Annotated in this window: 53 protein-coding genes and 2 riboswitches (1 of these 55 cut by a window edge); of the genes, 24 read left to right on the top strand and 29 right to left on the bottom strand. The window is 75.5% G+C overall.

Features of this window, described 5'->3' with window-relative positions; genetic code table 11:
• Positions 1-64 precede the first annotated feature (64 nt).
• Entirely contained in the window at positions 65-760 is a 696-nt protein-coding gene (locus ACI78V_RS14120) for a nitroreductase family protein (RefSeq protein WP_456851740.1), read from the top strand.
• Positions 761-854: 94 nt separating this feature from the next.
• Here ACI78V_RS14120 and amrB read toward each other — a convergent pair whose 3' ends face one another.
• The 5 genes from amrB to ACI78V_RS14145 all read right to left on the bottom strand — a co-directional run bounded on the left by amrB (position 855) and on the right by ACI78V_RS14145 (position 5,414).
• The gene (gene amrB, locus ACI78V_RS14125; RefSeq protein WP_456851742.1) at positions 855-1,661 is read right to left on the bottom strand and encodes an AmmeMemoRadiSam system protein B; all 807 of its coding nucleotides are present in this window, start codon (positions 1,659-1,661) and stop codon (positions 855-857) included.
• 3 nt (positions 1,662-1,664) lie between these two features.
• Positions 1,665-2,765: an AmmeMemoRadiSam system radical SAM enzyme gene (amrS, locus tag ACI78V_RS14130; RefSeq protein WP_456851743.1), complete on the bottom strand. Its 1,101-nt coding sequence runs from the start codon at positions 2,763-2,765 to the stop codon at positions 1,665-1,667.
• Between the two features lie 107 nt (positions 2,766-2,872).
• On the bottom strand, positions 2,873-3,094 hold the full coding sequence (locus ACI78V_RS14135) for a hypothetical protein (RefSeq protein WP_456851745.1): 222 nt from the start codon (positions 3,092-3,094) through the stop codon (positions 2,873-2,875).
• 166 nt (positions 3,095-3,260) lie between these two features.
• The gene (locus ACI78V_RS14140; RefSeq protein ID WP_456851747.1) at positions 3,261-4,679 is read right to left on the bottom strand and encodes an FAD-binding oxidoreductase; all 1,419 of its coding nucleotides are present in this window, start codon (positions 4,677-4,679) and stop codon (positions 3,261-3,263) included.
• 15 nt (positions 4,680-4,694) lie between these two features.
• Positions 4,695-5,414: a Crp/Fnr family transcriptional regulator gene (locus tag ACI78V_RS14145; protein WP_456851749.1), complete on the bottom strand. Its 720-nt coding sequence runs from the start codon at positions 5,412-5,414 to the stop codon at positions 4,695-4,697.
• A gap of 215 nt (positions 5,415-5,629) precedes the next feature.
• Between ACI78V_RS14145 and ACI78V_RS14150 the strand changes: the two genes are divergently transcribed.
• The 3 genes from ACI78V_RS14150 (at position 5,630) to ACI78V_RS14160 (ending at position 10,321) form a co-directional block, all read left to right on the top strand.
• Positions 5,630-7,126: an amino acid permease gene (locus ACI78V_RS14150; RefSeq protein WP_456851750.1), complete on the top strand. Its 1,497-nt coding sequence runs from the start codon at positions 5,630-5,632 to the stop codon at positions 7,124-7,126.
• A 77-nt stretch (positions 7,127-7,203) separates the two neighbouring features.
• The gene (zwf, locus tag ACI78V_RS14155) at positions 7,204-8,694 is read left to right on the top strand and encodes a glucose-6-phosphate dehydrogenase (protein ID WP_456851752.1); all 1,491 of its coding nucleotides are present in this window, start codon (positions 7,204-7,206) and stop codon (positions 8,692-8,694) included.
• A 211-nt stretch (positions 8,695-8,905) separates the two neighbouring features.
• Positions 8,906-10,321 (top strand): ATP-binding protein, encoded by a 1,416-nt coding sequence (locus tag ACI78V_RS14160; RefSeq protein WP_456851754.1) that lies wholly within the window; start codon positions 8,906-8,908, stop codon positions 10,319-10,321.
• Between the two features lie 21 nt (positions 10,322-10,342).
• Here ACI78V_RS14160 and ACI78V_RS14165 read toward each other — a convergent pair whose 3' ends face one another.
• The 9 genes from ACI78V_RS14165 to ACI78V_RS14205 form a co-directional block, all read right to left on the bottom strand.
• The gene (locus ACI78V_RS14165; RefSeq protein ID WP_456851756.1) at positions 10,343-11,083 is read right to left on the bottom strand and encodes an HpcH/HpaI aldolase family protein; all 741 of its coding nucleotides are present in this window, start codon (positions 11,081-11,083) and stop codon (positions 10,343-10,345) included.
• A gap of 153 nt (positions 11,084-11,236) precedes the next feature.
• The gene (locus tag ACI78V_RS14170; RefSeq protein WP_456851758.1) at positions 11,237-12,058 is read right to left on the bottom strand and encodes a MetQ/NlpA family ABC transporter substrate-binding protein; all 822 of its coding nucleotides are present in this window, start codon (positions 12,056-12,058) and stop codon (positions 11,237-11,239) included.
• Positions 12,059-12,123: 65 nt separating this feature from the next.
• Complete coding sequence (locus ACI78V_RS14175) at positions 12,124-12,783, bottom strand: methionine ABC transporter permease (RefSeq protein ID WP_456851760.1); 660 nt, start codon at positions 12,781-12,783, stop codon at positions 12,124-12,126.
• Positions 12,780-13,814: a methionine ABC transporter ATP-binding protein gene (locus tag ACI78V_RS14180; protein WP_456851762.1), complete on the bottom strand. Its 1,035-nt coding sequence runs from the start codon at positions 13,812-13,814 to the stop codon at positions 12,780-12,782. Before ACI78V_RS14180 ends, ACI78V_RS14175 begins: the two co-directional genes overlap by 4 nt.
• Before the next feature lie 216 nt (positions 13,815-14,030).
• Positions 14,031-14,144, bottom strand: coding sequence for a putative leader peptide (locus ACI78V_RS14185; RefSeq protein ID WP_456851764.1), 114 nt, complete (start codon positions 14,142-14,144; stop codon positions 14,031-14,033).
• Positions 14,138-14,232: riboswitch (SAM riboswitch) on the bottom strand. (Overlaps the previous gene by 7 nt.)
• Positions 14,233-14,316: 84 nt before the next feature.
• Positions 14,317-15,438, bottom strand: a complete 1,122-nt coding sequence (locus tag ACI78V_RS14190; RefSeq protein WP_456851766.1) for an NAD(P)/FAD-dependent oxidoreductase — start codon at positions 15,436-15,438, stop codon at positions 14,317-14,319.
• A 228-nt stretch (positions 15,439-15,666) separates the two neighbouring features.
• Positions 15,667-16,914 carry a vanadium-dependent haloperoxidase gene (locus ACI78V_RS14195; RefSeq protein WP_456851768.1) on the bottom strand — a complete coding sequence of 416 codons (1,248 nt, stop codon included), beginning with the start codon at positions 16,912-16,914 and terminating at the stop codon, positions 15,667-15,669.
• Between the two features lie 142 nt (positions 16,915-17,056).
• Positions 17,057-17,779 carry an SGNH/GDSL hydrolase family protein gene (locus tag ACI78V_RS14200; RefSeq protein WP_456851770.1) on the bottom strand — a complete coding sequence of 241 codons (723 nt, stop codon included), beginning with the start codon at positions 17,777-17,779 and terminating at the stop codon, positions 17,057-17,059.
• Positions 17,780-17,840: 61 nt separating this feature from the next.
• Entirely contained in the window at positions 17,841-18,476 is a 636-nt protein-coding gene (locus ACI78V_RS14205) for a superoxide dismutase family protein (protein ID WP_456851772.1), read from the bottom strand.
• Between the two features lie 296 nt (positions 18,477-18,772).
• On the opposite strand from ACI78V_RS14205, the gene ACI78V_RS14210 reads away from it, so the two are divergent.
• The 4 genes from ACI78V_RS14210 (at position 18,773) to ACI78V_RS14225 (ending at position 22,462) form a co-directional block, all read left to right on the top strand.
• Positions 18,773-19,024, top strand: coding sequence for a hypothetical protein (locus ACI78V_RS14210; RefSeq protein WP_456851774.1), 252 nt, complete (start codon positions 18,773-18,775; stop codon positions 19,022-19,024).
• Positions 19,021-19,851 (top strand): hypothetical protein, encoded by an 831-nt coding sequence (locus ACI78V_RS14215; RefSeq protein WP_456851776.1) that lies wholly within the window; start codon positions 19,021-19,023, stop codon positions 19,849-19,851. The genes ACI78V_RS14210 and ACI78V_RS14215 overlap by 4 nt, the downstream gene beginning before the upstream one ends.
• Complete coding sequence (locus ACI78V_RS14220; RefSeq protein WP_456851778.1) at positions 19,851-21,641, top strand: fumarate reductase/succinate dehydrogenase flavoprotein subunit; 1,791 nt, start codon at positions 19,851-19,853, stop codon at positions 21,639-21,641. Before ACI78V_RS14215 ends, ACI78V_RS14220 begins: the two co-directional genes overlap by 1 nt.
• Before the next feature lie 65 nt (positions 21,642-21,706).
• Entirely contained in the window at positions 21,707-22,462 is a 756-nt protein-coding gene (locus tag ACI78V_RS14225) for a succinate dehydrogenase/fumarate reductase iron-sulfur subunit (RefSeq protein ID WP_456851780.1), read from the top strand.
• Between the two features lie 48 nt (positions 22,463-22,510).
• Here ACI78V_RS14225 and ACI78V_RS14230 read toward each other — a convergent pair whose 3' ends face one another.
• Entirely contained in the window at positions 22,511-22,696 is a 186-nt protein-coding gene (locus ACI78V_RS14230) for a hypothetical protein (protein WP_456851781.1), read from the bottom strand.
• Between the two features lie 167 nt (positions 22,697-22,863).
• Here ACI78V_RS14230 and ACI78V_RS14235 point away from each other — a divergent pair, with 167 nt between their 5' ends.
• Positions 22,864-23,373 (top strand): phosphohydrolase, encoded by a 510-nt coding sequence (locus ACI78V_RS14235; protein WP_456851783.1) that lies wholly within the window; start codon positions 22,864-22,866, stop codon positions 23,371-23,373.
• Positions 23,374-23,400: 27 nt separating this feature from the next.
• Here ACI78V_RS14235 and ACI78V_RS14240 read toward each other — a convergent pair whose 3' ends face one another.
• On the bottom strand, positions 23,401-26,151 hold the full coding sequence (locus tag ACI78V_RS14240; protein WP_456851784.1) for a PEP/pyruvate-binding domain-containing protein: 2,751 nt from the start codon (positions 26,149-26,151) through the stop codon (positions 23,401-23,403).
• A gap of 199 nt (positions 26,152-26,350) precedes the next feature.
• On the opposite strand from ACI78V_RS14240, the gene ACI78V_RS14245 reads away from it, so the two are divergent.
• From ACI78V_RS14245 to ACI78V_RS14265, 5 genes are all read left to right on the top strand, one after another.
• On the top strand, positions 26,351-26,950 hold the full coding sequence (locus ACI78V_RS14245) for a TetR/AcrR family transcriptional regulator (RefSeq protein WP_456851786.1): 600 nt from the start codon (positions 26,351-26,353) through the stop codon (positions 26,948-26,950).
• Positions 26,951-26,956: 6 nt separating this feature from the next.
• A complete protein-coding gene (locus tag ACI78V_RS14250; protein WP_456851788.1) occupies positions 26,957-29,134 on the top strand; it encodes an MMPL family transporter in 2,178 nt (725 codons plus the stop codon).
• Between the two features lie 235 nt (positions 29,135-29,369).
• Positions 29,370-30,455, top strand: coding sequence for a multicopper oxidase domain-containing protein (locus tag ACI78V_RS14255; protein ID WP_456851789.1), 1,086 nt, complete (start codon positions 29,370-29,372; stop codon positions 30,453-30,455).
• Between the two features lie 15 nt (positions 30,456-30,470).
• Positions 30,471-31,466 carry a multicopper oxidase domain-containing protein gene (locus ACI78V_RS14260; RefSeq protein ID WP_456851791.1) on the top strand — a complete coding sequence of 332 codons (996 nt, stop codon included), beginning with the start codon at positions 30,471-30,473 and terminating at the stop codon, positions 31,464-31,466.
• A 22-nt stretch (positions 31,467-31,488) separates the two neighbouring features.
• Entirely contained in the window at positions 31,489-31,941 is a 453-nt protein-coding gene (locus tag ACI78V_RS14265; protein ID WP_456851793.1) for a hypothetical protein, read from the top strand.
• A 118-nt stretch (positions 31,942-32,059) separates the two neighbouring features.
• On the opposite strand, the gene ACI78V_RS14270 is transcribed toward ACI78V_RS14265, so the two are convergent.
• Positions 32,060-33,442, bottom strand: a complete 1,383-nt coding sequence (locus tag ACI78V_RS14270) for a carotenoid oxygenase family protein (protein ID WP_456851794.1) — start codon at positions 33,440-33,442, stop codon at positions 32,060-32,062.
• Positions 33,443-33,654: 212 nt separating this feature from the next.
• On the opposite strand from ACI78V_RS14270, the gene ACI78V_RS14275 reads away from it, so the two are divergent.
• From ACI78V_RS14275 to ACI78V_RS14290, 4 genes are all read left to right on the top strand, one after another.
• Positions 33,655-34,620 carry an asparaginase gene (locus ACI78V_RS14275; protein ID WP_456851796.1) on the top strand — a complete coding sequence of 322 codons (966 nt, stop codon included), beginning with the start codon at positions 33,655-33,657 and terminating at the stop codon, positions 34,618-34,620.
• A gap of 50 nt (positions 34,621-34,670) precedes the next feature.
• Entirely contained in the window at positions 34,671-35,561 is an 891-nt protein-coding gene (locus ACI78V_RS14280) for a polysaccharide deacetylase family protein (protein WP_456851798.1), read from the top strand.
• 94 nt (positions 35,562-35,655) lie between these two features.
• A complete protein-coding gene (locus ACI78V_RS14285) occupies positions 35,656-36,420 on the top strand; it encodes an esterase/lipase family protein (protein WP_456851800.1) in 765 nt (254 codons plus the stop codon).
• A 100-nt stretch (positions 36,421-36,520) separates the two neighbouring features.
• Positions 36,521-37,699 (top strand): MFS transporter, encoded by a 1,179-nt coding sequence (locus tag ACI78V_RS14290; protein ID WP_456851802.1) that lies wholly within the window; start codon positions 36,521-36,523, stop codon positions 37,697-37,699.
• A 34-nt stretch (positions 37,700-37,733) separates the two neighbouring features.
• Here ACI78V_RS14290 and lhgO read toward each other — a convergent pair whose 3' ends face one another.
• Both lhgO and ACI78V_RS14300 read right to left on the bottom strand, forming a co-directional pair.
• Positions 37,734-38,948, bottom strand: a complete 1,215-nt coding sequence (gene lhgO, locus ACI78V_RS14295) for an L-2-hydroxyglutarate oxidase (RefSeq protein WP_456851804.1) — start codon at positions 38,946-38,948, stop codon at positions 37,734-37,736.
• A 40-nt stretch (positions 38,949-38,988) separates the two neighbouring features.
• Positions 38,989-39,894 carry a phosphotransferase family protein gene (locus ACI78V_RS14300; RefSeq protein WP_456851806.1) on the bottom strand — a complete coding sequence of 302 codons (906 nt, stop codon included), beginning with the start codon at positions 39,892-39,894 and terminating at the stop codon, positions 38,989-38,991.
• A 294-nt stretch (positions 39,895-40,188) separates the two neighbouring features.
• Between ACI78V_RS14300 and ACI78V_RS14305 the strand changes: the two genes are divergently transcribed.
• Both ACI78V_RS14305 and ACI78V_RS14310 read left to right on the top strand, forming a co-directional pair.
• Complete coding sequence (locus tag ACI78V_RS14305) at positions 40,189-40,716, top strand: DUF1772 domain-containing protein (protein WP_456851807.1); 528 nt, start codon at positions 40,189-40,191, stop codon at positions 40,714-40,716.
• Positions 40,713-41,231, top strand: coding sequence for a hypothetical protein (locus tag ACI78V_RS14310; RefSeq protein WP_456851809.1), 519 nt, complete (start codon positions 40,713-40,715; stop codon positions 41,229-41,231). Before ACI78V_RS14305 ends, ACI78V_RS14310 begins: the two co-directional genes overlap by 4 nt.
• On the opposite strand, the gene ACI78V_RS14315 is transcribed toward ACI78V_RS14310, so the two are convergent.
• Complete coding sequence (locus ACI78V_RS14315) at positions 41,198-41,857, bottom strand: response regulator (protein WP_456851811.1); 660 nt, start codon at positions 41,855-41,857, stop codon at positions 41,198-41,200. The two genes, ACI78V_RS14310 and ACI78V_RS14315, sit on opposite strands and share 34 nt — an antisense overlap.
• Positions 41,854-43,038, bottom strand: a complete 1,185-nt coding sequence (locus ACI78V_RS14320; RefSeq protein WP_456851813.1) for a sensor histidine kinase — start codon at positions 43,036-43,038, stop codon at positions 41,854-41,856. The genes ACI78V_RS14315 and ACI78V_RS14320 overlap by 4 nt, the downstream gene beginning before the upstream one ends.
• A 383-nt stretch (positions 43,039-43,421) precedes the next feature.
• Here ACI78V_RS14320 and ACI78V_RS14325 point away from each other — a divergent pair, with 383 nt between their 5' ends.
• Both ACI78V_RS14325 and ACI78V_RS14330 read left to right on the top strand, forming a co-directional pair.
• Positions 43,422-43,757 carry a WhiB family transcriptional regulator gene (locus tag ACI78V_RS14325; RefSeq protein WP_456851815.1) on the top strand — a complete coding sequence of 112 codons (336 nt, stop codon included), beginning with the start codon at positions 43,422-43,424 and terminating at the stop codon, positions 43,755-43,757.
• Positions 43,758-43,972: 215 nt separating this feature from the next.
• Positions 43,973-44,758 carry an alpha/beta fold hydrolase gene (locus ACI78V_RS14330; RefSeq protein ID WP_456851817.1) on the top strand — a complete coding sequence of 262 codons (786 nt, stop codon included), beginning with the start codon at positions 43,973-43,975 and terminating at the stop codon, positions 44,756-44,758.
• A 17-nt stretch (positions 44,759-44,775) separates the two neighbouring features.
• Here ACI78V_RS14330 and ACI78V_RS14335 read toward each other — a convergent pair whose 3' ends face one another.
• Positions 44,776-45,792: an SDR family oxidoreductase gene (locus tag ACI78V_RS14335; protein ID WP_456851819.1), complete on the bottom strand. Its 1,017-nt coding sequence runs from the start codon at positions 45,790-45,792 to the stop codon at positions 44,776-44,778.
• A gap of 393 nt (positions 45,793-46,185) precedes the next feature.
• On the opposite strand from ACI78V_RS14335, the gene ACI78V_RS14340 reads away from it, so the two are divergent.
• Positions 46,186-46,560 (top strand): ArsC/Spx/MgsR family protein, encoded by a 375-nt coding sequence (locus ACI78V_RS14340; protein WP_456851821.1) that lies wholly within the window; start codon positions 46,186-46,188, stop codon positions 46,558-46,560.
• Between the two features lie 16 nt (positions 46,561-46,576).
• Here the strand turns inward: ACI78V_RS14340 and ACI78V_RS14345 are convergent, their stop codons facing one another.
• The 6 genes from ACI78V_RS14345 to ACI78V_RS14370 form a co-directional block, all read right to left on the bottom strand.
• The gene (locus ACI78V_RS14345) at positions 46,577-47,497 is read right to left on the bottom strand and encodes a hypothetical protein (RefSeq protein WP_456851822.1); all 921 of its coding nucleotides are present in this window, start codon (positions 47,495-47,497) and stop codon (positions 46,577-46,579) included.
• A gap of 286 nt (positions 47,498-47,783) precedes the next feature.
• Positions 47,784-47,933, bottom strand: a riboswitch (cyclic di-AMP (ydaO/yuaA leader).
• Positions 47,934-48,083: 150 nt separating this feature from the next.
• Positions 48,084-49,037, bottom strand: coding sequence for a C-terminal binding protein (locus ACI78V_RS14350; RefSeq protein WP_456851824.1), 954 nt, complete (start codon positions 49,035-49,037; stop codon positions 48,084-48,086).
• Between the two features lie 14 nt (positions 49,038-49,051).
• Positions 49,052-49,936, bottom strand: a complete 885-nt coding sequence (locus ACI78V_RS14355) for a dihydrodipicolinate synthase family protein (RefSeq protein WP_456851826.1) — start codon at positions 49,934-49,936, stop codon at positions 49,052-49,054.
• 2 nt (positions 49,937-49,938) lie between these two features.
• The gene (locus tag ACI78V_RS14360; RefSeq protein ID WP_456851828.1) at positions 49,939-50,922 is read right to left on the bottom strand and encodes a sugar kinase; all 984 of its coding nucleotides are present in this window, start codon (positions 50,920-50,922) and stop codon (positions 49,939-49,941) included.
• A complete protein-coding gene (locus ACI78V_RS14365) occupies positions 50,915-52,357 on the bottom strand; it encodes an Nramp family divalent metal transporter (protein WP_456851830.1) in 1,443 nt (480 codons plus the stop codon). Before ACI78V_RS14365 ends, ACI78V_RS14360 begins: the two co-directional genes overlap by 8 nt.
• A gap of 92 nt (positions 52,358-52,449) precedes the next feature.
• Positions 52,450-53,733 carry an alpha-hydroxy acid oxidase gene (locus ACI78V_RS14370; protein ID WP_456851832.1) on the bottom strand — a complete coding sequence of 428 codons (1,284 nt, stop codon included), beginning with the start codon at positions 53,731-53,733 and terminating at the stop codon, positions 52,450-52,452.
• Between the two features lie 187 nt (positions 53,734-53,920).
• On the opposite strand from ACI78V_RS14370, the gene ACI78V_RS14375 reads away from it, so the two are divergent.
• Complete coding sequence (locus ACI78V_RS14375) at positions 53,921-55,720, top strand: IlvD/Edd family dehydratase (protein ID WP_456851834.1); 1,800 nt, start codon at positions 53,921-53,923, stop codon at positions 55,718-55,720.
• A gap of 31 nt (positions 55,721-55,751) precedes the next feature.
• On the opposite strand, the gene eda is transcribed toward ACI78V_RS14375, so the two are convergent.
• Positions 55,752-56,131: the 3' portion of a bifunctional 4-hydroxy-2-oxoglutarate aldolase/2-dehydro-3-deoxy-phosphogluconate aldolase gene (eda, locus tag ACI78V_RS14380; protein WP_456851836.1), read on the bottom strand. Its footprint extends 271 nt past the window's final position; 380 of the gene's 651 nt are visible here — the last part of the coding sequence; the start codon falls outside the window, past its right edge; it ends in the stop codon at positions 55,752-55,754.

Here is a 56,131-nt window from a genome sequence, read left to right on the forward strand (position 1 = left end):
GTGCCGGCCGGTCCCTGACCGGCCGGCACGACCCGTCTGCACCCGGCTGCCGAACGGAGATCTCATGACGTCGACCACGGAGACCGCGGAGGACCACGTGCACCGGAGTGCGCCGCCCTTCGACACCGCGGAGATCGACCGCCTGCTCACCACGACCCGGTCGGTGCGCCGGCGGCTGGACCTCTCCCGGCCGGTCGGCCTGGACGTGGTGATGGAGTGCCTCCAGGCCGCCGTCCACGCCCCGTCGGCAGCCAACACCCAGCTGTGGCGCTGGCTCGTCGTCACCGACGACGGGCTGAAGAGCGAGCTCGCGCGCCTGTTCCGCGCCGGCGGTCGGGACTACCTGCGGGCCAACGCGGAGCAGCCCGGCGACGAGGCGTCCCAGCGGGTGTACCGCTCGGCGCAGCACCTGGTCGACGTGCTCGACCGGGTGCCGGTCCTGCTCGTGCCGTGCATCGCCGCGGAGGTGGACCAGACCAACGCCCCCGCTCTCTACGGCTCGGTCTTCCCGGCGCTGTGGAGCTTCATGCTGGCGCTGCGCGCCCGCGGCCTGGGCTCGACCTACACCACCTTCCACCTCGCGTACGCCGCCGAGGCGGCGGCCCTGCTGGGGATCCCCCCGGGCGTCACCCAGGTCGGGCTCGTGCCGGTGGCCTACACGGTGGGCACGGACTTCCGCCCGGCGCGCCGGCGCCCCGCGGCCGAGGTCACGTACCTGGACCGGTGGGGCGCTCCGGTCCCGGCCACCGCCGCCCGGTGAGCCGCGCGGCCCCGCCCCGCTCCTGAGCGGACCGCCCCGGCCACCCGCCCGGGGGTCGGGCCCGGCCCCCGGCGGGCACACCGGTCGTGCGTCGTCAGGAGCCCCGTCCGCCTCCCGCCTCGTGCAGGAGGAAGGCCCCGTACCCGACGACGCGGGCGCGTCCCGCTCCGCTGTCCGCCGACGTGGCCAGGCGGAGCAGCTCCACCGCCCAGCGGCGCTGCGCGGCGTGGTGCAGCAGGCCGCGCAGGGCGTGGGAGCCACAGGCGTCCTGCGGCCGCAGCGCGCCGGCGTCGCGGGCCAGGACGGCGTCGGCGGTGCGCCGGTCCCGCTCCCGGGCCGAGCGCTCGTCGAGGTGGTGGCTGAGGTCGGTGGAGACGACGGCGAGGGCGCCGTCGTCCTCCGGCAGCGCGGACAGCACGGCGGCCACGGACCCCGGCTGCGTGCGGCCGACCAGCACCGGCAGGACGACCACCTCGGGGCCCAGGACGCGCTGGAGGAACGGCAGCTGCGTCTCCAGGGAGTGCTCGCCCTCGTGCGGACGGTCGTCCACCACCACGCCGGGCAGCGCCGCGACCGCCGTCCGGGCCGCGTCGTCGACCGCCACCGTGCCCAGCGGGGTGGCGAGGGCGTCGACGGCCGGTACCGCCATCCCGTCGAGCGGCCAGAGGTGCGCCGGCCCCAGCAGGACGACGCGGGCAACGGTCCGCGGTAGCTGCGCGTACGCCGTCGCGGCCACCGCACCCGAGTACCGGTACCCGGCGTGCGGCGCCACCACGGCGGCGGGCGGCACGGGCCGGGGCCGGCCACGGACCTCGCCGAGCAGTCGGTCCACCAGGTCACGCAGCTCCACCGGCCCAGCGGGGTAGAACCGGCCGGCGACCGCGGGCGGGCGCACGCGCACGGGTCAGCTCCGGGCCAGGGACACCGGCAGCCGCCGCGCTCCCCACCGGCCGACCGGCCCGTCGTAGCGGCCCGGGACGGCGGCGCCGCAGGAGCCGCAGCGCCCGTCGTCGGTGAGCCGGTAGTGCCCGATGACGTACCAGTCCCGCTCCACGACGGTCTCACCGCACGCCGGGCAGGTCGTGCGGCCCCCGTCGGCGTCGTGCACGTTGCCCGTGTAGACGAAGCGCAGCCCGTGGTCCTGCGCGATCCGCCGCGCGCGGGTCAGCGTCGCCGGCGGCGTGGGCGGGACGTCGCGCATCTTGAAGTCGGGGTGGAAGGCGGTGAAGTGCAGGGGGACGTCGGGGCCCAGGTGCTCGGCGATCCACGCGCACTCGGCGTGGATCTCCCCGTCGGAGTCGTTGTGGCCCGGGATGAGCAGCGTGGTGATCTCCAACCACACGTCGGTCTCGTGCCGCAGGTACACGAGGGTGTCGAGCACCGGCTGCAGGCGCGCGGCCGACACCCGCCGGTAGAACTCGTCGGTGAACGCCTTGAGGTCGACGTTGGCCGCGTCGACGTGCGCGTACAGCTCCCGCCGCGCCTCGTCGCCCACGTAGCCGGCGGTGACCAGGACGGCCCTGATCCCCCGCGCCCGGCAGGCGTCGGCGACGTCCACCGCGTACTCGAGGAAGATCGTCGGGTCGTTGTACGTCATCGCGACGCTGCGGCAGCCCAGCCGCTCGGCGGCCACGGCGATGTCGTCGGGGCCGGCGGCGTCGGAGAGCCGGTCGATCTCCCGCGACTTGGAGATGTCCCAGTTCTGGCAGAACCGGCAGGACAGGTTGCACCCGGCGGTCCCGAACGACAGCACCGCGCTGCCCGGCAGGAAGTGGTTGAGCGGCTTCTTCTCGACGGGGTCCACGCAGAAGCCGCTGGACCTCCCGTAGGAGGTCAGCACGACCTGGTCGTCGACGCGGCCGCGCACGAAGCACAGGCCCCGCTGGCCCTCGTGCAGCCGGCACTCCCGCGGGCAGACGTCGCACTGCACGCGACCGTCGTCGAGCCGGTGCCAGTACCGGCCCGGCACCGTGTGCCGGTCGGAGAGACTGATGTCGGCGGTCATGGCGCCTCCGGCACCCACGATAGGCCCCCGGAACGGGTCGACGGGGTGCGCCGGGGGCGCGTCCTCCCGGGGCCGCCCGGCCGCCGGCGGGCCGGCGCGCGGGTCCGTCAGTCCCCCTCCTGCGCGGCCGCCCGTCGCTCCGCGCCGGTCTCCTCCGCGTAGCCGGCGTCCTGGCCGGCCACGCGCCCGACGAAGGTCTCCGACTCCCCCGTGCCGGTCGTGCCCGCCGAGTCCGGCTCCTCGCCGGCGCCGCCACCGGTGGCGCGCGACAGCGCCTGCGCGTCGTCGCGCTCGACGTCGTCCTCTCCCGGTCGTGGGTCAGGCTGCATGGCTGGTCCTCCCCGGTGCTGCCGGTGCGCCGCGATCGGCAGGCGCCCCATGCCCGGCCCGGACCGCGCCGACACCTCCCCGGGCGGACCGGTCGGGGAGGTGTCGGCGGTCCCGGCCGGCGCGCCCGGTGGGGACGGACGACCGCACCCCGGGCCCCGTGCCGGTTCAGCTCGGGACGATGTTCTGGTTCAGCCGGAAGAAGTTCGTCGGGTCGTACTCGCGCTTGAGCGCGCCGAGGCGCCGGTACTTCGCGTCGCCGTACGCCTGCCGCACGCGGGTGCCGCCCTCCTCCATGAGGAAGTTGACGTACACCCCGGTGTGGAAGGGGGCCAGCGCCGTCCAGTAGTCCCGCGCCCACTGCCGCTGCTCCTCGAAGCCCTCGGCGGTCGGCGCGTTGCCGTTGATGTTGAAGGTGAACCCGGCGGAGCGGCCGCTGAACGCGGTCGCGTCGTCCGCCACCCGGGACACCGCCCCGCCCATCTGCCACAGCGCGATGCTGCTCAGCGGTGAGGTGATGCGCCGGCCGTACTCGGCCACGACCCCGATCACCTCGTCGGTCAGCGCGGCGACGTCGCAGGAGCGGACGTAGTACCAGCACCCGCGCCGGAACGACGGGTCGAACATCTGCTGGTGGGCCACGAATGGCTTGGGCGCGAACAGGTCCAGGACCGGCGCCCCGAACCGGCGCATCGGCCGCAGCACCTCCTCCCCCTCCTCGACGTCGCCGGCGTAGCAGGCCGCGACCGCCACGACCGGCCGGCCGACCAGCTCCGCCGGGACGACGGGCAACGCGGGCGCGAGCCGCTGCACGACGATGGTCATCAGCTCGTCCGGGCACTCGGCGACCCAGTCCCGGTAGGCGCGCAGCACGGCCTCGGCCGCGTCCATCGGCCAGAAGGTGGCGCCGGCCATGACCAGCGGCCCCAGGGGGTGCAGCCGGAACCGGAAGTCGGTCACCACCCCGAAGTTCCCGCCTCCGCCGCGGAGCCCCCAGAAGAGCTCGGCGTTCTCGTCCTCGGCGGCACGGACGAACTCGCCGTCCGCGGTCACCAGGTCCGCCGACTGCAGCGAGTCGACCGTCAGGCCGTACCTGCGCATGATCCAGCCGATCCCGCCGCCCAGGGTCAGCCCGGCCAGCCCGGTGTGCGACACGATCCCGGCCGGCACGGCCAGGCCGTGGGCCTGGGTCCGCTCGTCGACCTCGCCGAGCAGCACCCCGGCCTGGGCGCCGACGGTCCGGGCGTCGGGGTCCACGCGCACCCCGTTCATCGGCCGCAGGTCGATCAGCAGGCCCCCGTCGCACGTCGACAGCCCCGGGAAGCTGTGCCCACCGCCGCGGACGGCGACGGTCAGCCGGTGCTCCCGTCCGAAGCGGACGGCGGTGCGGACGTCGTCCACGCCGGCGCAGCGGGCGATGAGGGCGGGACGCCGGTCGATCGACCCGTTCCACACGCGCCGGTGCTCCTCGTACCCGTCGTCGGCGGGGGCGATGACCTGTCCCTCGAAGGAGGCGCGCAGCGCCGCGACCGCCGGGTCGCCGACCGGCGGGGTCCGGACGTCGCCGGCATCCGTCGTGCTGGTCATCCCGGCAGTGTCGGGTCAGTGGCGCCGTCGGTCAGCGACCTGGGTTCCACCCTGCTCGCGGCTGAGCCGGACCGGGTCGAGGATCTCGATGTGGTCCCGGTGCGTGCTGATGGCGCCCGACTCGCGGAGGTCACGCAGCACCCGCACGACCACCTCCCGCACGCTGCCCACGGCGTCGGCGAGCTCTCCCTGGCTGACCGGCACCGTGACCGGTGGGCGCGCTCCCCCACCGGCCCGCGACTCGTGGGACGCGAGGTCCAGCAGGTGGCGGACCACCCGGTGCCGCACGGTCGTGAACGCGCTGTCGGCGATCTCGTGGACGAAGCCGAGCACCCGATCGGCCAGCTCGTGCAGCAACGCGTCGGCCACCTGGGCGTCCTCGGCCGCGGCGTGCCGGACCACGTCCGGGGCGAGGCGCAGCACCGTCGCGTCGACCACGGCCTGCGTGCCCGCCGGCATCCGGAAGCCGTCGGCGTACATCGACACGACGCCGATGAGCGCGCCGCGCCGGGCGTAGCGCACGGTCAGACCGCGGCCGTCCGGCGCGGTGACGAAGACCCGGAAGAGGCCGTCGACGACCAGCTCCAGGTGCGCCACCGTCTCGCCCTGCCGGTGGGTCACCGCACCGGCCGGCACCCGCACGAGGGCGGCCCCGGCCAGCAGCCGCCGGAGGGCGGGCCGGCCCAGCCGGGAGAGGTTCGAGGCGGCGAGGGCGGCCGGGACGCCGTCGTCCACGCCGAAACGGTAGGCCCGTGGACGGGACACCTGAAGGCCCACCGCGCCCCGGCCGTCGGGGCGGACGACGGAGCGGCCGGCGGACGGGTGGGCGGTCCCCGACCGCACCTGCTCCAATGAGGACCCCAGCAGCCCGGCGAGCACCGGCTCCGGCCCCGACCAGACACCTGTCGAGGTGCCGAGCGCGCTGGGCCCGACCACCCGAGGTGGATCTCATGAGCACTCGGACAGGGCAGTCCGTCTGGCGGCGGATGCCGGTCGACCGGATGGAGGAGATCGAGGAGGAGAGCGGGGCCGGGGCCCTCGTCAAGACCCTCGGGCTCTGGCAGCTGACCGCGATCGGTGTGGGCGGCATCATCGGGGTCGGGATCTTCTCCCTCGCGGGGCTGGTGGCCCACGGCGACGCGGACAACCCCGGCGTCGGGCCGGCCGTGCTGATCGCCTTCCTCATCGCCGGGTTGGCCTCGGCGGCCGCCGCCGTGTCCTACGCCGAGTTCGCCGGCATGATCCCGCGGGCGGGCTCGGCCTACACCTACGGGTACGTGGCCCTCGGCGAGCTCATCGGGTGGTTCATCGGCTGGGACCTGTTGCTGGAGTACATCGCCATCGTGGCCGTGGTGGCGATCGGCATCTCCGGCTACCTGGAGGCCTTCCTCGAGGGCTTCGGGATCACCCTGCCGGTGTCGGTCACCGCCTCCGCCGAGGAAGGGGGTGTCGTCAACGTCCCGGCCGTGCTGATCTGCCTGCTCGTCACGTTCATCCTCAGCCGCGGCACGCGGGCCTTCGGACGGTTCGAGCTCGTCGCCGTGGCGGTCAAGATCCTGCTGATCCTGTTCATCATCGGGCTCGGCGTCTTCTACATCGACACCGGGAACTACGACCCGTTCATGCCCGCCGGGTTCGGCCCGGTCCTCACCGGCGCGGCCACCGTCTTCTTCGCGGTCTTCGGCTACGACGCCATGAGCACCGCCGCCGAGGAGGCCGAGGACGGCAGGAAGCACATGCCCAAGGCGATCGTCCTGTCCCTCGTCATCGCGATGACGCTCTACGTGGCCGCCACCCTGGTGCTCACCGGGATGCAGAGCTACCAGGACATCGACCCGACCGCCGGTTTCGCCTCGGCCTTCACCAGCGTCGGCCTGCCGGTCATCGCCGGGATCATCTCGGTCTTCGCCGTCCTGTCCATCCTGACCGTGATGCTGACCTTCCTGCTCGGTGTCACCCGGGTGTGGTTCTCCATGAGCCGCGACGGGCTGCTGCCCCCCTGGTTCGCGAAGGTGGACCGCCGCGGCACCCCGCAGCGCGTCACCTGGATCGCCGGCGTGGGCGCCGCGGTGCTCGCCGGCGTCTTCCCGATCCGTGCCGTCGCGGACCTGACGAACATCGGCATCCTGTCCGCGTTCGTCGTCGTGTGCGTCGCCGTCATCCTGTTCCGCTACACCCGGCCCGACACGCCCCGTTCCTTCCGCCTGCCCCTCATGCCGGTCGTGCCCGCGTTCGGCGTCCTGGCGTCGCTGTTCCTGATCCTGCAGTTGCACTGGGAGACCTGGCTGCGCTTCGGCGTCTGGCTGCTCATCGGGCTGGTCCTCTACTTCGGCTACGGCCGCAAGCACTCCCTGCTCGACCCGGACAGCCCGCTCCACCGGCAGCGGCCGACCCGGTCCGCTGACGGGGGCGCCGCTCCTCCGGACCCCGGTGCGGGCCGGAGCTGACCAGCCGCCGCCCTCGCGGCACCACCCCCGCGCCCGGGGCTGTCCGCGGCCCGCCGACGGGAGCATGCTCCCGGCACATGGACGTCGATGCCGATCGTCGCTCTCCGCCGTGTGTCCTGGTGATCTTCGGGGCATCGGGCGACCTCACCGCCCGCAAGCTGCTGCCGGCGCTCGCCCGGCTGGCCGGCTACGGAGCCCTCCCTCCGGAGGTGGCGCTGGTCGGCGTCGCCCGCACGCCCATGACCGACGACGAGTTCGCGCAGCGCTGCCGGCGGAGCGTGTCCGGTGAGGGACATCCGCGGTGGCAGGACCTCACGGCGGCCGCCCGCTACGTCAGCGGCGGCTACGACGACCCGGCCACCTACCAGCGGCTGGCCGAGGTCCTGACCGACTGCGACCGGCGGCACGGGACGGCGGGCAACCGGGTCTACTACTTCGCCACGCCACCCCGCCTGTTCGGGCCGATCGCGGTGAGCCTGGGCAAGGCGGGCTTGTCGGTGCCGACCGGCGACAGCTCCATCCGCGCGGTCATCGAGAAGCCGTTCGGGTGGGACGAGGAGAGCGCCCGCGAGCTCTACGGGGAGCTGTCGTCGGCCTTCGTCGAGGAGCAGGTCTTCCGCATCGACCACTACCTGGCCAAGGAGACCGTGCAGAACCTGCTCGCGCTGCGGTTCGCCAACTCCATCTTCGAGCCGATCTGGAACCGGACCTGGGTCGACAACGTGCAGATCACCGTCGCGGAGACCCTGGGCGTCGGCGAGCGGGGCGGCTTCTACGAGACCACCGGGGCGATGCGGGACATCGTCCAGAACCACGTGCTGCAGGTGCTCTCGCTGTTCCTCATGGAACCGCCCACGTCCTTCCACGCGGAGGCGATCCGCGACGAGAAGGTCAAGCTGCTGCGCGCCATCCAGCCGCTGGACGCGGAGGCGCAGATCGCCGCGAACGCGGTGCGCGGGCAGTACACCCGCGGCGGCACCCGCGAGGACCTGATGCCCGGGTACCGCGACGAGCCCGGTGTGGACCCGCTGAGCTCGACCGAGACCTTCGTGGCGATGCGCCTGGAGGTCCAGAACTGGCGCTGGACCGGCGTCCCGGTCTACGTGCGCACCGGCAAGCGGCTGCCCACGCGCATCACCGAGGTGGCCATGGAGTTCCGCCGCCCCCCACAGCTGCCGCTGTTCCCCGGCACGGCCGAGGGGCTGGAGCCCGACGCCCTGGTCGTGCGCGTGCAGCCCGACGAGGGACTGAGCCTGCGCTTCGGCGCCAAGGTGCCGGGGCACGCCTTCCGGGTCCAGAAGGCGTCGATGGACTTCTCCTACGAGAGCTTCGAGGAGCAGTCCCCCGACGCCTACGAGCGGGTGATCCTGGACGCGCTGATCGGCGATCCCACGCTGTTCATCCGCGCCGACGAGGTCGCGCGGTCGTGGCGCATCGTCGACCCCGTGATGCGGTACTGGGCCGCCGACGCCCGTCCCGTCCCGCTCTACCAGGCCGCCACGTGGGGGCCTCCGGAGGCGGGCGCGCTGATCGCCCGGGACGGCCGGCGCTGGCGTCACTCGACCTGACCGGGGCCGGGGCCGGCGCCCGGGATCGGGACGCACGGGACCGCCGTCCCCCCGCGCCGGTCGTGCTTGTATGGCGCCCACCACCCCGGAGACCGGCGTGGACGGCGTCCGCGGAGCCGGCGGCGGCAGTCGAGGGAGCGGTGGCCCCGGTCGTCGGAGGAGGAGCCATGTCCGTCCACCTCGTCCACCGGTACGCGGCGGCGGGAACGTGATGGAACTCGACGGCCTGCGGCGGATCGAGCTCTTCTCCGGGACCGACGACGAGCAGCTGCGCGTGCTGCTCGCAGCGGGCACCGAGGTGTCCTTCGCGTGCGGTGACGTGCTCTTCCGGGAGAACCACCCCGCGGAGCACTGGTGGGTGCTCCTGGACGGTGCCGTCGAGCTGGTGCGGCACGTCGGGCGGGACGAGACCCGGCTCGGGGCCATGGACGTGCCCGGCCGATGGGCCGGTGGCTTCCGTGCCTGGGACGAGCACGGCGCCTATCTGGCCACCGGCCGGGCGACCACCGCCGGACGCGTCCTACGGGTGCCCGCCGAGGCGCTGCGCTCGCTGTGGACCCTCCGCTTCCCGCTCGGCCTGTACCTCATCGAGGGGGTGTCCCGGTCCGCCCGGAACTACGAGACGATGGCCCGGCAGCGGGAGGCCCTCGCGGCGCTCGGCACCCTGGCCGCCGGGCTCGCCCACGAGCTCAACAACCCGGCGGCCGCGGCCACGCGCGCCGTCGACGCCCTCGGCGAGGCCTGTGACGAGATGGCCGCCTCCTTCCGGCTGCTGGCCGCGGCTCCCGTCACCGCCGAGCAGTTCGCCCGCCTCGAGACGCTCCGTGCGGAGCTCGGCCCCCGGCCGGCCGAGGACGCGCTGGACCTCGCCGACCGGGAGGACGCGGTGGCGGACTGGCTGTCCCGCCGGGGGGTGCCGCGGGACTGGGTCCTGGCCCCTGCCCTCTCCTCCGTCGGCGCCGACGTCGACTGGTGCGAGCGGGTGGCCGAGGCGCTCGGCGCCGCCCGGCTGGGACCCGGACTGGGGTGGGTGGCGAGCACCGTGTCCGCGACCGGTCTGCTGGCCGAGGTGAAGGAGTCCACCCGCCGCATCTCCGAACTCATCACGGCGATGAGGTCCTACTCCCAGCTGGATCGGGCCCCGATGCAGCAGACCGACCTGGCGGAGGGGCTGGACAGCACGCTGGCGATGCTCGCGCCCCGCATCCCGGCGGGCGTGACCGTCGTGCGCGACTACAGCCGGGACGTGCCGCGCATCGCGGCTCTCGCGGCCGAGCTGAACCAGGTGTGGACCAACCTGATCGCCAACGCCCTGGACGCGATGGACGGTCGCGGGACGCTGCGCGTCTCGACCCGGCTCGAGCGGGACGCGGTGGTCGTGGAGGTCGGCGACACCGGCGCCGGGATGACGCCCGAGGTCCAGCAGCACGCCTTCGACCCCTTCTTCACGACCAAGGGCGTGGGCGAGGGCACGGGTCTCGGGCTGGACATCTCCCGGCGCGTCGTGGACCGGCACCACGGCGACATCAGCATCCAGACGCGTCCCGGCGAGACGGTGCTGCGGGTGCGGCTGCCGGCCACGGACGCCGACGGCGCCGCCAGGCGTGCGCCCGGCACGGCCGGCTGAGCCGGGCGCGCCGCGTCCGGGTCAGGGCCCGTTCCGCGCCGACGAGCCGCGGGCGAGGCCGAGGTGGTGCGCCATGACCTCGCCCAGGGCGGCGGCGTCGACGGCGACCGTGACGATCGTGGCGCCCTCGGCGGCGTACCCGGCGGCGTCCTCGCCGTTGAAGGCGTGCACGCCCACGGGCAGGCCGGCGTCGCGGGCCCGGGCGATGACCGAGGACAGGACGCCGCGCAGCTGCGCCCGGTGCTCCGCGCCGGTCAGCTCCAGGGACAACGAGAGGTCCCCCGGACCGACGTAGATGCCGTCCAGCCCCTCGACGGCGAGGAGGGCGTCGAGGTCGTCGAGCGCGGACGCGGCCTCCACCATGACGACCACCAGCGGCTGGTCGGCCCCGCCGGAGAGCCGCCCGATCGACCGTCCACCGGCCGGGGCGTACCGGCCGGCGGCGACCACCTCCCGCGCGTGGGCGGCGTCGCGCACGTTGGGCACGATCACGCCCCGGGCCCCGAGGTCCAGGGGGCGGCCGACGTCGGCGAACGCCGGGCTGCGGGTCCGCACGAGCGGCACCGAGCCCGCTGCGGTGATCGCCGCGGCGACCCCGGGGAGCTCGGCCTCGGCCAGGGCGCCGTGCTGCAGGTCGACGACGACGAAGTCCGCGCCGGTCCGCGCCAGGACCTCACCGGTCACCGCACCGGGCAGCATGCTCCACAGTCCGTGGCACGCCCGCCCGGCCGACCACCGGCGCCGCAGGTCGACCTCGCTCATCGCCATCCCGGGCCCCGTCCTCTCTCTCCCCGCCGCGTCGGCGGCGGTGCCGTCGGACACCGCCCGGCGGGACCTCACCCGGGCGCCGATCCTGCCCCAGCGCCCGGCACGGGGCGCGGCGGGCCGGTGCACCGGCTCGCCGCCGGCCGTCGGTCAGAAGGCGGGGATGACGGCGCCCTCGTAGGTGGACTCGATGAACTGGCGGACCTCGTCGGAGTGCAGCAGCTCCTCCAGCTGCTGGATCCGCTCGTCGTCCTCGTCACCGGTGCGCACGACCACCAGGTTGGCGTTGGGGTTGCCCTCGGCCTCCTCCAGCGCCAGCGCGTCCTCGGCCGGCACCAGGTCGGCCTCGATGGCGTAGTTGCCGTTGATCACGGCGATGTCCACGTCGGCCAGGGACCGGGGCACCTGGGCCGCCTCGACCTCGGAGATCTCCAGGCCCTTGGGGTTGTCCTGGACGTCCAGGGACGTCGGCGCGGCGTCGCCGGTGTCGGCCAGGGTGATCAGGTCGTTGGCCTCCAGCAGCCGCAGGGCACGCGCGGCGTTGGTCGGGTCGTTGGGGATCGCCACGGTCGCCCCGTCGGGGAGCGCGGCGAGGTCGGTCAGCGAGCTGGAGTAGATCCCCAGCGGCTCGATGTGCACCGGCTCCAGCGCGGCGAAGTCGTAGCCCGCGCTGGCCTCCTGTTCCTCCAGGTACGGCACGGTCTGGAAGTAGTTGGCGTCCAGCGAGCCGTCGTCCAGGGCGACGTTGGGCTGCACGTAGTCGGTGAACTCGACGATCTCGAGGTCGAGCCCGGCGTCGGCGGCGAGCTCGTCGTCGATGTAGCGCAGGATCTCGGCGTGCGGGACCGGGGAGGCGCCGACCCGCAGCGGCTCGTCGGCCGCGGACAGCTGGGGGTCGCCGCCGCCGCCGCACGCGGCGAGGGCGACCGCCGCCGAGGAGGCGGCGAGCAGGACGGCGAGGCGGGAGCGCATGGGAGGGGTTCTCCTTCGGGGTGGTGCGGGGCGAACGGTGGCCGGACGGCCACCAGCGGGATGAGTCAGACGTGGGCCAGGCGGCGCGCCCAGCGGTCCCCGGCCCACTGCAGGGCCTGCACGAGGACGAGCAGCAGGACGACGGTGAGCAGGGTGATGTCGGTGCGGAACTGCTGGTAGCCGAAGCGGATCGCGAAGTCCCCGAGCCCGCCGCCGCCGACGGCCCCGGCCATCGCCGAGTAGCTGACCAGGGCCACCACGGTCACGGTGGTCCCGGCGATCAGCGAGGGTCGCGCCTCGGGCAGCAGCACGGTCGAGACGACGTCCCGGCGGCGGGCGCCCATGGCCATCGCGGCCTCGACCTTCCCGGGGGCGACCTCCCGGAGGCTGGTCTCCACCAGGCGGGCGAGGAAGGGGACGGCGCCGATGGTCAGCGGCACGATGGCCGCGGTCGAGCCGATGGTCGTCCCGACGATGCCGCGGGTCACCGGGGCGACCAGCACCAGCAGGATGATGAACGGCAGCGCGCGCCCCAGGTTGACCACCAGTCCGAGGGCACGGTTGAGCAGCGGCCGCGGGGCGAGCCCGCCGGGTGCGGTGACCGTGAGCAGCACCCCCAGCGGAACGCCGAGCAGCACGGTGACCACCGCCGCGACGCCCACCATGTAGAGGGTCTCCCAGGTGGCCTCGACCAGCTGCGGGTAGACGCGGCTCCAGTCGCTCATCGGGCTCCCTCCGCGGCCGGAGCCGGCTCGGTTCCCGCCGGCACACGCTCGACGAGGACGCCGTCGTCGCGCAGCCCGCGGACCGCGCCCTCCAGCCGGTCCAGGTCCCCGGTGACGCGCAGCAGCAGCCGGCCGTAGCGCCCGCCGGCGACCGTCTCCACCGAGCCGCCGGCGATCTCCACGGCCAGCCCCAGGGCGCCGACCAGCGTCTGCAGGACGACGGTCTCGGGGGTGCGGTCGGTGACCGTCACCCGGAGCAGCGCTCCGCCGTGGCCGGCGCCGGCGTCGGCGACCGGGGCCGGCAGCAGGGCGTCGGCCAGCGGCGAGTGCTCCCGGGTCAGGACCTCCGACAGCCGGCCGCCGTCGACGACGCGGCCGCGGTCGAGCAGCACCGCGCTGTCGCACACCGCCTTGACCACCGACATCTCGTGCGTGATGAGCAGGACGGTGAGACCCAGCTCCGCCCGCACCCGGCGCAGGAGCTCGAGCACGCTGGTCGTGCTGGCCTGGTCCAGGGCGGAGGTGGCCTCGTCGCAGAGCAGCACCGTGGGGCGGGCGGCCAGCGCGCGGGCGATGGCCACCCGCTGCTTCTGCCCGCCGGACAGCTGCCCGGGGTGGGCCCCGGCGCGCTCCCCCAGCCCGACGAGGTCGAGCAGCTCGAGGGCCCGGCGGCGGCGCTCGGCCCGGCCGACCCCGGCGAGCTCGAGCGGGTGCTCGACGTTGCCCGCGGCCGTCCGCGAGTCCAGCAGCTCGAAGTGCTGGAACACCATCCCGATGGACCGGCGGGCCGCGCGGACCTGGTCGTCGGGCAGCTCGGTGAGCACCCGCCCGTCCACGGTCACCGACCCCGACGTCGGCCGCTCCAGCAGGTTGACCAGACGTACCAGCGTGCTCTTGCCCGACCCGCTGGGACCTACCACCCCGGCGAACTCCCCGGCCGCCACCCGCAGGGTGACCCCGTCGACGGCGACCACCTCCCCGGCGCGTCTCCGGGCAGGGAAGACCTTGCGGACGTCGTGCAGTTCGATCACGGAGTGCTGTCCTCGTGTGAGCAGGCGGGGGCGGGTCCGGGCGGTGGGGCGGTGGGGCGGCGCAGGAGCGCGACGCGGCCACGGGCGCGGCGCAGCGCGGTCGGTGAGCCGACCCCGGCAGGTGTGTGCCCACGATCGGGCGTCACCAGACGGCACCGGCGACGCGGATCGCGGCCACGGGCCCCGGCGGCCGCTCCTGTCCGGGGTGGAGGGGAGCTACCCGGACGCGCCGGGCGAGTGCAGCGACGGACACAGGGCCGTGGCCGTCCGGCACAGGTCGACGTGCCGGCGAGCCCACGTGCGGCCTGCGTCAGTCATCGCGTCCTCCATCGGTCCTGGCAGTAGCACCCTCGTCCGCCGAGGCGGGGGGTTGCTGCGACGTCACCGAGCCAGGTCTCTCAGCCGCTCCGGATGGTGTTGCCGGCCGAGTCTACGCAGCGGGCAGGGCGGGTGACCGCGCGAAGCCTGCGGCCCCCGGCGCGGGCTCCGCCGGCCGTTCCGGTCAGGTGGAGGGGAAGGACCGGTCGCCGAAGAGGACCCGGCGGGCCGCGGCCCGCCCGAGGGGCGTGCGCAGCAGCGGGAACAGCGCCGTCGCGACGGCGGGCGTGCGCACCTGGGCCAGCCCCCGGCGCAGCAGCAGCCTCCCCCGGAAGGCGGCCCGGAGGGCGGCACCGTCGTAGGTGGCCAGCGGGTCCGGCCGCCCGGCGCGCAGGGCGTCGTCGAGGACCTCGGCGGCACGCTCCGACAGGCGCAGGCAGGGGTCGAGGCCACCGGCGGTGAGCGGGGAGACCGCCCCGGCCGCGTCACCCACGAGCAACCCGTCCGCGCAGCCGATCCGCCGCAGCAGGCCACCGACGGGGATCGGGCCACCGCGCCGCTCGACCACGTCGGGCCGGAGGACGCCGGACAGCCCGGGCGCCGAGGCGCCGAACCGCTCCAGGGCCCGGCGCATGCCGTCCGGGAAACGGTCGGCGTAGCCGGCCACGCCGACGTGGGCGTGCCGTCCGTCGTTGACCACCCACGCCAGGTAGCCGGGCGCGAGCGAGGGGTCGAGGACGCAGTGGAACGCCGGCGGCTGCCCGTCCCGGGGCACCGCGAACACCTCCTCGGCTCCGACCAGCAGGTGGCGGTTGCGGTCCAGGCCGAGGTCTCGGGCCACCCGGGAGCGGGCCCCGTCGGCGCCGACGACGAGCCGCGCCCGCACCCGCGCCGGTCCGTTGCGCCCGACCAGCAGGTACCGGCCGGCCCGCCCCCCGGCGTAGCGGGTCCCCAGCGCGATCCGCACGCCGGCGTCGGCCGCGGCCCTGGCGGTCGCCGCGTACAGCGGCGCCATGTCCCCCACCCGGTACTCGTCGCGCGCACTGACCAGGGTCACCGGACGACGCAGCCCCGGGGGGTAGAGCACCACCCGCCGGATCGGGGGTCCCAGGTGCTCCGGGGGCAGCGGGAAGTCGTCGAGCGTCTTCCGGACGAAGATCCCCGTGGTGCGGATGGCGCCGGTGAGCGTGGGCCGCCGCTCGGCCAGCAGCACGTCGTGGCCGCGCTGCGCGAGGAGGGTGGCGGTGTGCAGCCCCGCCAGCCCGGCGCCCACGACCAGGACGTCGACCGTCCCCGTGCCGGTCACGTCGCGACCCCCGCGAGCACATCGTCCAGTCGGCAGCCGGCTCGCCCGCGGGAACTCGTCACATATCGAGTCTCGCGGGCTATCTATCGAGGATCAATAGAGCAGAGGTGTCGAACCACTGCTCACCGCGTCGTCAGGTCCTGCCGTGCCCGGGCCGGGCGCCCCGCACGCGCAGGCCGCGGGGCGGGCGGCAGGCGTGCGGGGTGACCTCCGGGGCGGTTCTCCGGCTCACCGGCCGGTCGGCCCGGACCCGCGGTCGACGACCTCGTCGGCGACCGCGCGGCCGATCTGCCGGGCGTCGTCCATCGCGTCGCGGAAGTGGATGCCGAGCCAGATCCGTGCCTGGGTGACCTCGTCCAGCCAGGCCTCCTCGTCGTCGTAGGTCCGGGTGGTGTTCGTGACGTTGCTGCGGATCACCATGTCCACCCGGCCGCGGCCGAACAGCTCCTCGAGGCTCTCCGCGACGGCGGAGCTGACGCAGCCGTGGCCGCTGGGGCTCTCCGGGTACGGCGGCGCCGCCCGCAGCGAGGTCCACCCCGGGTCCGGTGTGGTGGCGGGGTTGCCGTCCCGGTCGGCCTGTGCGATCGCGGTGACCGGGCGCCAGAAGGGGATCTCGTACTTGACCCGCCAGCAGGTGATCAGCGCGTCGGCCCCGGCGCTGTTGGCGACGGCGAACATGCGCACCGTGTCCACGATGTCCATCCGCTGGCGGACCGCCCGCTCCCGCATGGCGTCCTGGTACTGCCGCACCGGGTTGTCGCTCCAGAACAGGGCGAGGTCGGTCTGCTCGGCGGAGCGGCTCGTGCTGGTCGCGGAGCCCATCGCGGCCACCTCGGCGAGGTCGGCGGCGTACTCCTCGCTCTCCAGCGGGTCGGGCCCGTCCGAGGCGAACTGCTGCGGCGAGTCGATGACGAGCGGCTCGGTGAAACCCAGCCACGGAGCCGTCATCTCCCCGTTGCCGGTGGGCACCCACATCCCGGGCGGGGGCTCCTCGGGTCTGGGGAGGGTGATCGGGGCGTCCCGCCCGTCGTCGGCGCGGGCCGCGACGAGGGCGGCCGCGGCGGCCGCCCCCACCTGCTGGCCGGTCCGCCGCGCCTCGCCGTCCGGGACGCCGGCCAGCCAGGCGTCGTAGTCCGCGTCCAGGGCGGCCCGCGACGCCGGGAACCAGTGGACGAGCACGTCGTGGGCCGCGGTCGCCGCGGCCACGTCCGACGCGCCCCCGTCGTCCTCGGCGGTGACGACGGCGTCGTACACGGCCGTCGACACCATGCCGAGGTAGAGCTGGGCCACCGGTGGTGGCTTCTCGCCCTCGACGCCGATGGTGCGCCAGGCGATGGCGTTCCAGTTCAGCACGACCGCCGGGTCACCGGGTGGCTGGGCCGCAGCGTGCGCGGCCGCCGCGGTCGGTGTCGCCGCGAGCACCAGCAGCGCGGCGACCGCGACACCCTGACGTCGTGCGGTGCCGGTCCTGGTCATGGACTGCCTCCGCGGTCCCGCTGCCCGCCACCCGTCGGCCCCCGCTTCTCGGGACCGGTGGCGGCGCCGGGAGCAGTGGCAGAACGCTAGTCCCGGGAGCGGGCCGCGGACAGGGCCGGGCGCGCGCCGCCGGCGGGCGGGCTCACGTGGTCCCGGACGCCCCGGGCTGGATCGCCGCCCAGAACGCCTCCCGCACCCCTCCGGCCCCCCACGCGTTGGGCTCGATCAGGTTGCAGAACCACAGGCTCCGCTCGGCCGGTCGGGGCTCGCGCCGCGCCGGGTTCCCGGCGAGCAGCCCGTGACCGTGGAAGGAACCGGCGATGTCGGCCACCGCGGCGCCGTGCCGGGCCGCGACCCCGCGCAGGGTGTCGTTGAGCTCGTGGACCAGCTCGACGGCGTCCGGCCAGGGCGGCAGCCCCAGCCGGACGGCGTCGCCCGTGCCGTCGCTGGGGTCGTAGACGGTGCCGACGACGACCCGGCCGGCCGGGTCCAGGGCGCCGGTGATCGTGGTCAACGCCCGGGACACCGCGGCCTGCACCCGGGCGACCACGCCGCGCGCCGCGCGCGTGTCCCCGTACGCCCCCAGCAGGTCGTTGCCCCCGATGGTCACGGTGACCAGGGTGGGGCGGACCCGGAGACCGGCCAGCCGGGGCAGCTGGACGTCCAGGAGCGTCCGCGTGGTGGCGCCGTCCGTGGCCAGCAGGTGGAAGGTCGCGTCACCGTCGGCGGACACGAGGTCGCGGCCCCGCCACTCCGGGAAGTCGTCGTCCCGGTTGGCGAAGAGCAGGCTCGCCCCGCCGGTGCCCGGACCGCCGGAGTAGTCGTCGATCGAGATCGAGTCGCCCAGCGCGACGTAGTGGCCCACCCGACGATCCTCCGCCGCCGCGCCGCGGGCCCGCGACCGCGGCGCCGGGCCGCACCGGCGGTCAGCCCTCCACCGGTCCGCAGGCGATGCGGCCGCCGGCGTCCCCGGTGGCGCGCGTCATCTCGTCGGGGCCGCCGGGGGCGTACCGCTCGGGGACGTTGGCGTAGTTGTCCCGCCCAGCGTGGACCATGACCGCGCTGCCGTCGTCGTCGGTGAGGTCGTCGCCGGTCAGCGTGTCGGTGACGGTCGTGAGGGAACCCGCGCCCGACCGGTCGACGTACAGCACCGGGAGGTCGCCGGCGTGCTCACCGTGGTCGGCCGTCCCGGCGCCGAGATGGCCTCCGGCCGAGAGGAAGTCCCCTCTCGTGGTGGGGTCGGTGGGGCTGGGGCTGTCCGGCTCGCACCGGCCGATCGCGTGGACGTGGAACCCGTGGAAGCCCGGCGGGAGTCCCTCGACCTGGACCGACACCCTGAGGCCGCCGTCGGCGTCGGTGAAGGTCGCCGTCCCGACCTCCGTGCCCTCGGGGTCGACCAGGCGGGCGGTGAGCTCGTCGCCGCCCCCGCCGGACGCCTCGGCCCCGCTCGCCGCCCCACCACCGGCCGGGACGGCCGCCGCCCGGTCCGCGGCGGCGCACCCCCCGAGCAGCACCGGGAGCACGCACGGGACGACGAACGAGGTGGCGACGGTACGGCGCATGGGGTCCTCCTGGCGGTCGGCCGGCGGCTCCGGCGAGCCCCGACCGGGACGAGTCCGGGATCCCGGCGCCGCCACCCGTCGGCCGGCGCCCCGTACCGGGACGGGGCCCAGCGTCCTCCGGCCGGCGCCGGCGAGGAACCCGGTGCGCCCCCGTGCCGGCGACGGGCCGGGCGCCGTGCCGGCGACCCGCCGGAGTCGGAGAAGCGGGGACCGAGCCCCTTTCCTCGGCCCCGGGTCCGTGGTGCACTGCGTCCCTCCGTCGGCCCGGCGGCGTCAGCAGGGATCTGGGGGCAGGGATGTCTTTGGAGCAGGACGTGGCGGCGGCTCGCAGGGCGGTCGACGCCCTGGAGCAGGCGTGCGCACCGTTGACCCGGCACTTCGGGGACACCGTGGACTCCCGGCGGCTGCGGGTCGACGTCGGCCGGCTCCGCGACGACCTCACCCTGCTGTGCGGTGCACGGTCCCGCGCGGTGTACGACCCCTTCGCGACGGTCTACGGCGACGGGGACGACGACGGCAGGGGCGGGTCCGGCCGCACGGCGTCGTGACGACCACCGCACCCCGCGGCACCGGGGCGGTCAGCCCCGGCCACGGCAACGGCGCGCCCGCGCCCCGCCGCGCGACCATCCCGGCGCGGACGCTGCGCACCGACCGCTGGTGGCTCCAGCCGCTGCTGACGGTCGTGGCGCTGGTGGCGTTCATCGTCTACTCGACGTTCCGCGCCTTCCAGAACGCGTACTACTTCTCCGAGCCCTACATCTCGCCGTTCTACTCGCCGTGCATCACGACGGCGTGCGAGGGCGACACGTTCCCCGAGTGGTTCACCGGGCCGGCCTGGATCTCCCCGGCGATCTACATCCTCGTGGTGCCGCTCGGCTTCCGCCTGACCTGCTACTACTACCGGAAGGCGTACTACCGGTCGTTCTGGCTGTCGCCACCGGCGTGCGCGGTCGCCGAGCCGCACAAGCGCTACACCGGTGAGGCCCGGCTGCCCCTGCTCGGCCAGAACCTCCACCGGTACTTCTTCTACCTCGGGCTTGTCTTCAACGTCGTCCTCACCTACGACGCCGTCCTGGCCTTCCGCGACGAGACCGGCGCCTGGGGCCACATGGGCCTGGGCACGCTGGTGCTGCTGGCCAACGCCGCCCTGCTGTGGCTGTACTCGCTGTCGTGCCACTCCTGCCGGCACATCGTGGGCGGCCGGCTCAACTCCTTCTCCCGGCACCCGCTGCGCTACCGGTTCTGGACCGTGGTGTCGCGGCTGAACGCCAACCACATGAGGTACGCGTGGGTCTCGCTGTTCGGCGTCGCCCTCGCCGACTTCTACGTCTTCCTGCTCGCCACCGGCACGCTGACCGACCCGAGGTTCTTCTGATGGATCTGGAGCGACACGAGTACGACGTCGTCGTCGTCGGGGCGGGGGGTGCGGGCCTGCGGGCCGCGATCGCGGCCCACGAGGCGGGCGCGCGCACCGCCGTGGTCTGCAAGTCCCTCCTCGGCAAGGCGCACACGGTGATGGCCGAGGGCGGCATCGCCGCGGCGATGGCCAACCTCTACCCCGAGGACAACTGGCGGGTGCACTTCCGCGACACGATGCGCGGCGGGAAGATGCTCAACCACTGGCGGATGGCCCAGCTGCACGCCCAGGAGGCGCCCGACCGCGTCCGCGAGCTGGAGGACTGGGGCGCGCTGTTCGACCGCACCCCCGACGGCCTGATCAGCCAGCGCGACTTCGGCGGTCACCGCTTCGCCCGGCTGGCCCACGTCGGCGACCGCACCGGGCTGGAGCTGATCCGCACGCTGCAGCAGCGCACCGTGGCCCTCGGCATCGACGTCTACATGGAGTGCACGGTCACCCGGCTGCTGACCGGGGCCGACGGCGTCACCGGCGCCTTCGGGTACTGGCGGGAGTCCGGGCGCTTCGTCGCCTGGCAGGCGCCGTCGGTGGTGCTCGCCACCGGCGGCATCGGCAAGTCCTACAAGGTCACCTCGAACTCCTGGGAGTACACCGGGGACGGCCACTCCCTCGCGCTGCAGGCCGGCGCCACGCTCGTGAACATGGAGTTCGTCCAGTTCCACCCGACCGGGATGGTGTGGCCGCCGTCGGTGCGCGGGATCCTGGTGACCGAGAGCGTGCGCGGCGACGGCGGCGTCCTGAAGAACTCGGCGGGCAACCGCTTCATGTTCGACTACATCCCCGACTTCTTCCGCAAGGAGACGGCGGAGACCGAGGACGAGGCCGACCGCTGGTACGAGGACAAGAAGAACAACCGGCGCCCGCCCGAGCTGCTGCCCCGCGACGAGGTCGCCCGCGCCATCAACAGCGAGGTGAAGGCGGGCCGCGGCACCCCGCACGGCGGGGTCTACCTCGACATCGCCTCACGCCGGTCGGCGGAGTACATCCGCAAGCGGCTGCCCTCGATGTACCACCAGTTCAAGGAGCTCGCCGAGGTCGACATCACCGCCGAGCCCATGGAGGTCGGGCCGACCTGCCACTACGTGATGGGCGGCGTGGAGGTCGACCCCGACACCGAGGCGGCCCGGGTCCCGGGCCTGTACGCGGCGGGTGAGGTCGCCGGCGGCATGCACGGGTCCAACCGGCTCGGGGGCAACTCGCTGTCGGACCTGCTGGTGTTCGGACGGCGGGCCGGCCTGGCCGCCGCGGAGCACGCGCGGGCACGGACGGACCGGGCGCCGCTCGCCGACGAGGCGCTGGCCGACGCCGCGCGCGCGGCGCTGGCGCCGTTCGAGCGGGAGGGCGGCGAGAACCCCTACACCGTGCAGCACGACCTGCAGCAGACGATGCACGACCTGGTCGGCATCATCCGCACCGCGCCGGAGATGGAGCAGGCCCTGGACCGGATCGCCGCGCTCAAGGAGCGGGTGGCGAACCTGTCGGTCGAGGGGCACCGGCAGTACAACCCGGGCTGGCACCTGGCCCTGGACCTGCCGCACATGCTGGTCGTCAGCGAGTGCATCGCCCGGGCCGCCCTCGAGCGGCAGGAGAGCCGGGGCGGGCACACCCGCGACGACTACCCGGCCACCGACGCGGAGTGGGCCCGGACCAACCTCGTCTGCTGGCGCGCCGCCGACGGTTCCGTGGCGCTGACCCGGCAACCGCTGCCCCGGATGCCGCAGGAGCTCGCCGAGATCTTCGAGTCGTGAACGAGCTCGCGAGTTCCTGACGGGCAGAGCGGCAGCGCGACGACGAGCGCCAGCGAGGAGGAAGCATGAGCTACGACGCCACGTTCCGGGTCTGGCGCGGGGACGCCGACGGCGGGGACCTGCAGACCTTCACCGTCGCGGTCAACGAGGGCGAGGTGGTGCTCGACGTCGTCCACCGGCTGCAGTCCACCCAGGCCGGGGACCTCGCCGTCCGGTGGAACTGCAAGGCGGGCAAGTGCGGGTCCTGCAGCGCCGAGATCAACGGGCGGCCGCGGCTGATGTGCATGACGCGGATGAGCACCTTCGGCGAGGACGAGACGGTGACGATCACCCCGCTGCGGACCTTCCCCGTGATCCGCGACCTGGTCACCGACGTCTCCTACAACTACGAGAAGGCCGCGCAGATCCCGGCGTTCACCCCCCGCGCCCGGGACGAGGACGGCAACCACCGGATGCAGCAGGTCGACGTCGAGCGGCCCCAGGAGTTCCGCAAGTGCATCGAGTGCTGGCTCTGCCAGGACACCTGCCACGTCATCCGCGACCACGAGGAGAACAAGCGGGTCTTCGCCGGGCCACGGTTCCTCATCCGCCTGGCCGAGCTGGACATGCACCCGCTGGACGAGCAGGACCGCCGGGACGCCGCCCAGCAGGAGTTCGGCCTCGGCTACTGCAACATCACCAAGTGCTGCACCGAGGTGTGCCCGGAGGGCATCCACCTCACCGACAACGGCATCATCCCGCTCAAGGAACGGGTGGTCGACCGCCGGTACGACCCGCTGACGTGGCTCGGGTCGAGGATCGGGCGGCGCCCCCGGCGGTGACCTCCCCGCGGCGTCCGTGCCACCGGGGGTCGGCCCCGCGTCCTCCGGTCAGCCGGGTCGCGACGGGCGCGGGGCGCGCCCCGGCGGCGTGCGGGTGAACCGCCACCCTGCCCGCTCCAGCAGGGCGATGCACTGGTCGACCACGGCGTCGAGGTCGTACTCCTGCGGCACCTCCGGTGGCATGGCCAGGTCCAGTGCGTTCGCCAGTGCGACGTGGAAGTCGCTGCGCGCCATCGCCGGGCCTCCTTCGCCGGTCCCGCACCACGACGGTGCCGGGACGCGCCGGCGGTGCCCGCCGGCGACATGTCGATGATGTCCTCGCGCGGTCGTCCGCACACCCACGCGCGACCCGGCCCTCCGGTGCCCGTCACCGGCCCGGGACGTCGTCTAGCCTCGGCTCCGTGGGGTTCACCGCGCCCGACGCCCATCTGCTCGCGCTCTCCGCGCACGAGGGCCAGGTGGACGAGCGGGGCCGCGACCACTACCTCGCCCACCTGCTGCCGATCGCCGAGGCGCTGCGTCCGTACGGCATGCACGCGGAGATGGCCGGCGCCCTCCGCGACATCGTCGCGGACACCCGCGACCACCCGGACCCGGCCCGCCGCTACGACCTCGACCGGCTGCGCGGCCTGGGCGTGCCCGAGGTCGTCGTCGAGGCGATCGACGCGGTCACCCGGCGTCCCGGCGAGCCCTACATCTCCGGCCTGATCCGCCGGGCCGCGGCCCACCCGCTGGGCCGGCTGGTCGAGCTGGCCGACAACAAGCACAACCTCGCCGCCACCGCCGAGCTGGCGCGGACCGACCCGGACAAGGCCCGCACCCTCCGCGAGGGCCGCTACCGCCCGGCCCGCCGGATCCTGCTGGCCGCCGAGGCCGCCGACCCCGTGCACGGCCGCCGCGTCCTCGTCTGACCCGTGCCCCGGAGGGGGCCGGGTCGCTCAGGCGGGTGCCTGCCCCTCGGCCGCCGTCACCAGACCCCGGGTCCCGTCGACGGTGAGCTGCTGGCCGGTCGTGAACCGGCTCGTCGCGTCCGGCAGGCCGACGACGGCGGGGATGCCGTACTCGCGGGCGACCACCGCCCCGTGGGAGTTCGCCCCGCCCATCTCCATGACCAGCGCGCCGGCGGTGAGGAACAGCGGGGTCCAGCCGGGGTCGGTGGACGGCGCGACGAGGACCTCGCCCGGCGCCAGGTGCGCGCCCACGGGGTCGAGCACGACGCGGGCGGGCCCGGTGACGGTGCCGGCGGAGGCCGGCGTGCCCTCGACGGCGCCGTCCGCCGCGGGCGGGACACCGGCCACCGCCTCCGGCTCCGTGCCGTCGCTGAGCAGCACGCGGGGCACGTGCCGACGGAGCACCTCCCGGTCGTGGTCGGCGCGCCGGGCGGCGACGACGTCGCGCAGGTCCCGGCCGTCGAGGGCCGCACCGACCTCGCCCAGGTCCAGGAACGCCACGTCCGCGGCGTCCGCGAGCCGGCCCGCCGCGGCCAGGTGCGCGCCGATCCCCAGCAGCTCGTGCCGGGCGCGGGCGAGGGTCAGCACGATGAGGGACTTGGGCAGCTCCCGGAGCCCGGCGAGCTGGCGGGTCCGGTCCAGGGCCAGGCCCACGGCCCACCCCCGCAGCCGGCCACGCCGCCGGGCCCGCTCGGTGAGCGCCGACACCATGGCCTCGGCCTCGGCGGCGCCGCGCTCGAACACCACGTCGGGAGCCCGCTCGGGGTCGTCGAGCCGCAGGTAGTTGCCCAGCACGCCGAGCACGTGGGCCGGGTCCTCCGCCCAGCGGGGCACCCCGAGGTCGATCTCGGCGACGGCGCGGTGGCCGTAGCGGTCGAGGAAGGCCCGCAGCCCGTCCTGCAGCACCGGGGGCAGCGTCCCGGCCCGGTGGCGGCCGGCCAGCTCCGCCGGTGACCTGCCGCGCACCGCCGCGGCGGCGTCGGCGTCGGCGCGCACCCTGGTCGCCAGGCGCCACAGCTGGAGGTCCATCTCCGTCGTCACGTTGTGCGGGAGGCCGCGCAGGACCGTCGCGAGGTCGCCGGGGCGGGCGTCGGCGCCGAGCAGCCGACCGGCCAGCCACAGCGTCGCGAACCCGACGGCGGCCGGGGGCATCACCCGCGGCACGACCCCGACGACGCCCTCGCCGAGCAGCCCGACGACCGACGCCAGCCGTTGCGCCGGCGCAGCCGACGCCGGCGGCACCGGACGCTGCCGCAACCGCCCGCCGAGGCGGTCCAGACGCCGCCGTGCCGCCGCCGGCCGGACCACCGCCTGCACCACCTGCAGCGGCATCCCGTACCGCGCCGCCACCACGGCGATCCGCCGCACGACCGGGAGCCAGGACGGGTGCACCACGGACAGCCGTGGATCGTCGAACAGCGTCCGCAGCACGGCGGCCGACCGCGCCTCCATCACGTCGAGGACCCGCGGGAAGACCACGCGCCCGGCCGTGCTGCGCACGATCGGCGTGATGTCGAGGAACATCCGCCCCGCCGCGTCCCGGATCCCGGACGGCCCGGCCACCGGATCGGACGCCGGGAGGCCGTAGAGGCGGGCGGCGGAGGCCCCGACCACCCGGATCGCCGAGCGCCCCAGCGGCGTCAGCGGCCGGGTCAGCCCCTGCGCCAGGCTGAAGCAGAAGTAGACGCGCAGCCCGTCGTCGGCCGGGCGGCGGTCCGGCAGCGGGAAGAGCGTGGTGACCGGCCGCGCCTGCGTGAGCCACAGCGTGCCGTCCCCGTCGACGGCCCACTCGGTGTCCTGCGGTGCGCCGTAGTGCTCCTGGACGCGGTTCCCGAGCTCGACCAGCGCCCGCAGCTGGTCGTCGGACAGGCAGGCGGCGTCGGACGGCGGCCGGGGGACCACCTCCGTCCCGCCGCCCGCGCGGGCCCGGACGACGACGCGCTTGTCCCCCGACCGCCGCTCCAGCACCGCGCCGGTCCGGCTGTCGAGCACGAAGTGGTCGGGGTTCACCGCCCCGCTGACCACGGCCTCGCCCAGACCCGGGGCGGCGTCGACGACGGTCTCCGTGCGCCGTCCGGTCACCGGGTCGACGGTGAACATGACGCCGGCGACCGCGGCGTCCACCATCCGCTGCACGACGACGGCGAGCCGGGTCCGGGCGGGGTCGATCCGCTGGCGGACCCGGTAGACGACCGCCCGGTCGGTCCACAGCGACGCCCAGCACCGGTGGACGGCGTCCAGGACGGCGTCGGCCCCGACGACGCCCAGGAAGGTGTCCTGCTGACCCGCGAAGCTGGCGAAGGGCAGGTCCTCGGCGGTGGCCGAGGAGCGGACCGCCACCGCCGCCCCCTCCCCCAGGGCCCGGTAGGCGGCGGTCACCGCGTCGGCCACGTGCGCGGGCACGGGGGTGGCGAGGATCCGCTCCCGCGCCCGCCGGGCGAGGTCGGCGGACCTGGCCTGGTCGTCGGCCGCGGTGGCGGCCAGCTCGCCGAGGATGCCGGTGAGGTCCGCCGCGGCGGCCACGTCGCGGTAGGCCTCGGTGGTCACGCAGAAGCCGTCCGGCACCGGCAGGCCCGCGCCGAGCAGCTCGCCCAGGTTCGCGGCCTTGCCGCCCGCGAGGTCCACGTCGCCCGCGCGCAGGTCCCGCAGGCCGACGACGACCGGGGCGCGCTCCGCCCACCGGCCGCTCCCCCGCGGTCCGGTCTCCCGCGACGCCATTCCCTGCGACGTTCCGTCCACGGCCGTCTCCCGCCGTCGTCCCGGCAGAGCAGGCCGGAGGCTACTCCGGGAACGTCGCTCGACGACCGCTTCCGCGGCCGGGACGTCCGGCCGGCCGGTGGGCCGGCGCCGGGACGGTCGTTCCGGTGTGGGCGAGGACACCGACCGATCCGGTCGGACCACCGACCGGATCGGTCGGTGCGGGCCTACCGTGTCCACCATGGCCCGACCGTTCAGGCAGCAGGTCGACGAGGGCATCCTCGACCGGGCCGCCACCCTGTTCGCCCGCCGCGGCTTCGCCAAGACCTCGGTGCAGGACGTCGCCGACGCCGTCGGCCTGTCCAAGGCCGGGCTGCTGCACCACTTCCCCAGCAAGGACGCGCTGCACGAGGCGGTGCTCGCCCAGGCCGCCGCCCAGGGGCAGCGCGTGCTCGACCAGGTGCGGGACCTGGCCGTGGGGGTCGAGCGCGACCGACGCGCGGTGGAGGTCCTGGTCGACGTCGCCCTGGACCACCCGGGGCTGGTCGCCCTGCTGCTCGCCCCCGTCCTGCAGGGCCCGCCCGACGCCGGCCCGGCCGAGGTGGACGCCGCGGGCGCCGCGGCGCTGCAGGCCTTCGGCGTCGACCCGGGCGCGCCCGCGACGGAGCGGACGGTCCGCGTGGTCGGCGCGCTGGCCGCCCTGGCCGTCCTCACGCTGGCGGCCCACCACGAGAACCAGACCACCGCGTGGCGGCAGCACATCGTCGCCACCTGCTTCGACGCGCTCGGCCACCGCCGACCCGGCGCCGCTCTTCCCGATCCCGACCAGGTGGAGGCCTGATCACCCATGGCTCTTCTGTTGTCCAGGCTCGGTGCGTTCTCGCACCGGCACCGCGTGGCCGTCGTCCTCGTCTGGCTCGTGCTGCTCGTCGGCGGCGGCGCCGGGGCGGTGACCCTGGCCGGGGAGACGTCGGACAGCTTCTCCATCCCCGGCCAGGAGTCGACCACCGCGCTGGAGCGGATCAGCGCCGAGTTCGGCGCCGCGGGCGGGGCCACCGCCCAGGTCGTGGTGTCCGCACCGGACGGTTCGACGCTGACCGCACCGGAGAACGCCGCGGCCCTCGGCACGCTGGTCGCCGAGCTCGGCGAGCTGCCGGGCGTCGCGTCGGCCACCGACCCGCTGGACCCGGCCGCCCCGTCGGTCGACCCCGGGCTCACCACCGGGTACAGCACCGTCACCTACGAGGCACCGGTGGGTGAGGTCACCCCCGAGCAGCAGGACGCGCTGACCGCCGCGGTGGAGGACGCCGGGTCCGGCGCGCTCACCGTCGAGGTCACCGGGCAGGCCGTCCAGGCGCCGCCGCACATCGGCGGCGCGGCCGAGGTGCTCGGCGTGGTCATCGCCCTGGTCGTCCTCGCCGTCACCTACGGCTCGCTGGTCGTCGCCGGCATGAACCTGCTGACCGCGGTCGTGGGCGTCGGCATCGGCGTCCTCGGCGTCACCGTCGCCACCGGTTTCACCGACCTCTCGTCGACCACGCCGATCCTCGCCGCGATGCTGGGGCTGGCCGTCGGCATCGACTACGCACTGTTCATCGTCAGCCGGTTCCGCCAGGAGCTGCGCCAGGGCGCCGACGTCGGCACCGCCGTCGCCACCGCCGTGGGCACCGCCGGCTCGGCCGTGGTCACCGCGGGCCTCACCGTCGTCATCGCGCTGACCGGGTTGTTCGTCGCCGGCATCCCGTTCCTGACCCAGATGGGCCTCGCCGCAGCCGCGACCATCGTGGTCGCCGTCCTCGTCGCCCTCACCCTCGTCCCGGCGGCGCTGGGCTTCCTGGGTCTGCGCGCGCTGCCCAAGCGGCAGCGGGGCCGGGCGCACACCCACCACGCGGCCGGTCGCGGGTTCCTGTCCGGCTGGGTCACCACGGTCACCCGCCACCGCGTCGTGGCCCTGCTGGGGACCGTCGTCGCGCTGGGCACGATCGCCGTCCCGTTCTTCTCGATGCAGACCACGCTGGTGCAGACCCCGCCGGAGGGCAGCACCCAGGCCCGCGCCGAGCAACTGCTCGCCGACGGCTTCGGCGACGGGTTCACCGGCCCGCTGACCGTGCTGTTCGAGGGCGACGGCGCGGTGCAGGCCGCGACGGCGGCCGCCGGCCGGATCCCGGACCTGGACGACGTCGCGCTCGTGACCCCGCCGGTGCCCAACGCCGACGGCACCGCCGCGCTGGTCAGCGTCGTCCCCCGGTCCGGGCCGACCGACCCGGCGACCGAGCAGCTCGTGGCCGACCTGCGCGACCAGCTGGCCGACGTCGACGGCGCCGACGCGTCGGTCACCGGCGCGACGGCGGTCAGCGTGGACGTCGCCTCGAGCCTGGACGCCGCGCTGCCGGTCTACCTGGCGCTGGTCGTGGGCCTGGCCCTGGTGCTGCTCGTGCTGGTCTTCCGCTCGCTGCTGGTGCCGCTGGTCGGCGTCCTCGGGTTCGTGCTCACCGTGGGGGCCGCGCTCGGCGCGACCGTCGCGGTGTTCCAGTGGGGCTGGCTGGCCGACGTGGTCAACCTCGACAGCACCGGGCCGCTGATCAGCCTGACGCCGATCCTGGTCATCGGCATCCTGTTCGGGCTGGCGATGGACTACCAGATCTTCCTGGTGTCGCGGATGCACGAGGCGCACAGCCACGGCGCCGCGCCGCTGGAGGCCGTCCGCACCGGCTTCCGCCAGGCCGCCCCGGTCGTCGTCGCGGCCGCGCTGATCATGTTCTCGGTGTTCGCCGGCTTCGTGCCGGCCGGGGACGCGACGATCAAGTCGATCGCCTTCGCCCTGGCCGCCGGCATCCTGTTCGACGCGTTCGTCGTCCGGATGGTGCTCGTCCCCGCGGCGCTGGCCCTGCTCGGCGAGCGGGCCTGGTGGCTCCCCCAGGGGCTGCGCTGGCTGCCCACCCTCGACGTGGAGGGCGCCGCACTGGAGACGGCGACGGCGGCCCGGCACCGTGACGACGAGCTGGTCGGCGCCGGCGAGCGGTGACCGCGGTGGCGCCCCGGGGCCGGCGGCTCCGGGACGCCACCGCGCCGACGGATCGACGGCCCGCCTCCCCGGAGGCGGGCCGTCGCCGTTCCCCCGGCCGGTCCCGGTGCGTGTCCCCCGAACGGGGGAATGCGAACCCCCCTGTTTCGGATTGGTGACGGCCCGGAACCCGCCCGATGCTGGTGCGACCGCGCCCCGCCCTCCGCGGTGGCGCCCCCACTCCGGAGGGTGGTCCATGGACGTCGCCGGTACCCCGGTCTCCCGCCGCACCGTGCTCCGGGCCGGCGCCGGCGCCGCGGCCGCGCTCGCGCTCGCCTCGGCCGGACTCCTGAGCACCGCCGAGCGGGCCGCGGCCGACGTGGTCGACGCCCGGCTCTTCGCGCTCGACGGTGAGCGGGTCATGATCGACGGCCTGGTCGTGCCCGTCCTCGGCTTCGGCAGCACCGGAGAGCAGGTCGAGATCCCCGGCGGCCGGCTGGAGGTCGAGACCGGGGACACCGTGAACCTGACCATCACCAACGGCACGACCCGCCGGATCGGGCTCGCCGTCCCGGGGGTCCCCGGCGTCGACGGCACCCCGGTCGCTCCGGGCGCGACCCGCACCGTCACGTTCACCGCACCCGCCCGTCCGGGCACGTTCGTCTACATCGGGACGATCGACGGCAGCGCCGACACGGGGCGCGCCCTGGGAGCCACCGGGGCCCTCGTCGTCCGGGCGCGGGGGGCAGCCGATTCCATCGAGGCCAACTTCCCCGGGGCGCTGGCCCGGGCCCGTCGCCAGCCGCTGTTCGGCACCCAGCAGGCCGCCATCCCGACGCGGATCGTCCAGGAGCGCACCTGGCTGTTCGCCGAGCTCAACCCGGCCACCGCCCGCGACCTCGCCGGCGGCCGCGTCGCGCTGCCCGACGACCCCGAGCCGGAGTACTTCCTCATCAACGGCATCAGCGGGATGTTGGCCGTCGAGGACCCCGCCACGTTCCTCGAGGGCCGGGCGGGGACCCTGACCACCCCGGGCGACGCCACTCTCGTGCGCATGATCAACACCGGGCGGGCGCCCCGGTCGGTGCACTTCCACGGCAACCACATCTGGGTGCTCAGCCACCCCGACACCCCGTGGATCGTCGGCACGAACAAGGACACCGTGCGGGTCCCGCCCGGCACGGCCGTGGACGTGCTGTTCCCCTTCAACACCCCGCCGGACTCCTACCCCGTGGTCGACCGCGCGCAGAAGTACGTGGTGCACGACCACATCGAGATGGCCGAGACCGCCAGCGGCGGCCACTACGCGGGCGGCATGGTCTCCGAGGCCGTCTTCGACTGAGAGGAGTGGATCGCGATGGCCGGTGGCCTCGTCCCGATCGACCAGAACCGCCCGGCGGACCTCACCCAGTCCACGCACTTCGGGCACAACTACCCCGAGGCGGCTCCCGAGACGCCCGGCCGGGTCCGGCCGGACGTGACCTTCGAGCGCAAGGTGTTCAACGACAAGCTGGAGTTCTCCGACGGCGAGGACGTCGAGTACTGGGCGTTCAAGGACCCGGACGACGACAAGCCCTTCCCGTCGACGCCGATCCGCGTCCGGCAGGGCCAGGTGGTCCACACCGTGATCGACCCGGCGATCAACCGGCACACGATCCACCACCACGGCATCGAGCCGTCCACCTACAACGACGGCGTCCCGGACACGTCGTTCACCGTCAAGAGCGGCTACGCGTACCAGTGGCGGGCCTCGCGGGCGGGCACGTTCTTCTACCACTGCCACCGCAACGCCCCGCTCCACGTGCAGATGGGCATGTTCGGCTACCTGGTCATCGACCCGCCGTCCGGCCCGGGCACGCTGTACGTCGGCGGGCCGCAGTACGACGTCGAGGCCCTGTGGGCCACCTACGACATCGATCCGCGCTGGCGGGACTACAACCACGCCTCGGGCGAGAAGGACGCGATCGCCGACCGGACCCGGCTCAACCGGTTCCGTCCCCGCTACTTCACGATCAACGGCGTCGACGCGCGGCGGTCACGGAACAGCCCGAAGACGACGGTGCGGGCACGCGTCGGTCAGCGGGTGCTGCTCCGCCACCTCACCGGCGCCTACTTCGTCAACGTCGTCCGCTTCCCGGCGGCGCTGGCCCCGGTCGTGCACATGTCCGACGGCGAGCTCCTCCCGGCGCCCACACCCCTGCCCGGGAACCGGCTCGAGACGGTCACCGCCGAGCGCTACGACATGATCCTGACCCCGACCGCCGCGGGCACGCACACCGTGACCTACGAGTTCCGGCACTGGCTCACCGGAGCACTCGCCGGCACCGCCACCGCCCACGTCATCGTCACCTGACCGAGCGAGCGGAGACGACACCATGAGGACCTGGAGCAGGCGGAGCGCGGTCGTCGGCGCCGTCGCGGCGATCGGCCTGGCCACCGGCGTGACCGCCACCCTGGCCGCCCTGCCGGACGACGGCGTCCACCTGCGCGCCGACTGGCAGAACGGCGGGGAGGCGTGGCTGGAGCTGGAGGACCGCAACGCCCTGCCCGTGATCTGCTTCGTCTGGGTCAACGACCTCCCCCAGGACGGGGACGGCATCGAGAGCCACGTCCTCGACCGCGCGGGTGAGGAGGTCGTGGACCTGGGGATCGGCGACCAGTGGATCGAGGGTTCGGGCTCGGGGTGCGAGGTGGTGCGGGACGACCGGTTCCGCGACGTCTTCGCCAACCCGGGGGAGTACGTCGTGGAGGTGGTGGTGGTCGAGGACCAGGGCACCCCGGCGACGCCCCCGCTCCGGTCCGGCCCCCTGCGGGCGGAGTCCCCGTGACGGCGGCCCGCCGGGGGACCCGTTCCCGCGGCGGGCGCCGAGCCGGAGCTGCCCGGCGCGGGCCCACCCACCGACGACCGCCCGCCACGCCCACCGGCCGGGAACGGCCCGACGGAGGTCACCCGTCGGCGATCCAGCTGCCGTGGAAGCCCAGCGGGACCCGCGCCGGCAGGTGGACCCGCGCGACGGGCGGCCCCGCGAAGTCCTGGGCGGCGAGCACCACCAGGTCGCTCGCGCCCCGGTCGGTGTCGTGCACGAAGGCCATGACGTAACCGTCGTCCTCGCCGGCGTCGGGGGCCGACGGGGCGAACACCGCCTCCCCGACGGTGCTGCCCGGGAAGCGGTGCGTCTCCACCGTCCCGGCGGCGAGGTCGTGCTTGAGCAGGGCGTCGGCGAACGCCTCGTCCACGAACGTCCCGTCCATCCCTGCCGTCCCGCCGTCGGCCCGCGCGGTCGCCGCGCTGTAGCCGTAGCGGTGCGGCCGGGAGACGACCCGCTCGTCGACCCGGGGGAACTCCTGCGGGCGGTCGTCCAGGCCGCGCCGGTCCACCGTGCCGCTGCCGGGGTCGACGGTCCACCGGTCCAGCGTCAACCGCCCCTTCCCGGTCAGGTCCGCGAGGTCGTACGGGCCGTCGTACCGGCACAGGTCCAGGACCACCCGGTCACCGTCGTCGTAGGCGTTGAGCGTGTGGAAGACCCAGCACGGGTCCACCTCGAACCAGCGGACCGTGCGGGTCGCCCCCGCCCGGGGCAGGAGGCCGAGGCGGGGCTGGTGCGCCGGGTTCCAGGCGTAGGGCAGCTGCGAGCCGGCCACCGCCGCGTCCATGCTGAAGGTGACCGGCAGGTCCAGCAGGACGACGTACCGGTCGGTGAGGGCGAAGTCGTGCACCATCGGCCCGTCCGGGACCCGGACGTCGGTGGTGCCGCTGACCCGCCCGTCGGGGCCGACCACGACGTGCTGCAGGTGGTCCCACGCCCAGAAGTAGGCGACCGCGTGGAGCTCCCCGGTCCGCCGGTCGAGCTTGGTGTGCGCGGCGTAGCCGCCCGGCAGCGTGCCGCCGAAGTCGCACGGGCCGACGGTGTCGAGCTCCTCGGTGAGCTCGTACGGCAGCGCGCCGGCCTCGACGGTGGCCAGGGTGCGGCCGGCGTGGGCCAGGACGTGGGTGTTGGCCGCGAAGTCGGTGCCGGCGTGGACGGGCCCGCCCGGCCACGGCTCGCCGAGCGCCTCGGCGACCCGCCGGGAGCGGACCCACCGGTTGCGGTACCACTCCGCCCGCCCCTCGCGCAGCCGCACGCCGTGCACCATGCCCGGGCCGAGGAACCAGTGCTGGACCGGCTCGTCGAGGCCCAGCGGGTTGGGCCCGTTGCGCAGGTACCGGCCGTCGAGCTCGGCGGGGAGCCGGCCGGTGACCGGCAGGTCGAACGCCGTGACCTCCTCGGTCACCGGCGCGAACGGGCCCTGCACGAACCGGCTGGGTCCGGGGGTGGGGTGGTCGAGCATCGTGGTCTCCCGGCGGGTCGTCGGCCTGGGTCCCCGTGTCCTGCACCCGGGAGTGTGGCCCTCGCCGCCCCTCGCCGGAAGGAGCGCCCGGGAGCGGTCCGGACGGGGTGTCGGCCCCGGCGTGCGACGGCCGCCGCGGCGTGCCACCGTGGCGGCGGCGGCACCACGCGCCCGTCCCGCGACGGCGCGGGCGCCGACGGGTAGGAGGCGGCGTGCGGGTCCATCTGCTCGCGACCGGGGGCACGATCGCCAGCCGGCGCACCCCGGACGGGCTCGCGGCCGGCACCCCGGCGGTCGAGCTGCTCGCCGCGGCCGGGTCCCCGCCCGCGACCGAGGTCACGGTCGGCGACCTGGGCACCGTCGCCAGCTTCGCGCTGTCGACGGCGGACCTCCGGCGGCTGGTCGCCGAGGTGCGCCGCTGCCTCACCGACGACGTCGACGGCGTCGTGGTCACCCACGGCACCGACACGATGGAGGAGTCGGCCTACCTCGCCGACCTGGTGCACGACGACCCGCGGCCGGTGGTGTTCACCGGCGCGCAGCGGCCCTTCGACTCCCCCGCGCCCGACGGCCCGGCGAACCTGGCCGCCGCCCTCCGCGTCGCGGCCTCGCCGCACGCCCGGGGACTGGGTGTGCTGCTGTGCTTCGACGGCCTGGTCCTGCCCGCCCGCGGCGTGCGCAAGGTCGAGACCCTCCGCAGCGCCGCCTTCGCCGCGCCGGGCCGGGGACCGCTGCTCCAGCTGGTCGGGGAGGACGTCGTCCCCCTGGCCCGCCCGGTCCGGCCGGGACCCCTGCCGCTCGACCTGGACCGGGAGCTGCCGCGGGTCGACGTCCTCGCCTGCCACCTCGGTTCCGACGCCGTCCTGCTGCGCGCCGCGGTGGACGCCGGCGCGGCCGGCGTGGTGCTGGAGGCCCTCGGGGCGGGCAACGTCCCACCCCTGGTCGCGGAGGAGGCCGGCCGCCTCGTCGCCCGGGGCATCCCGGTGCTCGTCTGCTCGCGGGTGCCGTCGGGACCCGTCGCCCCGCTCTACGCCGGCGGCGGCGCCGGCCTGGCCCGGGCCGGTGCGCTGTTCGCCGGCGACATCAGCCCCTGGCAGGGCCGGCTGCTCCTGGCCGCCGCGCTCGCCCACGACCCCCGGGACCCGCGCCGGGTCCTGGCCGACCGCCTCCCCCGCTGACCCACCCACGACCGGGCGGCGTGCGGCCGCCCGGGGAGGAGCTGACAGGGATGAGCAAGGAGATCTTCGTGGCCTTCGGCGTCGACATCGACGCCGTCGCCGGCTGGCTCGGGTCCTACGGCGGGGAGGACTCCCCCGACGACATCTCCCGCGGCCTGTTCGCCGGTGAGGTGGGGGTGCCCCGCGTCCAGGAGCTGTTCCGGCGGTACGGACTGACCCAGACCTTCTTCTGGCCCGGCCACTCGGTGGAGACCTTCCCGGAGCAGTTCGACGCCTGCGTCGCGGCCGGGCACGAGATCGGCCTGCACGGGTACAGCCACGAGAACCCGATCGCGATGAGCCGGGAGCAGGAGGAGGCGGTGCTCGACCGGTGCATCGAGCTCGTCGAGCAGCGCAGTGGCCGCCGCCCCACCGGCTACGTCGCCCCCTGGTGGGAGTTCAGCACCGTGACCAACGAGCTGTTGCTCGAGCGCGGCATCACCTACGACCACTCGCTCATGCACCGGGACTTCGAGCCGTACTACGTGCGGGTCGGGGACAGCTGGACGCGGATCGACTACTCCCGGCCGGCCGAGACCTGGATGACCCCCCTGGTGCGCGGCCGGGAGACGAGCCTGGTCGAGATCCCGGCGAACTGGTACCTCGACGACCTGCCGCCGATGATGTTCGTCAAGAGCAGCCCGAACAGCCACGGGTTCGTCAGTCCCCGCGACATCGAGCAGTCGTGGCGGGACCAGTTCGACTGGGTGTACCGCGAGCAGGACTACGCGGTGTTCACCATGACGATCCACCCCGACGTGGCCGGTCGGCCCCAGGTGCTCCTGGCCCTGGAACGGCTCATCGAGCACGTCAACGGCCACGAGGGCGTGACCTGGGCGACCTTCGACCAGATCGCCGACGACTTCCTGCGCCGTCGTCCCCGCCGGCGCGAGGAGGCGTGAGGCGGGCCGCCGGCACGGCGACCCGTCGGCCCGGTCCCGGCGGAACCGACCCCGAGGGGGGTGGGACGGGGTCCGGGGCGGGAAGGAAGGGGCCGTGCCCACGATCCGACGCCGCCTCCCCCGAGCCCTGCTGCTGACCGAGCCACCCCGGGCCGGCATCGACCTCGCCGCCCTGCTGGCGACCTGGCCGCTGCTGGCGACGGCGCGGCGCGGGGACGGCCACCCGGTCCTCGTGCTCCCGGGACTGCTGACCGGCGACCCCTCCACGGTGCTGCTCCGCAGCGTCCTGCGCGCGCTCGGGCACCACGTCTCCGGCTGGAGCCTGGGCACGAACCGCGGGCCGACGGGGCGCGTCGTCCGGGACCTGCGCGCCCGGCTCGACCGGTTGCACCGCGACTCCGGCAGGCGGGTGAGCCTGGTCGGCTGGAGCCTCGGCGGGCTGTACGCCCAGGAGCTCGCCCGGGCCCGGCCCGGGAGCGTGCGGGGGCTGGTCACCCTCGGCACGCCCTTCCTGCGGTACCCGCCGTGGGTGCGGACGCTGTCCCAGCTGGTCGACCAGGGGGCGCGGCTGGCACCGGGCACCGGCGGCTTCGCCCGGCCCTGGGCCGAGGCGGGCTCGTTGCGGGTCCCGGCGACCTCGGTGTTCACCCGGGCCGACGGGATCGTCGACTGGACCGCGTGCCGGTACCCGCCCGGCCGGCACCGGGAGAACGTCGAGGTGTGGGGCAGCCACCTCGGCCTCGCCCACAACCCCGCCGTGCTGTGGCTGCTCGCCGACCGGCTCGGCGCGCCGGAGGGGACCTGGCAGCCCTTCTCCCCGCCTCCGGCCCTGCGCCCCTTCTTCCCCCGGCGCCGCTGAACGGCGCCCACCTGCTCCCCGCGGACGACGGGCTCCCGCCCTCCGCGCGCCGGACGCCCGCACCCCGGACGGGCCCGGGGGAAGCGGTAGCGTCCGCCAGATGCCGGAGGCCACGCTCCAGCGCGACCCCACGCGGCGGCACCTCGACGCCCTCACCCTCGGCCTGTTCACCGTCGCCCTGGGCACCAACATCCCCACGCCGCTGCTGCTGGTCTACCGCCGCACCCTGGGGCTGTCCGACGCCGACCTCACCGCCGTCTTCGGCTGCTACGCCGTCGGCCTGATCGCGGCGCTCACCGTGTCCGGTGCGGCCTCGGACCGGTTCGGGCGGCGGGCTCTGGTGCTGCCGTTCGCGGTCCTCGCCGGGCTGGTGTCCCTGCTGTTCCTCCCCGCCGTCGACCACCTCCCGCTGCTCTACACCGGCCGGTTGCTGCAGGGCGTCGTCTCCGGGGTCGTGTTCTCGGTCGCCAACGCCTGGCTGCAGGAGCTCGCCGGCCCCGCCGGCCAGCGGTCGGCGGCCACCCGGGGCGCGGTGTCGACGTCGCTCGGCTTCGCCGTCGCCCCGGCGATGAGCGGGGTGCTGGCCCAGTACGGCCCGGCGCCGACGACGCTGCCCTACCTCGTGCACGTCGCGGTGCTCGTCGTCGGGCTGGCCGCGCTCGCCACCGTCCCGGAGACCGTGCACGCGCGCCGGCCGGGGCGGCTGATGACGCTGGGCCTGCCACCGGAGGCACGGCGGCCGTTCTGGGCCGTGCTGGCGCCCACCGCGGTCGGGGTGTTCGCGTTCCCGGCCGTGGCCGCGACCCTGCTGCCCCTCCTCGTGGTGCCGGAGGGGGTCGGTGTCGCCTACGCCGGGCTGATCGGTGGGCTCGCGCTGGCGGCCAGCGCGGTCGCGGCCCGCGTCGGACGGCGGGCGGAGCGCGGCGGGGCGCCGCTCGGCATGGCGCTCGGCGCGCTCGGCCACGGCCTCGGCGTGGTGGCGGTCGTCGCGGGGTCGGCGGCGGTGCTGCTGCCGTCGGCGGTCCTGCTCGGCGCGGGGGGCGGGCTGTGCCTCACCGCCGGGCTCACCCTCACCGCCCGGCTGGCGCCGCCGCACACCCGCGGCGCGGTGAACAGCGCGTTCTACGCCTTCGCCTACACCGGCTTCGGCACCCCGCTGCTGCTGGCCTGGCTGGGCTCGGTGACGGGCACCGTGCCGGCGCTGACCGCGTTCGTCGTGGTCCCGGTCGCCCTCGCCGGGTGGCTGTGGCTGGAGCTGCGCCCCCGCGACCGGGGCTGACCAGCGGTCACCGCGACCCGACCCGTTCGCCGGCTCAGCCGGCGTCCGCCGCCAGGACGCGCTCGGCCACGTACTCGCCGATGGCCAGCGCCGAGGTGGCCGCCGGCGACGGCGCGTTGCGCACCGTGACGACGGGGCCGAGCCGGTTGATGCGGAAGTCGTCGACCAGGGTGCCGTCGCGGTCGACGGCCTGCGCCCGGACGCCGGCCGCGGCGCGCACGACGTCGTCGTCGGTGAGCGCCGGGACGAACTCGCGGGCCGCGGCGAGGAACACCCGGCGCGACAGCGAGCCGCGGATCTCCTCCACCCCCGTGCGCCAGTGCCGCCGCGCCAGCGGCCGCATCCCGGGCCAGGTCAGCGTCTGCAGGAGCTCCGCGGGACGGACGTCCCGCCACCGGTACCCCTCGCGGGCCAGCGCCAGCACCGCGTTCGGCCCGATGTCGACGCCGCCGTCGACCCGGCGGGTGAAGTGCACGCCGAGGAACGGGTACCGGGGGTCGGGCACCGGGTAGACCAGCCCGCGCACCAGCGAGCTGCGCTCCGGCACCAGCCGGTAGTACTCACCGCGGAAGGGCACGATGGCCGGGCCCTGCTCGTCGCCGGCCAGCCGGGACACCCGGTCGGCCTGCAGGCCGGCGCAGACCACCAGCCGGTCCACCTCGAGGCTCTCCCCACCCGAGGTCACGACCACGCCTGCGCCGACCCGGCGCACGCCGGTGACCTCGAAGCCCAGCCGGACCTCGTGGCCCTCCTGCCGCAGCTGCCCGGCCATGGCCCGGGCGACGGCGCGGAAGTCGACGACGGCGGTGCGCGGCGAGTGCAGGGCCGCCTCGCCGACCACCTCGGGCTCGACCTCCCGCAGCTGCGCGGCGGTCAGCCGGCGCAGGCCGGGCACGCCGTTCCCGGTGGCCCGGCGCTCGATCTCGCGCAGCGCGGGCAGCTCGCCGGGGTGCCGGGCGACGACGACCTTGCCGCACTCGTCGTAGACCAGGCCGTGCTCGGCGCAGAACTCCCGGAGCAGCACCCGCCCGCGCGTGCACAGCTGCGCCTTCAGCGAGCCCGGCGCGTAGTACAGGCCCGCGTGGACCACGCCGCTGTTGTGGCCGGTCTGGTGGACGGCGACGTCGTCCTCCTTGTCCACCACGGTGATGCGGGCACCGGGCCGCAGCCGGGCGAGCCGGCGGGCCACCGCCAGGCCGACGATGCCGGCGCCCACCACGCCGATGCGCACGGGTCCGGTGGCGCTCATCGGGGAGCTCCTCCCGGCGGCCGGCCACGGCCTCGCGTGCTCACGCCGGGAACAGCCGGGCCATGCCCAGCAGGCTCTTGTCGACGTAGGCCGGCCGGCCGGTGTCCAGCCCGAAGGCGAGGTCCTCGAGCAGCCCGCACCGGGCGTGGAACCCGATGCGCTGCCGCAGTCCCCGCCCGTCCCCGCGGGGAGCCCCGTAGGCGGCGAGGGCGGCGGCGAGGGCCCGGGGACCGAGATCACGCAGCACCCGTCCGAGGTCCCGTGCGGGGTCGGTGATCGCGGCGTCGGTCCAGTCCAGCACCCCGGTGACGCGGCCGGTGTCCGGGTCCACGAGCACGTGCTCGATACCGAGGTCGTCGTGGGTGAACGCCAGGTGGTCCGCGGGGCCGGGCGGGTCGGCTGCCAGGAACGCCTGCACGGCGGGCAGGTGCCGCTCGGGGATGGCCGGCGTGAGCTGCGTGAGCGACGCCCGGCACTCGTCGAGCCACACGCCGGGCGGGGTGTCGTCGACGTCGACGAGGCCGGCCACGTCCTCGGCCGGCAGTGCGGTGAGGGCCGCGAGCAGGCCGCCGAGCGCCGCGCCGACCGTCGTCGCGTGCCGGCCGCGCTGCTCGGCGGTCAGGTCGAGCAGGGGCCGGCCGGGCAGCCGGGCGTAGGCGAGGCAGCCGTCCTCGGCGACGGTGAGGGCCGGCACCGGGACCGGCAGCGGGGACCGACTGGCCACCGCCGTGAGCAACCGGGCCTCGCGGAGCACCCGCCGGGCCCTCTCCTGCGGGTCGGGGTGGGTGCTGCACCGGACGACCAGCTCGCCGTCGACGTCGAACGCGGCGTTGTCCTCACCCGCCCCGAGGAGGTCCACCGACGTGGCGCGCCGGTCGGGCAGGTGGCGGGCGAGCAGGCGGCGGACGGCGCCGTCCAGCACGGCGGGGTCGCGCGTCGACGTCATCCCCGTTCCTCCCGGTCGCCGGGTCCCGGACGGCACGAGGCTACGGGCGGGCCCCGCTCTGCACACCGCCTCGGGCGCTCGCGCGGGGTCGGCGCGTGGCGACCGTGCCGCGCGCGCCCGGACGACGTCGCGGCGTGCCGGCCGGTCGCGCCGCCGGCACCCGGTCGTACGTCGAGGAGCGACGCCGGTCGTCGCCGGGGGACGGCAGACCGGGGACGTCGGCCGCACCTAGCTTCGCTGACCGACGGCGGCCCACCCGGGCGCCGCGCACCGATCAGCGAGGAGACCTCTGGCATGTCCCGCACGACCCTCACCACGGTGGTGCTCGTCGTCCTCGTGTGGACGGCGATGCTCTCCCTCGGCGGCGTCGCCGCCGAGACCGTGGTGCTCTACCCGAACATCTTCGGCGACCCGCCGGCGTCACTGGAGCGCGCCCGGGAATTCCTCGTGGCGGGCGGCCCCAGCGACTACTTCCCGCCGCTGGGCGCCACGGTCGTGCTGAGCGGCGCGGCCGCGACCGCGACGACCTGGCGGGAGCCGCGGCTGCGGTGGTGGGTCGTCGGCGCGGCGGCGGTGTTCATCGCCGGCGAGTTCCTGTTCTCCGTGCTGTTCTTCTGGCCGCGCAACGAGATCATGTTCGTCGACCCGGTCGGCAGTCACTCCCCGGAGTACCTCCGTCAGGTGGCCGGGGAGTTCGTCGCCGGCCACTGGGTGCGCCTCGCCGGCGGCGCGGTGACCTCCGCCCTGGCGTTCACCGCCCTGCTGCGCTGGGTCCGGACGACCGCGCCCGTGCCGGCCGGGCCGATCGGGGCGGGACGGTGACCGCCGGCCGCGGCTCCCCGGGCTTCTCGTGGCCGGTCCTGGTCGCGCTCGCCGCGCTGGCCGCTCCCCGGGTGGTGCTCCACGACCTCGGGCTGGTCGAGGAGGGCAGCGTCGTCAACGCGCTGCTGGTGTTCGTACCGCCCGCCTGCTGGGTCGCCGCCGTCGTCTGGAAGCGACCGCGGCGCCCGTTCGCCACCGTGGTGGTGATCGGGGTGCTGTACGGGGTCCTGCTCGCCGTCGGCCACCAGGTGCTGTGGAACGCCGCGTTCGACGGGGGCACCCCGGTGCTCGGGGGTGCACCGGCCGGGGCCGCCCCCGACGTGCAGGAGGGTCTGCTCCGCGTGGCCGCGGTGGTGTCCAGCCTGGTCACCGGCGCCCTCGTGGGAGTGGTGGCCGCCGGCGTCGCCCTCCTCCTCTGCCGCGTCCTGCCGGCCGGGGACGCGTCGACGGCAGGCGGGCGCCGGCCCGGCGCCGCGGCGCCTCAGGCTCCCGGGACCACCAGGCCGGTCTCGTAGGCGAGGACGACCAGGCGCGCCCGGTCGCGGGCGCCGAGCTTGGTGAGCAACCGGGAGACGTAGGTGCGCGCCGTCGCCGGGGAGAGGAAGAGCTCCCCGGCGATCTCCTCGTTCGACAGGCCGCGGCCCACCAGGGTGAGCACCTCCCGTTCCCGCTGCGTGAGCGCCCGGAGCGGCTCGTCGTGGACCGAGGACTGCAGGCGGTCGGCCAGCGACCGCAGCACCGTGCGGGTGACCGAGGGGGACAGCAGCGACTCCCCCGCGGCGACCACCCGGATCGCCCGGCGCAGATCCGTCGGTGAGACGTCCTTGAGCAGGTAGCCGGCGGCACCGGCCCGGACGGCCTCGAACACGTGCTCGTCCTCGTCGAAGGTGGTGAGCACCAGCACCCGGACGTCGTCCAGCCCGGGGTCGGCGACGATCTGCCGGGTGGCCTGCAGGCCGTCGAGCTCCGGCATCCGGATGTCCATGAGCACCACGTCGGGCCGCAGCTCGCGGACCCGGCTCAGGCCCGCCCGGCCGGTCGCCGCCTCCCCGACCACGGCGATGTCGCCGTCGCGTTCGGCCAGGGCCCGCAGCCCGGTGCGCACCAGTTCCTGGTCGTCGACCAGCACGACCCGGATCACGGCGCGAGTCGCGTCGGGAGCACGGCGCGCACCACGAACCCGCCGGTGGCCGCGCGACCGGCACTCAGCTGTCCGCCCAGCGCAGCGGCTCGTTCCCTCATGCCGGGCAGGCCGGAACCGCCTCCGGCCGTCGACGGCGCGGGCGGGCGGCTGCCCGGGCCGTCGTCGGCGACCACCAACTCGAGCCGGTCCCCGCGGACGGCGGCGCCGACCGCCGCGTGCGTCGCGCCGGAGTGCCGGATGACGTTGGTGAGCGCCTCCTGCACGATCCGGTAGGCGGCCGCCCCGATCGCGCCGTCGAGGCGGTCGGCGTCGACGGCGACGTCGAGGTCGACCGCGACCCCGGCCTCCCCGGCGGCGTCCACCAGCCCGCCCAGCCCGGCCAGTCCCACCGCACCGCGCTCGACGTCGGCCGCCGGGGAGCGCAGGAGCTTCACGGTCGCCCGCAGTTCCCGCAACTGCGCGGAGGCCGCCGCACCGATCCGGTCGACCGCCCGCCGGGCGGCGGCGTCGTCCCGCCCGATGGCCTCGGCGGCGACGTTGGCGTGCAGGGCGATGACCGACACCGCGTGCCCGACGGAGTCGTGCAGGTCCCTGGCGATGCGCACCCGCTCGGCCTGCACCCGGTGCTCGGCCTCCCGGGCGGACTCGGCCGCGGTCAGGGCGCGGAGCCGCTCCTGGTGCAGCCGCGTCTCCCGGCGGGCGCGCACGCTCACCCCGAGGGCGATCGCCGCGGCGACCAGCGCGACGTTGGTGGAGAACTCGTAGCCGAGCAGGTACGTGGTCGGCAGGCCGTCGGCGAGCCGCGCCCACGCGGCGACGCCGACCAGGACCGTCCCCGCACCGGCCGCCCAGCGCAGGGCACCTCCGTCGGCCGCCCGGTAGAGGGCGGCCACGGCCGGCAGGGCGATGCCGATGGGGGTGAAGCCGAGGGCGTAGTACCCGAAGACACCGGTCACGGTGAGCACCAGCACCAGGCGGGGCGCGCGCCGGCCCCCGAGGACGAGCGCACCGAAGCCGACGGCGAACAGGTACGCGCCGGCCCGTCCGGTGCCCTCCGCACCCGCGGTGACGACCAGGGCCACCGCGAGGGTCTGCGCCGTCGCCAGCAGGACGTCGGTCAGCCGCCGGTCCACCCTCCCGGCGCCGGCGCGCACAGGTGCGTCCCTGCTCTCGGGCACGGGACCAGCGTAGGAAGCGCGGCTCCGGGCGGACAGGCCCGCCGCGGCGACACCGGAGGTCGCACCGGGGCTGCGCGGGACGTCGCCCGACGGCGACCCGGGACGACCTCCTCCCCCGCCCGGGGTGGCGCCCCCGGACCCCTCCCCGGTGTCGCCGGCGGCAGGTCCCCGGCCCGTCCCGGCCCCCGGGATCGGTCGGGCGAGGACGAGGTCGTCGACCCGACGGGGCGGGTCGCCGACACAATCCACCAATCGGACGGGTCGGTTTCGTCCGGATTGTGCCTGTGCCACCCCATGGGGGGATCCGTAACGTCACGGACAGCAAGCCGTTCGTACCGGTCCGTCACGGCGGTACGCCGCACTGACCACCCGAGGAGCTTCCTGTGCCGTCCTTCCCCCGCCCGTCCCTGACCCTGCTGACCGACCCGTCCGGGCCTGCGGCCACGGAGTCCACGGTGCCGGAGTGGCACGCCCCGTCCGCCGGCGACGAGGCCTGGCGGCTGGACGCGCTGTGCGCCGAGACCGACCCCGAGGCGTTCTTCCCCGAGAAGGGCGGCTCCACCCGCGAGGCCAAGCGGGTGTGCACCGGGTGCGCGGTGCGCGCCGAGTGCCTGGAGTTCGCCCTGGCCAACGACGAGCGTTTCGGCATCTGGGGCGGGCTGTCCGAGCGGGAGCGGCGCCGGCTGCGCCTGCAGCGGCGCGACCCGCTCAGCGCCTGACCGCTCCCGCGGACCGCGCAGCGTCGGGGCACGTCCGCCGGGGCAGACACTCCTCCCGGCCGGGCCGGCACGCGCGTGACTCCGGTCGGCGGGCACCGCCGGCCGGCGGACGCCGTCCGTGTGCAGGGCCTCCCCGGAGCCGGCCGCCCCGCGAGCGCGGGAACGGCGGGCGTCGTTCAATGGCCCGGGTGGACAGGTCGAGGCCGCTCCCGCCGGTGAACGGGCACCGGGAGGGCAGCGGGGCGCCGTTGCTGCTGCTCCCCGGCCTGGGCAGCACGCACGCCGAGTTCGGGGCGGTGGTCCCCGAGCTCGCCGGGCGCTACGACGTGCTCGCCCTCGACCTGCCCGGCCACGGCAGCTCCCCCGCGCTGCCCGCCGACGTCCGGCCCGACGTCGCGACGCTGACCGACGCCGTGGAGCAGGAGCTCGACCGTCGCGGGGTCGACGTCCCGCACGTGCTCGGTGTCTCCCTCGGCGGTCGGGTCGGCCTCGAACTGGCCCGGCGGCAGCGGGCACGGTCGGTGGTCGCGATCGCGCCGACCGGACCGCTCACGCCGCCGGAGCGGGCCTGGCAGGCCGCCCTGCTCGCGGCCTCGCGCCTCGGCTTCCGCGCCCTCGCCCCGGTCGCGGACCCGCTGCTGCGCGCCGCCCTGCCCCGCACGATGGCGCTGGCGGTGCTGCGCGCGCGGGGATGGCGCACGCCGGCCGCCGAGGCGGTGGCGCTGGTGCGCGCCTTCGCGGCGGCCGAGGACTTCGGTCGGCTGGTGCGGCACGCGGTCGTGCCCGAGACCACGATCGACTACCAGGCGGTCGGCTGCCCCGTGGTCATCGCGCAGGGCACCCACGACGTCCTCACGCTCAGCCAGGCCGCGTGGCTGGCGCTGCTGGTGCCCGCCGCCCGGTTCCGCCTCCTGCCCCTCGCCGGCCACAGCGCCGTCGCCGACGTCCCGCAGCGCGTGATCCGGCTGGTGGACCAGGCCGCGGCCGCCGCCCGCTCCTGATGCCGGCGCGGCGCCCGCTACCGGCGCAGCGGCCGGAGGACGAACCCCGCCGCGGCCAGCGCCTCGGCGGCCAGCGGGATCCGGTTGACCAGGGGGTGCATCTGCAGCGACGTGTACAGGCTGCGGGGCCGTGCCACCTGCTCGAAGCCGTCGTGGGCGGTGTCGTGGGCGTCCAGTGGGGCGAAGAGGTTGTCCGGGGCATCGGCGGACTTCGGCCGGCCGGTGTCGTGCGCCTCGAAGCCGAACCGGGTCATCAGCTCGTCGACCAGGCGGGGGGCGAGCTGCTCACCGAGGATGAGCGCCTTGGCCGACCCGCCGACGACGAGGTCCCGGACCGGGTGCGCCGCGGCGTACAGGACGGCGTCCACGACCACCTCCGGCTGGTAGACCGGCGGCGGGGCGACGGGCTTGACCCCGATCTTGGTCCGCGCCTGGTCGAACAGCGGTGTGTTGATCGTCGCCGGGAGGACCTGGGTGACGCTGACCGGCAGGCCCTCGCGCCGCACCTCGGTCCGCAGCGTCTCGAGGAACCCGTCGATGCCGTGCTTGGACGCGCAGTAGGCCGTCTGCAGGGGCACCCCGCGCCGGGCGCCCATCGACGAGATCGAGATGAACGCCCCGCCCTGCCGCCCCAGGTGCGGGAGGGCCGCCATGGCGCCGTGGACCTGCCCCATCAGGTTGACGTCGACGACCTGCTGGAACTCCTCCGGCGTCGTCTCCCTGAACGGCGCGACCAGCAGGACGGCGGCGGCGTGCACCCACGTGTCCAGCCGGCCGTACTCGTCGACCGCGCGCTGCGCCACCCGCCGCACCTGCGCCGGGTCGGTCACGTCGGCGACCTCCGCGCAGGCCTGTCCTCCGGCGGTCCGGATCTCCTCGACCAGGGACCGGAGCCCGGCCTGTCCGCGGGCGGCGACGACGACCCTCGCGCCGTCCGCGGCGAACCGGGCGGCGGTGGCCCGGCCGATCCCGCTCGACGCGCCCATCACGACGACGACCTGCTCGCGTACCGGCTTCAACCGTGTCCGTGCCATGACCGCCCCCTACCCGGCGGTCGCCGGACCGATGGGCGTGTCGGCCGGATGTGAGCACGACGACAGTGGCGGGCGCCGGTGCGGCCGGACCCCCGGGCCCCGGACGCGCCACGGCCCCGGCGCGGGGGTTCCACGGCCACGCCGGGGCCGGTTCGCGCGCTGGGTGCCCCGGGACCGGACACGGCAAACGCGCTTCGCACGCTGGCGGGCGGGGCGCACCCGAGGGACGCCCCAGGGCCCCGCCCGCCGACCAGCATGCAGGCGGCGCCCCGCCACCGCAACAGATGTCTAGGACGTCTGCCCGGCCGTGCCCCACGGCGCCGGGGTCGGCCCCGCGATGCCGCTCGCCGTGGACGACGTCGACGGCCCCCGGGCGCACCCTAGGGTCGGTACGTGGAGGTCTGGTTCAACCCGTCCTGTTCCAAGTGCCGCACCGCGCGCGACCGACTCGAGGAGGCCGGGGTCGAGTACACGCTGCGCCGCTACCTCGACGACCCGCCGAGCGAGGCGGAACTGCGCGCCGCACTCACCGCGCTCGCGCTGCAGCCGTGGGACGTGGCCCGGATGTCCGAGCCGCTCGCCCGCGAGCTCGGGCTCCGGGACATGCCCCGGGACGCCGACGCCTGGATCCGCCTGCTGGTGGAGCACCCGCGGCTGATCCAGCGCCCCATCGTGCTGACCGACGACGGCCGCGCCTGGGTCGCTCGCGACGACCAGACGCTGACCGAGGTGGTCACGGCCGCCCGCCACGCGGCCGGGCAGCCGTGACCGACGTGCTCCGGGCTCAGCCCCGGTAGTTCACGTGCACGTGGTCGAAGTGGTTGGCGGTCGGGCTGCCGCGGTCGGCCATCGGCTTCCAGGAGCCGTTGGGTGAGCTGAGCATCCGCTGCTTCCAGATGACGTACTCGACGCCGAGCTCGTTCCAGTGGGCGATGTGGTAGGCGGCGATCGCATCGCCCAGCGAGGAGCTGGTCATGTAGTCCAGCGCCAGGCCGGACGGGTGGCCGCCGGGGTCCGCCGCGCTGGGCCGGGTGCCGCCGATGGTGATCCCGGCGGCGCCGGGCACGTTGCTGACCACCGCGTTGGCGGCCGCCTGCGCGGCGGGCCTGGTGGCCCCTGCGGTGTTGGTGATGCGGGCGACCGTGGTCGCCGCGACGCTGCCCGACGCGGCGGCGGCGGTGGGCGCGGACCCCGCGGAGCGCGGCGGCGCGGCCGCGGCGGCCCTCGCGGCCTCGGCGGACTGCGCAGCCGCAGCCGCCTCGGCGGCCCGCGCGGCCTCGGCGGCGCGCGCGGCCTCGGCGGCCGCGGCCTCGGCGGCGGCGCGGGCGGCGGCCTCCGCCTCGGCTCTCCGGCGGTCGAGCTCGGCCTGGTCGGCGGCGGCCTGGACCTGCTGCGCGGCGGTCTGCTCGGCCTCGCGGGTGCTGCGGCTGGCGGTCAGCTGCTCGAGCGGCTGGAGGTCCGGCGTCGCCTCGGCCGGGGGGACGGAGTCGGCGGTCAGGCCCAGCTGCTGGGCGACGCTGACCGACTCCGACCGGCCGGCCTCGGCCTGCGCGGCCGGGTCCGCGCCGAACAGGACGCTGACCACGAGGGCGCCGGCGGTGGCCGCGCCCAGGTACAGGCCGGGACGGCGGACGGCCGACGGCGGACGGCGGTGCGAGCGGGTCGACGAGCCGCGGCGGCCGGACGTGGTGGTGCGGGGGTCCATGGGGCGGTGTGCTCCGAGGTGTGCGGGCGCAGCGGCACGCGCGGGGGCGCGGCGGGCTGCGAGGGGTGAGCGGGCGGTGAGGGCTGCGGTCGTCAGCAGGCCGGGGCGGGTCACCGGGGAAGCGGCGGTCGGCCGGTCGAGCGAGGGTGCTCGGGGGTGGACCCGCGGGGAGGCGTGCGTCAGTGACGGTCGCGCGCGGTCAGCTGCGCGGGCGCACCCTGTTCCGGCGGTACCGGGTCGGGCAGGGTCGTGCTGCAGGGCAGGGGCGCGCCATCCGGCCGCTCTCCGTTCTTCCGATGGCCGCCTACCGAGTTAGCTGACGGGTTCGGGCGGGAAGCAGCCCTACCTCTCCGGACGTGGGCCCGGGAGTGGATTCACCCCAGTACTGCGATGGGTCCCCGGCTCGCCCCGGAGGGCGACTCGGCGGCGTCCGTTCGGGTGCCCCGGGCGGGGCGTGACGATCGACCGGACTCACCCACCGTAACCGCCGTTATGCAGTTGTGACAATCGTGAGCCGTCGGTTCGTCGGGTGATGCACGTCGCGGAGCGCCCGGTCGACGGCCGGGACGTGTAGGGCGCCGGCGCGTCAGCGTCCCTCGACGACGGCGTAGGCCGGCCGGCCGGTCCGCGCCCACGTGACGACGTTCTCCGCCGCCTTGCGCCGCAGCTCCACCTCCGCCTGCGCCGAGTACCAGGCGACGTGCGGTGTCAGCAGGGCGCGCGGGTGGCCGAGCAGCGGATGACCGGCCGGCGGTGGCTCCTCCGGCAGGACGTCGAGGGCGGTCCCGGCCAGTCGCCCGTCCTCCAGCGCCCGGAGGACGGCGTCGAGGTCCACGAGACCTCCGCGGGCGGTGTTGACCAGGTAGGACGCGGGCGGCAGCCGGGCCAGCAGGTCCTCCCCCACGAGGCCCCGTGTCTCCGGGGTCAGGGGCAGGTGCAGCGTCACCGCGTTGCTGCGGGCGAAGAGCTCCTCCGGCCCGACCCGCTCGACGCCGGGCGGCCACGCGTCGTCCGGGAGGTGCGGGTCGTAGCCCACGCAGCCCCCGAACCACGGCGCCGCCCGCTCCATCGTCGTCCGCCCGATGCGGCCGAGACCGACGACGCCGAGGGTCAGCGCGCCGGGGCGCGGGAGGACCCCGCCGGCCCGGTGGTCCCAGTTCCCGGCGCGCACCTGCCGGTCGTGCTCGGGGAGGTTGCGCAGCAGCGCGAGCAGCATCGCCACCGCGTGCAGCGCGACCTCGGCGGTGCCGTAGTCGGGCACGTTGCACACCCACACGCCCCGGCTGCGGGCGGCGTCGAGGTCCACCACGTCGACCCCGACGCCGTAGCGGCTCACCAGCCGCAGCCGCGGCAACGCCGCCAGGACCTCGGCGGTGATCGGCGCGTACTGCACGAGGACGGCGTCGACGTCCCCGGCGGCCGCGACGACGTCGGCCGGCGTCCGGCACTGCGCGGTGAGCAGCTCGTGCCCGGCGGCGCCGAGGACCTCGGCCTCGATGTCGAGCACCCCGTAGTCCGCGTCGGTGACGAGCACCCGCACCGGAGGAGCCTCCTTCAGCCGACGGGGACCGCCACGGCGCGCTCGGCGGCGGCCACGGCGTCGAACGACGGCGGGACGGGGACCAGCGGCGGGCGCACGGTCCCCATCCGGTGCCCGTGGCGCGCCTCGGCGACCCGCTTGAGCACCCCGGGACCGGCGTACTGCTTGGTCATCGCCCGGACCTGCTGGAGGTGGGCCGACAACGAGGCCGCCTCCGCCGGCCGGCCGCCGCGGACGTGCCCGTAGAGCGCGACGACCTGCTCGGGGACGATGTTGGCCAGGGCGGAGATCGAGCCGGTGGCGCTGAGCAGGCGGGCCGGCAGGTCGTCCTCGGTGCCGACGAGCACGCCCTTGCCCGCCGCGTGCACGGCCTCGGCGTAGCCGGGCTCGCCGCCGGAGTCCTTCACCCCCCACACCGGCAGGGCGGCCACCAGCTCGGCCGGGACGGGCACCGCGTACTTGGGGATGTGGTAGGCGACGACCGGGTGGCGGGTGGCGGCCAGCACGCGCTCGTAGAACACCCGCAGGCCCTCGGCCGCCACCGGCCGGAAGTAGTAGGGCGGCAGCACCATCACCGCGCGGACCGGCAGGTCCTGCAGCTCGGCGAGCAGGTCGAGGGTGTCCGGCAGGTTCCCCTCGGCGACCGTCGGGACGACGTGCAGCGGGCCCGCCGCCGGCAGCAGGGCCGCGAGGACCGCCCGCTTCTCCCGCGGGGACACCGAGGGTCCCTCCCCGTTCGTGCCGAACGGGATGACGCCGGTGACCCCGTGCCCGGCGAGCCACTGCACGTGGGCGAGGTAGGAGTCGACGTCGATGGTGAAGCGCTCGTCGTCGCGGAAGGGCGTCACGGCGGCGACGTAGACACCCTCGAGGACGCCGGCGGGGTCGTCCGGCTGCATCGTCATCTCCCGAGGTCGACGGTCCGGTCCAGGAACGCGGTGAGCTCGCGGCGGCTGGGCAGGCCCTCGTAGTCGCCCAGGTTCTGCACGCAGAAGGCGCCCATGGCGTTGGCGGTGCGCAGCCGGCCCGCCGGGTCCAGGCCCCACAGCGTCGCGGCGAGGTAGCCGGCGGCGAAGGCGTCGCCCGCGCCGATGGGGTCGACCTGGCGCGCCGGGAACCCCGGGGCGGTCAGGCGCCGGCCGTCCACCACGGCCGCGCAGCCGCGCGCACCGAGCTTGAGCACCACCTCGGCGGGCCCGGCGTCGGCGAGGCGCTCCAGGCAGGTGTCGTCGTCCCAGCCCCACAGGGCCCGCGCCTCCTCGTCGCCCACGAGCAGGACGTCGACGTGCGGCAGCAGCGCCTCGGTGGCGGCGCGGGCCGCCGCGGGCTCCCACAGCCGGCTGCGGTAGTTGACGTCGTAGCTGACCCGCACCCCCGCCGCCCGGGCCGTGCGCGCGGCCCACGGGAGGAACTCCGCCGACTCCGGGGACAGCGCCCCGGTGATCCCGGTGAGGTGCAGGAAGGCGGCGCCGTCGAGGACGGTGGGCTCGAAGGCCCCGGGCGCGAGGGTCGAGGCCGCGGACCCGCGGCGGTAGTAGTAGACCCGCAGCGCGCCGGCGACCTCCTCGCGCAGGTAGAGGCCGGTCGGCCGGTCCGGGACCCGCCGCACCGCGCTGGTGTCCACGCCCTCCGCGCGCACCCGGTGCAGCACCAGCTCGCCGAGCTCGTCCTCGCCCAGGGCGCTCACCCAGCCGGCCGGGACGCCGAGCCGGGACAGCCCGATCGCCACGTTGCTCTCCGCGCCGCCGATCGACAGCGTCACCGCGCCGGCGTGCCGCAGCCGCCCGGGGGCGGTGGGGACGACGAGCACCATCGTCTCCCCCGCCGTGACCACCCGCGGGACGGTCCCCCCGCCCGGCACCGTCGTCCCCGCGGGCTCACCCACCGAAGAGCTTCTGCAGCTGCTCGTTGAAGGTCAGCACGGTCAGGAAGCCGAACAGCAGGAAGGCCCAGACCAGTGCCGCCACCCGGAGGCCGCCCGGGCGGATCTCCTTCGGCAGCGTCCGCCGGTTCACCAGGAGCAGCAGCGCGGAGTAGATGAACATCATCAGCCCGCCGGTGACCGCCGAGATGACCAGCAGGATCAGCGGCTGGGACAGCCCGGACAGCAGCACGACGATGCCGATCCCGACCAGGCCCCAGACCAGGCCGAAGTAGATCTTGCTCTCGTTCGCGTCGCGGAGGTACGCGGTCTTGAGCACGTCGGCCCCGAGCCGGCTGGTGTAGTCGACGATGCCCAGCGCGGCGGCGAACAGCGAGAACGCGCCGATGATCCAGAAGAAGGTGCCGAACCAGCCGCCGACGGTGGCGTTGAGCGCCTCGCCCTCGGCCTGCAGGAACGAGATGTCGCTGGCCAGCCCTTCCTGACCGAACACCGTGGCGTAGGCCAGCAGCGAGGTGAACAGGATGGTGAGGAAGCTGATCGCCACGAAGGTGGTCAGCTGCTCGGTGTTGGCGAACTTCCACCAGCGCCGCCACCGGCCCAGGTTCTCCGGGGTCGGCTCGAACACGAAGCCGGTGGAGGGCGCGGCCTCCGGGTGACCGGTCACGGGGCTGACGATCCGCGGGACGTAGACGCCCATCCCGAAGCGCTTGTCGCGGATCCAGTTGCTCTGGCACAGGTTCTGGCCGCCGCCGGCCCCGGCGAAGGCCAGGGCCCCCATGAGCAGCGCGAAGCCGAGCTCCTCGGCGGGCAGCCCTGCCTCGGTGACGATCTGCGGCACGTCCGCCCACGTCGAGGCGCCGATCGCGGCGACCGAGGCGACGACGATGAGCAGCAGGACGGCGGCGACCTTGACCATCTCGATCTTCTCGAGGGCCTGGTAGACCACCGGGGCCATGGTGAGGATGACGCCGATCAGCAGGAGGAAGCCGATCGCGATCGGCACCACGCTGCCGCCGACGAGGTAGGTGACCAGGGTCGCCGAGCTCGTCGCCCACCCCGGCCAGATGTTGGCGAAGTAGGCCAGGACCGCGAACACCAGACCCCAGTGCCGCCAGTACCGGCTGAAGCCGGTGAGGGCGGTCTCCCCGGTGGCGAGCGTGTACCGCTCGATCTCCATGTTGAGGAAGTACTGGGTGGCCAGGCCCACGAACGCCGCCCAGACGAACACCAGGCCGACCTGCGAGGCGATGTAGGGGTAGAGGATGAACTCGCCGCTGGCCATCCCGACGCCGGCGGCGATGATCCCCGGGCCGATGACGTGCCGGAAGCTGGGCGGCGGCTCGGGCATGTCCCGCACCGACGGCGCCGCCAGGTGCTTGGTCGGGAACAGGTCCACCACCGAGGAGGGCCGACCCCCGGGACGCGTCGTGACCATGCTGCCCCCTGTGTGAGCTGCGTCACTTTCTCAGGCGCCGTCCATTCCTGCACGTCCCGGGCCGCGTGGCAACCCGGGGCTGCCCGGCCGGCTCAGACCGAGACGTTGGGGTAGTCCCCGGTGCCGTGCGGGGTGAAGGCGACGTGCCGCTCGGAGAGGTCCGCGCTGCGCCGCACGCCGAGCAGCTGCATCGACCGGAGGTACTCCTCGGCGAGGATCTCGTACACGCGGGCCACGCCCTGCTGACCGCCGGCCATCAGCCCGTACAGGTACGCCCGGCCGATCATCACCGCGTCCGCGCCCAGCGCGCGGGCGGCCACGACGTCCTGGCCGTGCAGGACCCCGCCGTCGATGAGCACCGTGGCCCGCTGCCCGACGGCCGCGCGCACGGCGGGCAGGACGTCCAGCGTCGCCGCGGAGCGGTCCAGCTGCCGGCCGCCGTGGTTGGAGACGACCACGCCGTCGGCCCCGTGCTCCATCGCCTCCCGCGCCGAGTCCGGCGTCGTCACGCCCTTCACCAGGAGGTGGCCCCGCCAGCGGCTGCGCAGCCAGTCCAGCGAGGTGACGTCCAGGCCCGGGTCGAACATCATGCCGGCGACCTCCGCGGGCGTCGGGTTGCCCGGGACGCCGGTGAGCGAGGCGAAGGTCAGCCCCCCGGTGGTCAGCTTGTTGAACCACCACCCCGGGAACCGGGACATGTTGAGGACGGTCCGGGCGGTGAGCGTCGGCGGGATGGTGAGGCCGTTGACCACGTCGCGCAGCCGCATCCCGGAGACGGTGGTGTCGACGGTGAGCAGGAGCGTCGTGTACCCCGCGGCCTCCGCCCGGGCCAGCAGGTCGGCGTTGAGCTCCCGGTCGGCGGTGAAGTACAGCTGGAACCACAGGTCGGCGTCGGGCGCGGCGGCCCGCACGTCCTCGATGGAGGTCGAGCCGACCGTCGACAGCGCGTAGGGCACGCCCACGTGCCCGGCCACGGAGGCGACGCCGGCCTCCCCGTGGTGGTGCATCATCCGCGTGTAGCCGGTCGGCGCGAAGACCAGCGGCATCGCGATGCGGGTGCCGAGGAGCTCCACGCCCGGGTCGGGGTCGGCCACCGAGCGCAGCGCGTCGGGGTGGAAGGTCACCCGCCGGTAGGCGGCGACGTTGCGGGCCGCGGTGATCTCCTCCTCCGCCGCACCGTCCACGTAGTCGAAGACCGCCCGCGGGGTCGTGCGCCGGGCCGCGGCGCGCAGGTCGCGCACCGTCAGCGCGCGCTCCAGCCGGCGTGCGGTGCGGCCCGGCCGCGGCCGGCGGAACTGCACGACCTCGCGGACCTCCGACCACCTCGGCACCTGCCGCGGCGTCGAGACCGGTGGCAGCGACCCCTCGTCGGTCATGTCCCTCGCTCCCCGCGTGCACGGTGACGACCAGCCGGATCGTGGCGCGCTCCAGCGTCGCAGCCTCCCCGGCGGTCCGCTCGTCGTCCGCACGCCCCGGCCCCGCGGCTGGCGCCCGGCGGCCATGGGGACCACGATCCGGCGGGGAGAGCCGGCCGGTCCCCCGGCCGGCGGAGGGGAGGCTGCGGTGGACGACGCGACGCCGGGACGGCGGCTGCGCAGCCAGGCGTGGTTCGACGACCCCGACGACCCCGGGATGACGGCGCTCTACGTCGAGCGCTACCTCAACTGGGGCCTCACCCGCGCGGAGCTGCAGTCGGGCCGGCCCGTGGTCGGCATCGCGCAGACCGGCTCGGACCTCGCCCCCTGCAACCGGCACCACCTGCAGCTGGCCGAGCGGGTCCGCGAGGGCATCCGGGACGCGGGCGGCCTGGCGCTGGAGTTCCCGGTCCACCCGATCCAGGAGACCGGGCGGCGTCCCACCGCGGCGCTGGACCGCAACCTCGCCTACCTGGGCCTGGTCGAGGTGCTGCACGGCTACCCGCTCGACGGCGTCGTGCTGACCACCGGCTGCGACAAGACGACGCCGGCCTGCCTGATGGCCGCGGCCACGGTGGACCTCCCGGCGATCGTGCTGTCGGGCGGGCCGATGCTCGACGGCTGGTACGGCGGCGTGCGGACCGGGTCGGGGACCATCGTCTGGAGGGCCCGGGAGCTGCTCGCCGCCGGCGAGATCGACGAGGCGGGGTTCGTCGACCTGGTGGCCTCCGCGGCGCCGTCCCCCGGCCACTGCAACACCATGGGCACCGCCTCCACGATGAACGCCGTCGCCGAGGCCCTGGGCATGAGCCTGCCCGGCTGCGCGGCCATCCCCGCCCCGCACCGGGACCGTGCCCGCATGGCCTACCTCACCGGCCGGCGGATCGTGGAGATGGTGCGCGAGGACCTCCGGCCCTCGGCGGTCCTCACCCGGGAGGCGTTCGAGAACGCGATCGTGGTCACCTCCGCCATCGGTGGTTCCACCAACGCGCCGATCCACGTCAACGCCATCGCCCGGCACGTCGGCGTGCCCCTGGACGTGGCCGACTGGCAGGAGGTGGGGCTGGCGGTCCCGCTGATCGTGGACCTGCAGCCGGCCGGTCGGTACCTCGGCGAGGAGTTCCACCGGGCCGGCGGCGTGCCGGCGGTCGTCCACGAGCTGATGGCGCACGGGCTCGTCCACGAGGACGCCCGCACCGTCAACGGCCGCACGATCGGGGAGAACTGCCGCGACACCCCGGCGACCGACCGCGAGGTCATCCGCACCTTCGACACCGCGCTGCTGCCCGACGCGGGCTTCCTCGAGCTGCGGGGCAACCTGTTCAACAGCGCGATCATGAAGACCAGCGTCATCTCGCCGGAGTTCCGGGAGCGCTACCTGTCCGACCCCGCGCACCCGGGGGTGTTCCAGGGGCGCGTCGTCGTCTTCGACGGGCCGGAGGACTACCACGCCCGCATCGACGACCCGGCGCTGGAGATCGACGAGTCCTGCCTGCTGGTCATCCGCGGCGTCGGCCCGCTGGGGTACCCGGGCTCGGCCGAGGTCGTCAACATGCAGCCGCCCGCCGCGCTGATCCGGGCCGGCGTGCACGCGCTCCCCTGCATCGGGGACGGCCGTCAGTCGGGGACGTCGGGCTCGCCGTCGATCCTCAACGCCTCCCCCGAGGCGGCGGACGGGGGCGGGCTGGCGCTGCTGCGGACCGGGGACGTCGTCCGGATCGACCTCGGCGCCGGCCGGGCCGACGTGCTGCTCCCCGACGAGGAGCTGGCCGAGCGCCGGCGGCTGCTGGAGGAGGCCGGCGGCTACCCGGTGCCGCCGTCACAGACGCCGTGGCAGGAGATCCAGCGGTCGATGGTCACCCAGCTCGACGAGGGCATGGTGCTGCGGCCCGCGGTGGCCTACCGGCGCGTCGCCCACACCACTGGCATCCCGCGCGGCAACCACTGAGGCCACGACCCCCCGGCGCCGGGCCCGCCCGTCAGTCCCCGGGTGGCCGCACCAGCGCGACCGCCTCGGCGGTCAGCCGGCGCACCGTCTCGAGGTCGCCGGCGCCGATCCGGTCACGGGGCACCATCCACGAGCCGCCGACGGCCAGGACGGCGTCGACGGCGAGGTACTCGGCCACGTTCGCCGGCCCGACCCCGCCGGTGGGGATGAAGCGGACGCCGGCGAACGGTGCGGCGAGGGCGCGGACCGCCGCCGCCCCGCCCGACGTGCCCGCGGGGAAGAACTTCACGGCGGTCACGCCGAGTTCCAGGGCCGCCTGCACCTCCGTCGCGGTCACCGCACCGGGGAGGGCCAGGACGCCGTGCTCGGCGCACCGCTCGACGACGGCACGGCTGAGGCCGGGCGAGACGA

It is taken from the genome of Geodermatophilus sp. SYSU D00742 (genome assembly GCF_054049935.1).

Excerpts from the sequence above, each read along its gene's own strand:
- ACI78V_RS14120 (WP_456851740.1), top strand. The coding sequence starts at position 65 with ATGACGTCGACCACGGAGACCGCGGAGGACCACGTGCACCGGAGTGCG.
- amrS (WP_456851743.1), bottom strand. The coding sequence starts at position 2,765 with ATGACCGCCGACATCAGTCTCTCCGACCGGCACACGGTGCCGGGCCGG.
- ACI78V_RS14135 (WP_456851745.1), bottom strand. The coding sequence starts at position 3,094 with ATGCAGCCTGACCCACGACCGGGAGAGGACGACGTCGAGCGCGACGAC.
- ACI78V_RS14140 (WP_456851747.1), bottom strand. The coding sequence starts at position 4,679 with ATGACCAGCACGACGGATGCCGGCGACGTCCGGACCCCGCCGGTCGGC.
- ACI78V_RS14150 (WP_456851750.1), top strand. The coding sequence starts at position 5,630 with ATGAGCACTCGGACAGGGCAGTCCGTCTGGCGGCGGATGCCGGTCGAC.
- zwf (WP_456851752.1), top strand. The coding sequence starts at position 7,204 with ATGGACGTCGATGCCGATCGTCGCTCTCCGCCGTGTGTCCTGGTGATC.
- ACI78V_RS14160 (WP_456851754.1), top strand. The coding sequence starts at position 8,906 with ATGGAACTCGACGGCCTGCGGCGGATCGAGCTCTTCTCCGGGACCGAC.
- ACI78V_RS14165 (WP_456851756.1), bottom strand. The coding sequence starts at position 11,083 with ATGAGCGAGGTCGACCTGCGGCGCCGGTGGTCGGCCGGGCGGGCGTGC.
- ACI78V_RS14170 (WP_456851758.1), bottom strand. The coding sequence starts at position 12,058 with ATGCGCTCCCGCCTCGCCGTCCTGCTCGCCGCCTCCTCGGCGGCGGTC.
- ACI78V_RS14175 (WP_456851760.1), bottom strand. The coding sequence starts at position 12,783 with ATGAGCGACTGGAGCCGCGTCTACCCGCAGCTGGTCGAGGCCACCTGG.
- ACI78V_RS14185 (WP_456851764.1), bottom strand. The coding sequence starts at position 14,144 with ATGGAGGACGCGATGACTGACGCAGGCCGCACGTGGGCTCGCCGGCAC.
- ACI78V_RS14195 (WP_456851768.1), bottom strand. The coding sequence starts at position 16,914 with ATGACCAGGACCGGCACCGCACGACGTCAGGGTGTCGCGGTCGCCGCG.
- ACI78V_RS14205 (WP_456851772.1), bottom strand. The coding sequence starts at position 18,476 with ATGCGCCGTACCGTCGCCACCTCGTTCGTCGTCCCGTGCGTGCTCCCG.
- ACI78V_RS14210 (WP_456851774.1), top strand. The coding sequence starts at position 18,773 with ATGTCTTTGGAGCAGGACGTGGCGGCGGCTCGCAGGGCGGTCGACGCC.
- ACI78V_RS14220 (WP_456851778.1), top strand. The coding sequence starts at position 19,851 with ATGGATCTGGAGCGACACGAGTACGACGTCGTCGTCGTCGGGGCGGGG.
- ACI78V_RS14225 (WP_456851780.1), top strand. The coding sequence starts at position 21,707 with ATGAGCTACGACGCCACGTTCCGGGTCTGGCGCGGGGACGCCGACGGC.
- ACI78V_RS14230 (WP_456851781.1), bottom strand. The coding sequence starts at position 22,696 with ATGGCGCGCAGCGACTTCCACGTCGCACTGGCGAACGCACTGGACCTG.
- ACI78V_RS14245 (WP_456851786.1), top strand. The coding sequence starts at position 26,351 with ATGGCCCGACCGTTCAGGCAGCAGGTCGACGAGGGCATCCTCGACCGG.
- ACI78V_RS14250 (WP_456851788.1), top strand. The coding sequence starts at position 26,957 with ATGGCTCTTCTGTTGTCCAGGCTCGGTGCGTTCTCGCACCGGCACCGC.
- ACI78V_RS14255 (WP_456851789.1), top strand. The coding sequence starts at position 29,370 with ATGGACGTCGCCGGTACCCCGGTCTCCCGCCGCACCGTGCTCCGGGCC.
- ACI78V_RS14260 (WP_456851791.1), top strand. The coding sequence starts at position 30,471 with ATGGCCGGTGGCCTCGTCCCGATCGACCAGAACCGCCCGGCGGACCTC.
- ACI78V_RS14265 (WP_456851793.1), top strand. The coding sequence starts at position 31,489 with ATGAGGACCTGGAGCAGGCGGAGCGCGGTCGTCGGCGCCGTCGCGGCG.
- ACI78V_RS14270 (WP_456851794.1), bottom strand. The coding sequence starts at position 33,442 with ATGCTCGACCACCCCACCCCCGGACCCAGCCGGTTCGTGCAGGGCCCG.
- ACI78V_RS14280 (WP_456851798.1), top strand. The coding sequence starts at position 34,671 with ATGAGCAAGGAGATCTTCGTGGCCTTCGGCGTCGACATCGACGCCGTC.
- ACI78V_RS14290 (WP_456851802.1), top strand. The coding sequence starts at position 36,521 with ATGCCGGAGGCCACGCTCCAGCGCGACCCCACGCGGCGGCACCTCGAC.
- lhgO (WP_456851804.1), bottom strand. The coding sequence starts at position 38,948 with ATGAGCGCCACCGGACCCGTGCGCATCGGCGTGGTGGGCGCCGGCATC.
- ACI78V_RS14300 (WP_456851806.1), bottom strand. The coding sequence starts at position 39,894 with ATGACGTCGACGCGCGACCCCGCCGTGCTGGACGGCGCCGTCCGCCGC.
- ACI78V_RS14305 (WP_456851807.1), top strand. The coding sequence starts at position 40,189 with ATGTCCCGCACGACCCTCACCACGGTGGTGCTCGTCGTCCTCGTGTGG.
- ACI78V_RS14335 (WP_456851819.1), bottom strand. The coding sequence starts at position 45,792 with ATGGCACGGACACGGTTGAAGCCGGTACGCGAGCAGGTCGTCGTCGTG.
- ACI78V_RS14345 (WP_456851822.1), bottom strand. The coding sequence starts at position 47,497 with ATGGACCCCCGCACCACCACGTCCGGCCGCCGCGGCTCGTCGACCCGC.
- ACI78V_RS14355 (WP_456851826.1), bottom strand. The coding sequence starts at position 49,936 with ATGCAGCCGGACGACCCCGCCGGCGTCCTCGAGGGTGTCTACGTCGCC.
- ACI78V_RS14365 (WP_456851830.1), bottom strand. The coding sequence starts at position 52,357 with ATGGTCACGACGCGTCCCGGGGGTCGGCCCTCCTCGGTGGTGGACCTG.
- ACI78V_RS14370 (WP_456851832.1), bottom strand. The coding sequence starts at position 53,733 with ATGACCGACGAGGGGTCGCTGCCACCGGTCTCGACGCCGCGGCAGGTG.